This is a genomic window from Luteolibacter arcticus, assembly GCF_025950235.1.
Taxonomy (GTDB): domain Bacteria; phylum Verrucomicrobiota; class Verrucomicrobiia; order Verrucomicrobiales; family Akkermansiaceae; genus Haloferula; species Haloferula arctica.
This window is the reverse complement of the sequence record NZ_JAPDDT010000006.1, coordinates 230,686-288,356: the sequence shown is the minus strand read 5'-3', so window position 1 is coordinate 288,356 and position 57,671 is coordinate 230,686. Positions and strand designations below refer to the sequence as shown.

Annotated in this window: 48 protein-coding genes, 1 tRNA gene and 2 pseudogenes (2 of these 51 only partly in view); 32 read left to right on the top strand and 19 right to left on the bottom strand. The window is 62.4% G+C overall.

What is annotated here, in order from left to right; genetic code table 11:
* From OKA05_RS15500 to galK, 5 genes are all read left to right on the top strand, one after another.
* Positions 1–28, top strand: the end of a protein-coding gene (locus OKA05_RS15500; RefSeq protein ID WP_264488077.1) for an aldose epimerase family protein. Its footprint begins 1,118 nt before the window's first position; 28 of the gene's 1,146 nt are visible here — the last part of the coding sequence; its start codon lies beyond the left edge, outside the window; it ends in the stop codon at positions 26–28.
* Positions 29–166: 138 nt separating this feature from the next.
* Positions 167–1,954 (top strand): sodium:solute symporter family protein, encoded by a 1,788-nt coding sequence (locus OKA05_RS15495; protein WP_264488076.1) that lies wholly within the window; start codon positions 167–169, stop codon positions 1,952–1,954.
* A 22-nt stretch (positions 1,955–1,976) separates the two neighbouring features.
* Positions 1,977–2,177, top strand: a complete 201-nt coding sequence (locus tag OKA05_RS15490; protein ID WP_264488075.1) for a hypothetical protein — start codon at positions 1,977–1,979, stop codon at positions 2,175–2,177.
* Between the two features lie 177 nt (positions 2,178–2,354).
* Positions 2,355–4,355: a sodium:solute symporter family transporter gene (locus OKA05_RS15485; RefSeq protein WP_439331379.1), complete on the top strand. Its 2,001-nt coding sequence runs from the start codon at positions 2,355–2,357 to the stop codon at positions 4,353–4,355.
* 146 nt (positions 4,356–4,501) lie between these two features.
* Positions 4,502–5,680 carry a galactokinase gene (gene galK, locus OKA05_RS15480; RefSeq protein ID WP_264488073.1) on the top strand — a complete coding sequence of 393 codons (1,179 nt, stop codon included), beginning with the start codon at positions 4,502–4,504 and terminating at the stop codon, positions 5,678–5,680.
* Positions 5,681–6,006: 326 nt separating this feature from the next.
* On the opposite strand, the gene OKA05_RS15475 is transcribed toward galK, so the two are convergent.
* Positions 6,007–6,699, bottom strand: coding sequence for a 3-keto-disaccharide hydrolase (locus tag OKA05_RS15475; RefSeq protein ID WP_264488072.1), 693 nt, complete (start codon positions 6,697–6,699; stop codon positions 6,007–6,009).
* Between the two features lie 375 nt (positions 6,700–7,074).
* Here OKA05_RS15475 and OKA05_RS15470 point away from each other — a divergent pair, with 375 nt between their 5' ends.
* The gene (locus OKA05_RS15470; RefSeq protein ID WP_264488071.1) at positions 7,075–7,509 is read left to right on the top strand and encodes a GNAT family N-acetyltransferase; all 435 of its coding nucleotides are present in this window, start codon (positions 7,075–7,077) and stop codon (positions 7,507–7,509) included.
* A gap of 180 nt (positions 7,510–7,689) precedes the next feature.
* On the opposite strand, the gene OKA05_RS15465 is transcribed toward OKA05_RS15470, so the two are convergent.
* Both OKA05_RS15465 and OKA05_RS15460 read right to left on the bottom strand, forming a co-directional pair.
* On the bottom strand, positions 7,690–8,373 hold the full coding sequence (locus OKA05_RS15465) for a 3-keto-disaccharide hydrolase (protein ID WP_264488070.1): 684 nt from the start codon (positions 8,371–8,373) through the stop codon (positions 7,690–7,692).
* Positions 8,374–8,495: 122 nt separating this feature from the next.
* Entirely contained in the window at positions 8,496–9,566 is a 1,071-nt protein-coding gene (locus OKA05_RS15460; RefSeq protein ID WP_264488069.1) for a pyridoxal-phosphate-dependent aminotransferase family protein, read from the bottom strand.
* Positions 9,567–9,736: 170 nt separating this feature from the next.
* On the opposite strand from OKA05_RS15460, the gene OKA05_RS15455 reads away from it, so the two are divergent.
* Entirely contained in the window at positions 9,737–10,492 is a 756-nt protein-coding gene (locus OKA05_RS15455; RefSeq protein WP_264488068.1) for a hypothetical protein, read from the top strand.
* Between the two features lie 180 nt (positions 10,493–10,672).
* On the top strand, positions 10,673–11,176 hold the full coding sequence (locus tag OKA05_RS15450) for an SRPBCC family protein (protein ID WP_264488067.1): 504 nt from the start codon (positions 10,673–10,675) through the stop codon (positions 11,174–11,176).
* Here the strand turns inward: OKA05_RS15450 and OKA05_RS15445 are convergent, their stop codons facing one another.
* Positions 11,177–11,647 (bottom strand): EF-hand domain-containing protein, encoded by a 471-nt coding sequence (locus OKA05_RS15445; RefSeq protein WP_264488066.1) that lies wholly within the window; start codon positions 11,645–11,647, stop codon positions 11,177–11,179.
* A gap of 156 nt (positions 11,648–11,803) precedes the next feature.
* On the opposite strand from OKA05_RS15445, the gene OKA05_RS15440 reads away from it, so the two are divergent.
* Both OKA05_RS15440 and OKA05_RS15435 read left to right on the top strand, forming a co-directional pair.
* Entirely contained in the window at positions 11,804–12,715 is a 912-nt protein-coding gene (locus OKA05_RS15440; RefSeq protein WP_264488065.1) for an outer membrane protein assembly factor BamB family protein, read from the top strand.
* A gap of 172 nt (positions 12,716–12,887) precedes the next feature.
* Entirely contained in the window at positions 12,888–13,583 is a 696-nt protein-coding gene (locus tag OKA05_RS15435; RefSeq protein WP_264488064.1) for a hypothetical protein, read from the top strand.
* Between the two features lie 72 nt (positions 13,584–13,655).
* Here OKA05_RS15435 and OKA05_RS15430 read toward each other — a convergent pair whose 3' ends face one another.
* Positions 13,656–19,205, bottom strand: a complete 5,550-nt coding sequence (locus OKA05_RS15430) for a LamG-like jellyroll fold domain-containing protein (protein WP_264488063.1) — start codon at positions 19,203–19,205, stop codon at positions 13,656–13,658.
* 207 nt (positions 19,206–19,412) lie between these two features.
* Here OKA05_RS15430 and OKA05_RS15425 point away from each other — a divergent pair, with 207 nt between their 5' ends.
* The 4 genes from OKA05_RS15425 to OKA05_RS15415 are packed head-to-tail and all read left to right on the top strand — an operon-like array spanning position 19,413 to position 22,106.
* Positions 19,413–19,760, top strand: a complete 348-nt coding sequence (locus OKA05_RS15425; RefSeq protein WP_264488062.1) for a hypothetical protein — start codon at positions 19,413–19,415, stop codon at positions 19,758–19,760.
* Positions 19,761–19,819: 59 nt separating this feature from the next.
* Positions 19,820–21,553 carry a DNA polymerase/3'-5' exonuclease PolX gene (gene polX / locus OKA05_RS15420; protein ID WP_264488061.1) on the top strand — a complete coding sequence of 578 codons (1,734 nt, stop codon included), beginning with the start codon at positions 19,820–19,822 and terminating at the stop codon, positions 21,551–21,553.
* A gap of 43 nt (positions 21,554–21,596) precedes the next feature.
* Positions 21,597–21,803, top strand: a complete 207-nt coding sequence (locus tag OKA05_RS29455; protein WP_369335607.1) for an addiction module protein — start codon at positions 21,597–21,599, stop codon at positions 21,801–21,803.
* 12 nt (positions 21,804–21,815) lie between these two features.
* A complete protein-coding gene (locus OKA05_RS15415; protein WP_264488060.1) occupies positions 21,816–22,106 on the top strand; it encodes a type II toxin-antitoxin system RelE/ParE family toxin in 291 nt (96 codons plus the stop codon).
* 24 nt (positions 22,107–22,130) lie between these two features.
* Here OKA05_RS15415 and trpD read toward each other — a convergent pair whose 3' ends face one another.
* The 3 genes from trpD to OKA05_RS15400 form a co-directional block, all read right to left on the bottom strand.
* Positions 22,131–23,180, bottom strand: coding sequence for an anthranilate phosphoribosyltransferase (gene trpD, locus OKA05_RS15410; RefSeq protein WP_264488059.1), 1,050 nt, complete (start codon positions 23,178–23,180; stop codon positions 22,131–22,133).
* A gap of 476 nt (positions 23,181–23,656) precedes the next feature.
* Positions 23,657–25,582: a sodium:solute symporter family protein gene (locus OKA05_RS15405; protein WP_264488058.1), complete on the bottom strand. Its 1,926-nt coding sequence runs from the start codon at positions 25,580–25,582 to the stop codon at positions 23,657–23,659.
* A 58-nt stretch (positions 25,583–25,640) separates the two neighbouring features.
* A complete protein-coding gene (locus OKA05_RS15400) occupies positions 25,641–26,222 on the bottom strand; it encodes a thioredoxin family protein (protein ID WP_264488057.1) in 582 nt (193 codons plus the stop codon).
* A gap of 120 nt (positions 26,223–26,342) precedes the next feature.
* On the opposite strand from OKA05_RS15400, the gene moeB reads away from it, so the two are divergent.
* Positions 26,343–27,455, top strand: coding sequence for a molybdopterin-synthase adenylyltransferase MoeB (gene moeB / locus OKA05_RS15395; RefSeq protein WP_264488056.1), 1,113 nt, complete (start codon positions 26,343–26,345; stop codon positions 27,453–27,455).
* Here moeB and OKA05_RS15390 read toward each other — a convergent pair.
* The gene (locus OKA05_RS15390; RefSeq protein WP_264488055.1) at positions 27,433–28,680 is read right to left on the bottom strand and encodes an FtsW/RodA/SpoVE family cell cycle protein; all 1,248 of its coding nucleotides are present in this window, start codon (positions 28,678–28,680) and stop codon (positions 27,433–27,435) included. The genes moeB and OKA05_RS15390 overlap by 23 nt on opposite strands.
* 68 nt (positions 28,681–28,748) lie before the next feature.
* Here OKA05_RS15390 and OKA05_RS15385 point away from each other — a divergent pair, with 68 nt between their 5' ends.
* The 7 genes from OKA05_RS15385 (at position 28,749) to OKA05_RS15355 (ending at position 35,840) form a co-directional block, all read left to right on the top strand.
* A complete protein-coding gene (locus OKA05_RS15385; RefSeq protein ID WP_264488054.1) occupies positions 28,749–29,249 on the top strand; it encodes a nuclear transport factor 2 family protein in 501 nt (166 codons plus the stop codon).
* Positions 29,250–29,346: 97 nt separating this feature from the next.
* Positions 29,347–29,607, top strand: coding sequence for a 30S ribosomal protein S16 (gene rpsP / locus OKA05_RS15380; RefSeq protein WP_264488053.1), 261 nt, complete (start codon positions 29,347–29,349; stop codon positions 29,605–29,607).
* An 81-nt stretch (positions 29,608–29,688) separates the two neighbouring features.
* Positions 29,689–30,765 (top strand): peptide chain release factor 1, encoded by a 1,077-nt coding sequence (gene prfA, locus OKA05_RS15375; RefSeq protein WP_264488052.1) that lies wholly within the window; start codon positions 29,689–29,691, stop codon positions 30,763–30,765.
* Between the two features lie 128 nt (positions 30,766–30,893).
* Positions 30,894–31,511, top strand: a complete 618-nt coding sequence (locus tag OKA05_RS15370; RefSeq protein WP_264488051.1) for a hypothetical protein — start codon at positions 30,894–30,896, stop codon at positions 31,509–31,511.
* 5 nt (positions 31,512–31,516) lie between these two features.
* Positions 31,517–32,209, top strand: coding sequence for a hypothetical protein (locus tag OKA05_RS15365; protein ID WP_264488050.1), 693 nt, complete (start codon positions 31,517–31,519; stop codon positions 32,207–32,209).
* A gap of 108 nt (positions 32,210–32,317) precedes the next feature.
* Positions 32,318–35,113, top strand: a complete 2,796-nt coding sequence (locus OKA05_RS15360; protein WP_264488049.1) for a DUF7035 domain-containing protein — start codon at positions 32,318–32,320, stop codon at positions 35,111–35,113.
* 181 nt (positions 35,114–35,294) lie between these two features.
* Positions 35,295–35,840: a DUF1579 domain-containing protein gene (locus OKA05_RS15355; protein ID WP_264488048.1), complete on the top strand. Its 546-nt coding sequence runs from the start codon at positions 35,295–35,297 to the stop codon at positions 35,838–35,840.
* 227 nt (positions 35,841–36,067) lie between these two features.
* Here OKA05_RS15355 and OKA05_RS15350 read toward each other — a convergent pair whose 3' ends face one another.
* Entirely contained in the window at positions 36,068–36,571 is a 504-nt protein-coding gene (locus OKA05_RS15350) for a VOC family protein (RefSeq protein WP_264488047.1), read from the bottom strand.
* A 375-nt stretch (positions 36,572–36,946) separates the two neighbouring features.
* Between OKA05_RS15350 and OKA05_RS15345 the strand changes: the two genes are divergently transcribed.
* The 4 genes from OKA05_RS15345 to OKA05_RS15330 all read left to right on the top strand — a co-directional run bounded on the left by OKA05_RS15345 (position 36,947) and on the right by OKA05_RS15330 (position 41,225).
* The gene (locus OKA05_RS15345; protein WP_264488046.1) at positions 36,947–37,705 is read left to right on the top strand and encodes a DUF899 domain-containing protein; all 759 of its coding nucleotides are present in this window, start codon (positions 36,947–36,949) and stop codon (positions 37,703–37,705) included.
* A gap of 1 nt (position 37,706) precedes the next feature.
* Entirely contained in the window at positions 37,707–37,979 is a 273-nt protein-coding gene (locus OKA05_RS15340) for a hypothetical protein (RefSeq protein WP_264488045.1), read from the top strand.
* Between the two features lie 526 nt (positions 37,980–38,505).
* Complete coding sequence (locus OKA05_RS15335) at positions 38,506–40,278, top strand: VanW family protein (RefSeq protein WP_264488044.1); 1,773 nt, start codon at positions 38,506–38,508, stop codon at positions 40,276–40,278.
* The gene (locus OKA05_RS15330; protein WP_264488043.1) at positions 40,263–41,225 is read left to right on the top strand and encodes a L,D-transpeptidase family protein; all 963 of its coding nucleotides are present in this window, start codon (positions 40,263–40,265) and stop codon (positions 41,223–41,225) included. The genes OKA05_RS15335 and OKA05_RS15330 overlap by 16 nt, the downstream gene beginning before the upstream one ends.
* Here the strand turns inward: OKA05_RS15330 and OKA05_RS15325 are convergent.
* Positions 41,210–41,677 (bottom strand): hypothetical protein, encoded by a 468-nt coding sequence (locus OKA05_RS15325; RefSeq protein ID WP_264488042.1) that lies wholly within the window; start codon positions 41,675–41,677, stop codon positions 41,210–41,212. The two genes, OKA05_RS15330 and OKA05_RS15325, sit on opposite strands and share 16 nt — an antisense overlap.
* 324 nt (positions 41,678–42,001) lie before the next feature.
* Between OKA05_RS15325 and OKA05_RS15320 the strand changes: the two genes are divergently transcribed.
* Positions 42,002–42,490 (top strand): hypothetical protein, encoded by a 489-nt coding sequence (locus OKA05_RS15320; RefSeq protein ID WP_264488041.1) that lies wholly within the window; start codon positions 42,002–42,004, stop codon positions 42,488–42,490.
* Between the two features lie 176 nt (positions 42,491–42,666).
* A tRNA-Arg gene (locus OKA05_RS15315) sits at positions 42,667–42,740 on the top strand.
* 193 nt (positions 42,741–42,933) lie between these two features.
* Here the strand turns inward: OKA05_RS15315 and OKA05_RS15310 are convergent.
* Positions 42,934–43,128 (bottom strand): annotated as a pseudogene (locus tag OKA05_RS15310) (transposase); the annotation flags it as partial.
* A gap of 71 nt (positions 43,129–43,199) precedes the next feature.
* Here OKA05_RS15310 and OKA05_RS29450 point away from each other — a divergent pair.
* Together OKA05_RS29450 and OKA05_RS15305 are read left to right on the top strand one after the other, a co-directional pair.
* Positions 43,200–43,589 (top strand): annotated as a pseudogene (locus OKA05_RS29450) (IS66 family transposase); the annotation flags it as partial.
* A gap of 28 nt (positions 43,590–43,617) precedes the next feature.
* The gene (locus OKA05_RS15305; RefSeq protein ID WP_369335608.1) at positions 43,618–44,130 is read left to right on the top strand and encodes an IS66 family transposase; all 513 of its coding nucleotides are present in this window, start codon (positions 43,618–43,620) and stop codon (positions 44,128–44,130) included.
* A 347-nt stretch (positions 44,131–44,477) separates the two neighbouring features.
* Here OKA05_RS15305 and OKA05_RS15300 read toward each other — a convergent pair whose 3' ends face one another.
* From OKA05_RS15300 to OKA05_RS15290, 3 genes are all read right to left on the bottom strand, one after another.
* The gene (locus tag OKA05_RS15300; protein ID WP_264488039.1) at positions 44,478–45,593 is read right to left on the bottom strand and encodes an Ig-like domain-containing protein; all 1,116 of its coding nucleotides are present in this window, start codon (positions 45,591–45,593) and stop codon (positions 44,478–44,480) included.
* A 431-nt stretch (positions 45,594–46,024) separates the two neighbouring features.
* Positions 46,025–46,408, bottom strand: coding sequence for a nuclear transport factor 2 family protein (locus tag OKA05_RS15295; protein WP_343226971.1), 384 nt, complete (start codon positions 46,406–46,408; stop codon positions 46,025–46,027).
* Positions 46,409–46,567: 159 nt separating this feature from the next.
* Positions 46,568–46,960, bottom strand: a complete 393-nt coding sequence (locus OKA05_RS15290; RefSeq protein ID WP_264488037.1) for a nuclear transport factor 2 family protein — start codon at positions 46,958–46,960, stop codon at positions 46,568–46,570.
* Positions 46,961–47,310: 350 nt separating this feature from the next.
* Between OKA05_RS15290 and OKA05_RS15285 the strand changes: the two genes are divergently transcribed.
* Positions 47,311–47,943 carry a TetR/AcrR family transcriptional regulator gene (locus tag OKA05_RS15285; protein ID WP_264488036.1) on the top strand — a complete coding sequence of 211 codons (633 nt, stop codon included), beginning with the start codon at positions 47,311–47,313 and terminating at the stop codon, positions 47,941–47,943.
* Positions 47,944–48,529: 586 nt separating this feature from the next.
* On the opposite strand, the gene OKA05_RS15280 is transcribed toward OKA05_RS15285, so the two are convergent.
* From OKA05_RS15280 to OKA05_RS15270, 3 genes are all read right to left on the bottom strand, one after another.
* Positions 48,530–49,204: a hypothetical protein gene (locus OKA05_RS15280; RefSeq protein WP_264488035.1), complete on the bottom strand. Its 675-nt coding sequence runs from the start codon at positions 49,202–49,204 to the stop codon at positions 48,530–48,532.
* Positions 49,205–49,294: 90 nt separating this feature from the next.
* Complete coding sequence (locus OKA05_RS15275) at positions 49,295–50,386, bottom strand: RICIN domain-containing protein (RefSeq protein WP_264488034.1); 1,092 nt, start codon at positions 50,384–50,386, stop codon at positions 49,295–49,297.
* 356 nt (positions 50,387–50,742) lie between these two features.
* A complete protein-coding gene (locus tag OKA05_RS15270) occupies positions 50,743–56,259 on the bottom strand; it encodes a PAS domain S-box protein (RefSeq protein ID WP_264488033.1) in 5,517 nt (1,838 codons plus the stop codon).
* 713 nt (positions 56,260–56,972) lie between these two features.
* Here OKA05_RS15270 and OKA05_RS29345 point away from each other — a divergent pair.
* The gene (locus OKA05_RS29345) at positions 56,973–57,149 is read left to right on the top strand and encodes a DUF3606 domain-containing protein (protein ID WP_343226968.1); all 177 of its coding nucleotides are present in this window, start codon (positions 56,973–56,975) and stop codon (positions 57,147–57,149) included.
* Between the two features lie 13 nt (positions 57,150–57,162).
* On the opposite strand, the gene ligD is transcribed toward OKA05_RS29345, so the two are convergent.
* Positions 57,163–57,671: the end of a DNA ligase D gene (gene ligD, locus OKA05_RS15265; RefSeq protein WP_264488032.1), read on the bottom strand. The gene runs 2,638 nt beyond the window's last position; 509 of the gene's 3,147 nt are visible here — the last part of the coding sequence; its start codon lies beyond the right edge, outside the window — the gene reads right to left on this strand; the stop codon is at positions 57,163–57,165.

Here is a 57,671-nt window from a genome sequence, read left to right as displayed (position 1 = left end):
GATGGTCCACAAGTTCTCCGCCGAGTAAGCAAATCGCGGTCCGAACCGGTTCAATGCGCCCCCACCCGATCATGGGGGCGCACACACTGGCCACTTGCTAGACGAGTGTGCCGTCGGTTGAAATCGCGCACCTGCCTCCTCAACCTACCTGCCTGACCAACCCAAGATGTTCATAGAATTCACCTCGCTTCTCGCCGCCACCGGCGGGGCCATCTCCACGGAGGGAATGGCGAAACCGGATCTCCACGCGATCGACTGGTCGATCATGGCGATCTACCTCGCCTTTGTCCTCGGCATCGGCTTCGCGCTGAAGAAGTACATGAACAGCGCGGACGACTTCTTCCTCTCCGGCCGTTCGATTCCGGGTTGGGTCTGCGGACTCGCGTTCATTTCCGCGAACCTCGGCGCTCAGGAGCTGATCGGCATGGCCGCCTCCGGTGCCGAGTATGGCATCATGACAACTCACTTCTACTGGGTGGGCGCGATTCCCGCGATGGTCTTCCTCGGCGTCTTCATGATGCCGATGTATTACGGCTCGAAGGCCAAGTCGGTGCCCGAATACCTGAAGATGCGTTACAATGAACCGACGCGCGTCTTCAACTCCGTCTCCTTCGCCTTCATGACGGTGGCCTCCTCCGGGATCTCCATGCACGCGCTGGCGGACCTGCTCCACGCGCTGCTCGACTGGAACTACTACGCGTGTCTGGTCGTCACTTCCCTGATCGTGCTCGCCTACGTGCTGAAGGGCGGCCTGAGCTCGGCGATCTACAATGAGGTGCTGCAATTCTTCATGATCGTCTTCGGCATCGCCCCGCTGGCCTACATTGCGTTGAAGAATGTCGGCGGTTGGGAAGGCCTGAAGGCCAAGCTGATGGCGTCCGAACAAGGAGTCGGCGCGATGCACTCCTGGGCCCAAACCGGCGGCACTGAAAACCCGATGGGCGTGCCGTGGTATGGCATCCTTTTCGGCCTCGGCTTCGTCCTTTCCTTCGGCTATTGGACCACGAACTTCGCCGAAGTGCAGCGGGCACTCGCGGCAAACTCCATGGGTGCCGCGCGCCGCACCCCGATCATCGGTGCCATCCCCAAGATGCTCTTCCCCGCGGTGGTCATCCTGCCCGGCCTGATCGCCTATGCGCTTACCAGCGACCCGGCTCCCGGATACGCGATTCCGAACAAATTGGATGCGAACGGTGCCGTCGTGCTGAACGACGCGGGCCAAGCAGTGCTGAACTATAATCAGGTGCTGCCCTCGATGATCTTTCACTATTTCCCGAACGGCCTGCTGGGTCTGGCGCTCACCGCGCTGATGGCCTCCTTCATGTCCGGCATGGCGGCGAACGTCACGGCCTTCAACACGGTCTGGACCTACGACCTCTACAAGACCATGAAGCCGGACCAGACCGACAAGCAACTGCTCGCCATGGGCAGGTATGCGACGATCTTCGGCATCATCGCCGCGATGGGTTTCGCGTTCGTCGCGTCGAAATACAACAACATCATGTCGATCCTGCAACTCGTGTTCGGCTTTGTGAATGCGCCGCTGTTCGCGACCTTCCTGCTCGGCATGTTCACCAAGCGCTCGAATGGCGTCGGTTCCTTTTGGGGCCTGGTGGTCGGCACCACCGCCGCAGTGGTCTTCCACGGCATGAGCATCGCCATCGGCAACGCGCCGGGCGTTAAAGGCGGCTGGATCAGCAGCATGATCGAATTCCCGAAGGAAATGTCGCAGAACTTCTGGATCGCCATCGTGGCCTTCAGCGTGACTTTCGTGGTGAATGCCGTTCTTTCGCTGGTCACCCCGCGCACCAAGTCCGACGAGGAACTCCGAGGCCTCGTTTACTCGCTCACACCGAAGTATCGCGACGAGAAGGAACTCTGGATCCTGCGTCCCGCCGTCCTGGGCTCCTTCGTGATGGTGGCAGTCATCGTCCTCAACTTCATCTTCTGGTAAGAACCCCGAAACTGATACCACCATGGATCTCCGACTTCCTATCGGCTACGTCTTCACGATCTACGGCGTGATGCTCACGGCCTACGGCATCTTCACCAAGGGCGACCCGATGTATGCCAAGTCACTCGACATACCCGTGAACACCATCTGGGGTGTGGTCATGCTCGTCTTCGGACTCGTCATGCTCTTCTTCGCCAAGAAAGCCGGCAAGAAACAAGGCTAAGCCCGCCTGCACTCGTCGGTATTCGCACGAGGCCAATTCCGCCAACCGCGCGTTTCGCGCAAGACCGGCAGAATTGGCCTCGTTTGCTGCCCGCCCGTTTCCACCAAACCCGTTTCTAATATCAATCCATCCATGATTCCCGCCCTGCTTGCCGACGTCAGCCTTGAGGCTGGCAAAATGAGCACGCTCGATGTCGTGCTGTTCCTCGTCGTAGTGGTGGGCGTGATCGCCTTCGGCATCTGGCAGGGGCGGAAGGAATCGTCTGACGGAGCGGAATCGGGAGGAGCCGCCGGCTACTTCCTCGCCGGCCGCGGGCTGACTTGGTGGCTGGTCGGCTTCTCGCTGATCGCGGCGAACATTTCCACGGAGCAATTCGTCGGCATGTCCGGCCAAGCCGCCGACTGGCTGGGGATGGCGGTCTCGTCGTGGGAGTGGCTTTCCGCCATCGCGCTGGTGCTGGTCGCCTTCGTTTTCCTGCCGAAGCTGCTGCGCTGCGGCATCTACACCATCCCGGAGTTCCTGGAATACCGCTACGGCGTCTTTTCCCGGATCGTGATGGCTGTCGCGACGCTGATCATCCTCGTCGGCGTGCCGACCGCCTCGGTGATCTACTCCGGCGCGAAAGTCATCTCGGTCTTCTTCCAGGGCCGCATGGTCATGGGCGCGGACCTTGGCGACATCACCATCGGCTGCTGGATCATCGGCATCTCCGCCGCCATCTACGTGCTGGTCGGTGGCCTGAAAGCCTGCGCGTGGACCGACCTGATCTGGGGCGCAGGCCTGATCGTCGGCGGCGCGGTCGTGATGTGGCTCGCCTTCGGTGCGCTGAAAGTTGCCGACCCGAACGAACTCATCCTGACCAAGGTTGCCAATTCCAGCGCCACCACGGAAAATCTCCAGAACGCCGGTGCCTGGGAACGCTTCACGCTCCTGAACGCCGGCAAGGACGGCGAGGCCGCGGCCCTGCCCGGTGAAAATCTCGCGGGCGGCAAGCTCCACATGATCCGCCCGATCCAGGACCCCGAACTGCCATGGACCGTGCTGCTGCTCGGCATCTGGGTGCCGATCTGTTTCTACTGGGGGCTTAACCAATATATCGTTCAGCGAACGCTGGGGTCAAAGTCACTGGCGGAAGGCCAGAAGGGCATCGTCTTCGCCGCCATGCTCAAGCTGGTGATCCCCTTCCTCATCGTGATTCCCGGGATCATCTGCTTCAATCTCTACCACAAGGACCTGCGGTTCGAGGCTTCCAAGAAGAACGCCGCGACCATGGCGGAAGTCTCCGCCAATACGAACAAGGTGTATCCCTTCACCGAGAACTTCGCGCTGACCTCGCCGGACCAGGCGCTCGCCGTGCTCGTCCACAACTCCCGGGTCACCGGCGTGGCCCACGAAGCGATCCAAGGCGTCTCGCCAAAGGAAATGGCGGCTGCGAATGGAGAACTGCTCAAGAACGCTGCCGGCAAAAAGATCGAGGCCGGCACCAAGTTAATCGGCTACGACTACGATGCGGCGTTCCCGACCCTGATGCGCAATCTTCTGCGTCCGGGCCTCACCTGGTTCGTGCTCGCCGCCATTTTCGGCGCGGTCGTTTCCTCGCTGGCCTCGATGCTGAATTCCGCCGCGACCATCGCCACCATGGACTTGGTCCATCAGGTGAAGAAGGACATGAGCGAGAAGTCCACCGTGCGCGCGGGCCAGTTCTTCACCCTGCTCTTCGTGCTGATCTCCTGCCTGATCGCCCCGGGTCTCGGGGATCCGAAGTTCGGCACCATCTTCAAGTTCATCCAGGAGTTCCAGGGCTTCATCAGCCCCGGCGTGCTGGCGGTCTTCCTCTTTGGCTTCCTCTCGCCGCGCACCCCGCGCTACTTCGGCTGGGTGGGCATCCTGGTGAATGCCGGGCTTTACGCCTCTATCAAATACTGGATCGGCCCGGCACTCGGCTCGCGCGGGCTCTGGTTCCCCGGTGCCACGGACATCTCCTACGTGGACCGCATGGGGCTCTGCTTCCTAATCGTGGTCGCAATCGGCTTCATCGTCACCCTCGCCAATCCGCTGAAGGAGCCGGTCAAGCTGCCCGTCACCGATCTGATCAACCTCGAGTCCTCGAAGTCTGCCAAGGTCTGGGGCGGGATCGCGATCGTCCTGACGATCGTGCTCTACATCGTCTTCGCTTGACCCGGCGGCCGACCCATTGCGGACAGCATTCCCCTTTGCCAAAATCCGGGATTCCTTCAGCATTTCAGCCGACGCCAGCCCCTCCCGCGTGACGTCCATCGCCGGACCGCCCGGTTCAGCAAACGGCCGAGCGCCTCCCTTCCTCCATGTCCCTCGACCTCGCCACCACCCTGACCGATCTCGCCGCCGACGCCGCGGCAGGCCTCCATTACCAATTCGGTAGCGATGCCACCGTCACCGCAGCCGCGCCCGGCCGCGTCAATCTCATCGGCGAGCACATCGACTATTGCGACGGCTTCGTCCTGCCCTTCGCGATCGACCGCTACATCGTGATGGCTGCCGCACTGAATGGCACCAATGAGGCGCGCATCGCCACTGCCCTCGGCGGCGAACCGGCCATCCTGCCGCTCAATGTGAAGCAGGAAGTCACGGCACCGAAATGGGCGAACTACCTGCGTGGCGTCTTCCAAGGCTTCCAAGACCGCGGGCATCACATCCCGGGCTTCGACGCCTACATCATCTCCTCCGTCCCCGGTGGAGCCGGGCTTTCCTCCTCCGCTGCGCTCGAGTGCTGCGTCGCCACCTTGCTCGAGGGCCTGCTCGACACCGTGCTCGATACCAAGGAGAAGGCGCTCCTCTGCCAAAAAGCGGAGCACGATTTCGCCGGCGTGCCCTGCGGCATCATGGACCAATTCGCCTCCGCCTTCGGCAAGGCGAACCGCTTGATCCTGATCGACTGCCAGACCGGTGAGCCGGAGTTGGTGCCGTTTGAAAATCCCGATCTCACCGTGCTCATCGCCAATACGATGGTGCATCACGAGCTGTCCGACGGTGGCTACGCCGCCCGCCGCAAGAACACCGAGGACGGCCTGAAAGTCATCGGCAAGAACTCATGGCGCGATGCGACTCACGCCGATGTCGAGACCTATTGGGATGCCATGGGAGATCCGGTCAACCGCCGCGCCCGCCACGTGGTCGGTGAAATCGCTCGCACCATCGCCGCCGCGGAAGCCCTGGCGAAAAACGATTTCGAAGCGCTGGGCCCGCTCATGGCCGCCAGCCACGACTCGCTCCGCGATGACTTCGAGGTGAGCTGCAAGGAGCTGGACCTGATGGTCGACATTGCCCGCGCCATCGGCCGCAGTGGCGGCGTCATCGGCGCCCGCATGACCGGGGGCGGCTTCGGAGGCTCAACCGTCACCCTGTGCGAGTCCAGGAAGGCTTCCGAGATCGCCACGACCCTGTCGGAGAAATATCGCGAGGCCACCGGCATCACCGCCCAGATCTTCGCCTCCCGGCCGTCGCAGGGAGCGCACGTGCTCTGAGGAGGGCGGGAATCACCAATCACCAATCATCAATCTTCCAATCACCAATCGAAGTGCCTGGAAGAATCAAAGGGGCTCTCGCCCCGGTCGGCGCGTCTCAAAAACGGGATGCCCTTTCCACGGACTTCACCTTCCCGCAGACCTCCGCAATTGGCGTCAGCGGTCCTGCCTCTTTAGGCACTCTGACAGGTGATTGAGAGATTGGTGATTTCCCCTCCCCCACTGGGCCACCCTACCGCTAAACTCCGCGCCTTCGCGTCAGCAGTCCTGCCTCTTCAGGCACTCTGATTGGTGATTGAGAGATTGGTGATTGATGATTTCTTCTCTCACAGCTTCTTCAGCCGGATCGAGCGGAACTCCACCTTGTCGCCGTGGTCCTGGAAAACGATGTGGCCTTTCGCCGCCTTGTTGAAGTGTTCCCAGCCATTGAACTTGGACTTGGCGAGTAGTGCCTTGAACTCATCCGTGGTCGTATCCACATCGGCCGTCACGTTGCCATTGAGGAAAAGCTTCACCTTGCTGCCCTTCACCAGGATCCGGGTCTCGTTCCACTCACCCACCGGCTTCGACCACTCTTCTTTGGCTGGGATGATGTCATAGAAGCCACCGGCGATGTTGCCCTTGTTGGTCTCGTGGGTGTACTTGTGGCCCTCCTGCTTGAAGGAATCCAGGATCTGATACTCCGGGCCGCTGACCCACGGATACTGGTGCTCTTCGGTCGAGCGCCACATAATCCCGGAGTTCCCCTGCTTCGCGATCTTCCACTCGCAGCGGAAATCGAAATCCGCGAACTCGTCCTCCGTGATCAAGTCGCCGCCGCCGCCGGAAGTCAGCACGATCGCGCCGTCCTCGACCTTCCACTGGTCCTTGGGGGCCTTTTCTTTGTAAGTCCGCCAGCCCTTCAGCGACTTCCCGTCGAAGAGCAACTTGAAGCCCTCGCGCTTTTCTTCGGGAGTCAGGGCATTCGGAGCGGAGAACGCGGGCACAGCCATGGCGAGCAGGAGCAGGATGGATTTCATCGGTGAGACTAACGACCCTAGCACACTCCGGGTTTAGGGCGAGTGCGTCATTCTCCGACATGGCATCGCACGGTGCAGAGCCAAAAAGGGGCATCGACATTCCTGTCGATGTGCGCCCGTCCGGCGGAGCACGCGTCGGCCTGTCGCTCCCGCCACTCACCTCAACAGCTCTCAAGCGCCTCACTAGACTCATACAAACCATTGCTCCAAGCAGCCGTTTCATGGACAATGCATTGTGAACAATTCCAGGCGATGGCTCTCTGAAGCTCTCAGCAAAAGGCCAAAGCGCCGTTCATAACTTGTGAATAATCCTCACGAACACTCGCTTCAAGCTGGCGCTGGCACGGATCCGCTCCGGCTGCCATAGATTGCGCGATGAGTTCCCATCGCTTGCATTCCCCCGCGGTCGGATCCGATCTGTCAGCCCTCGTGCGCAAGGGCATCCGCGAGGCAGATCCCGCAGAGACCGGCCCCCGGGACTGGGTGCCGGTGACGCTGGCACTGGAGGATGACGACGGCACCGTCATCGGCGGCCTCTACGGCGCCACCATGTGGCAGTGGCTGATGATCGACGGCCTATGGGTCGCGACCGAGCACCGCGGCCAAGGCCTTGGCCGGCGGTTGTTGCTCGCCGCGGAGGAGATGGCCGTAGAAAGAGGCTGCACGGGATCCTGGCTCGGCACCTTCGATTTCCAAGCCCGTGGCTTTTACGAGGCGCACGGCTACGAGGTCTTCGCCGAGCTGCCCGGCTTCCCGCCAGGACACCTCCACTATCACTTACGTAAGGATTTCGGGAAAGCAGTGAAGTGATCGAGGCGAGAGGAATGCGTCCCCTCCCTATTGGCCCGATGGAATCCTGGACTCTTTCGTAGCGGAACGACTTCGTCGTTCCGGCGGGGTGCAGTCCGCCGGAAAAATCGGACTCGCGATTTCCTGTTAGTGCCCAGCCCAGCCGGAACGACGCAGTCGTTGCACTGCGAATAAAGCTGATCACTTCACCGTGATCAGCTTGTCTTCCTTCGGATCGGCTTCGACGTAGATGTCCTTGTATTCCGAAGCTCCGCCGCCGTGGCGGAACATGCCGATCGGTCCGGCGATAATGCGCTTCTCCGGATCCTTCCGCTCGGCGGGCGTCGGGTGCTGGTAGTGGACGATTTCCACGCCATCGACTGCAGCGCGTAGGGTGCCCTTCTCCAAGTCGCAGAGCATCTCGGTGACGTGCCACGCCTCGAAGTCGCGCGGCCCTATCGCGAGCGTCTCATGGGGGAGATTGCGATGCTTCGGCGGATGGTAGTCCCACATCGCGCCGTGCGGCGGCATGAACTGGAGCCAGCCGGCATTGTCGATCTTCGGCTTGGCCGGATCCTGCGGCCGGTCGCCCCAGAACAAGATGCCGAGGTGATCGTTGTTGATGGGATTCATCCGCGACGTGAAGATCAGACGGAAGCTACCGTAGTCAGCCTTGGTGTAGGCGAGCCGCGAGGTGCCACCGGTGCCGCGCATGGCGCCGTCGACGATGCTCCAGGTAGAAGGGTCGGCGATCCAGCCCTCGAAGTCCTTGCCGTTGAAAACCTTCGTACAGCCAGGATAGGGACTGGAAGGCTCGGCGGAAAGAGGGGCGGTCGCGACCAAGGAGACCATGGCCACAAGCGGCAACAAGGATGCGGATTTCACGGCGCTACCATGCCAGATCGAAACGAATCGGAAAGCACTCGAATGAGTAGCATGTCACAGAACGAAGAAAGGGGGACACGAGTGTCCCCCCTCCTCAAATACTGGCGATCTGTTAGCGAGTCTCAACCCAGCACGTCCTCCATCGCATCGATCAACTCCTGCATGGTGGCTTCCGTTTCGTTGCCCATGTTGGAGATGCGGAAGGTGGTGCCCTTGATCTTCCCGTAGCCGCCGTTGATCAGGAAGTTGTGCTTCGTCTTGAGCGCCTTGATGAAGCCGGACAGGTCGAAGCCCTCGGGCGTCTTGAAGCAGGTCAGCGCGGTGGAGCGGAAACCTTCCGGCGCGAAGTGCTCGAAGCCGCGCTTGGCACCCCAGGCGTGGATCATCGCATTGGTCTTCGCGTGGCGGGCGAAGCGGGCCTCGATGCCTTCCTTCTCGATCTCGCCGAGGATGAACTGCAGCCCGTAGAGGATCGAGATCGCCGGAGTGGACGGCGTGTTGTTGAGCGCGGCATTCTTCGCGAACTCGACGAAGTCGAAGTAGTAGCCGCGGTTCGGCGTGCCCTTGGCGCGCTCCATGCCCGCTTCGGAGACCGCGAAGACGCAGAGGCCGGGCGGCAACGCGAGCGCCTTCTGCACACCGGCGAGCATCACGTCGATGCCGTTCGCATCCATGTCCACCGGCACGGTGGAAAGCGAGGACACCGTGTCCACGATCAGCATGGTCTCCGGGAAGGACTTCACCACTTTCGAGATCGCGGCGAGGTCATTGAGCACGCCGGTGGAGGTCTCGCTGTGGATGAAAGTGACCGTGTCGAAGCCGCCTTCTGCGAGCTTAGAGCGGACGACCTCGGGATCGATCTGCTGGCCCCACTCGACCTGCACCGAGTCGGCATCGTAGCCGCACTTCTTGGCCACATCGAGCCACTTGTCGGAGAAGGCACCGCAGCAAAGGCTGAGGACCTTCTTGCGGGCGAGATTGCGCAAGGCACCCTCCATCACGCCCCAGGCGGAGGAGGTGGAAACGAAAACCGGGCGGGAAGTGCCGAAAATGGCCTGGAGGCCCGGCTGGAGCGAGGCGTAGAGGGCTTCGAACTCGGAGCCGCGGTGACCGATCATGGTGCGAGACATCGCCGCGAAGGTCTCGGGCGAAACGTCGATCGGGCCGGGGCTGAACAATTTGGGCGAGGACATGGCGCGGGGAAAATAGGTGCAGATGCCGGATCGCCAAGGGCGAAGCGTGTTCCCTTCAGCCTCTCCCGCATTCGCTTGGAGCGCCTCATTCGGAATTTCTGAATTTTTAGGGTGGTGTGGCACCGGAGCTGCACTGGAACGCCAAGCCCAAGGTAAGAATTGTCACATATATGAGCAGAATCACACTTTTCATGACCTACTGGGCTGCCATTTCAGTAGTTCACGCCGACTCCCGTGAACTTGAAGTGCCCGTGACCGGCGACACCTCTTCCGCCGCGATTGTAGCAGCGGAAGGTCCCGCATCGCCGGAGGAGCCAAGCGATCCTTTCGCCGTGGCGCTGGCGGTCCTGAACGGTGACGCAAGCGCCAGGGATCAAGCTGGTTCGGAAGCGAGCCCGGAGATCATGCCACCATTGGTGGATAGCTTGCACTCCGAAGAGCACAGCTCCGTTTCTTCCGCGCAGTTGGCGGAGGGCAAAGTGTCCTCCTTCCGGATCGGCGCGGGAAGTGTCGAACAGATCACCGTGAGCGAGGCCGACGGCCTTTGGGTGGGGATCACCGCGGTGGATACCCACGTCATCGAGATCGCCGAAAATGGCGGGATCACGGCAGGCACCTATACGCTGATCGACTATGAAGGCGCCATCGGAGGTGCCGGTTTCAGCGGTCTGGTGCTCCGCGGCACCGCGGATTTGCACGCGGAGTTGGTGAACAACACCGCGGAGACCAAGATCGAACTCGTGGTCTCCGAAGCCGCGGCACCGGCAGCCAGCGGAACCAGCAACCCCGGTGCTTCCGGTCTCTGGTCTCTCTTGGGCAAGATCGGCGCCTATCTCCGCGACGATAAGAGCGTCAGCGGGAACCCCGGGATCCGGGAACTCCTGGGATCGGCAGCGAAGGATTCCGATCAAGACGCGCTCCAGTGAATTGTCACCGCTTCCGCGGTCTTCCGGACGCCGTAGGCGCATGGGTGACCATGCGGAAGCACCGGGACTGCCCGCTTTCGGAGGACCACTCCGAGGTGTCGCCACCACGCCTACGAAAGCTTTTCTACGTCCGCGCCAGCCGGCAGGAGGAATTCTTGGGAAATTCCGCTCGGCCCAAGCATGGATTGCAAGCAGCAGCTCCAGTGCGAGGCTGCGCCGCCCATGCTCCACTCGCTCCTCCAAGAACAATTACTCCCGATCACGCTCTCTCAAGCGTGGGATTTCTTCGCCACACCTCGAAACCTGGATGAGATCACCCCGCCCGATCTCGGCTTCCGCATCGTGCACTGCCCGGCGGAAACGATGCACGAGGGGCAGATTATCGAATACCGCGTGAAAATCGCACCGCTGGTGTGGATTCCGTGGGTCACAGAGATCAAGGCTGTCGACGACGGGCGCAGCTTCATCGATGAGCAGCGCTTCGGCCCCTACAAGTTCTGGCACCACCGGCACACCTTCGAGGCAACCGAAGGCGGTACGAAAATGACCGATCTGATCCACTACGCGCTGCCTTTCGGCCCGCTGGGATCGATCGCCCACGCGATGTTCGTGCGACGGAAGCTGGAAGGAATCTTCCGCTTCCGCCGGACCGAGCTGGAGCGGCGTTTCGGCCGCATGGCGTGATCAGAGCGTCCCGATGGCCACCCCGAATTCCTGCGGGGTGACAAACGAACTGTCGTCGCGGTCCTTGCGGCCGAACTCGCGCAGCACCTTCCGCCACGGCTTGGCCTGCGCGATCGTGCGGGCAAATTCCTCGGGGTCGAGGGAGCCGCTCTCATCCGCATCGGCCAGGAAGAATTTCTCCGACTTGCTTGGCTTGCCGCCTTCCTTGCCACCATTCGAAGCGCGGAACTCGGTGAGCGAGAGGAGATCGTCGTCGTCCATATCGGCCGCGTTGAAGCGGTGCATGGCATCCACCCAAGCCTTGCTACGTGGCTCAAGGGCAAGGAATTCCGTGGAATCGAGCGAGCTGTCGTCGTTGAGGTCGGCTTTCTCGAAGCGGCGATCGAGCGAGCCATTGGCGGCGGCAGACGCGGTGGGAGCGAGGGCGAGGGTGGAAAGAACGGCGAGCGGTAGGAGTTTCAGCAGGTGCATGTCGGTGAAGATACTTTAGGTGTCTTAAATAAGCACACCCTTTTCCTTCGTCAAGAAACGTGGTCTAACGGGTCGGAACGGCGTCATCGCCCGCAAGATTTGATTTGGCAACCGCGTTTGAGTGCGCCTCCCTCTCCGGGAAAACCCTGCCCGATCATGATCCTCCGTTCCGCTCTCGCTGTCCTCCTTGTCGCCGCCTCCGTAGCCGATGCCCGCGATGTCCTGCTCCACGGCAAGGGTAAGCTCGTCCTCTGGCGCGACGGTGTCATCGCGTGGGAAATGCCGTGGGGCGGCATCCACGACCTGCACCGCGGCGACGACGGCAAGATCTACGTCCAGAAGGACATGCGCGAGGTCTGCGCGATCGACCCCGCGGAAAAGAAGGTCGTCTGGAGCTACGATTCGACCAAGTCCAACGGCAACGACGGCAAGCGGCTCGAAGTCCACGCCTTCCAGCCGCTCAAGGACGGAAACCTGATGATCGCCGAGAGCGGCGTCGGCCGGATCATCGAGGTGGACAAGGACGGCAAGCTGCTGAAGGAGATTCCCCTGAAGCGCGATCATCCCGACGCCCACCGCGACACCCGCCTCGCCCGCAAGCTGGAGAACGGCCACTACCTCGTCTGTCAGGAAGGCGACGGAGCTGTGCGCGAGTACGATGCCGACGGCAAGGTCGTGTGGGATTTCCCAGTGCCGATGTTCGGCAAGGAAGCCAAGGGCGGCCACGGCCCCGAGGCCTTCGGTAACAGCACCTTCAGCGCCCTGCGCCTCAAGAATGGCAACACCCTGCTGACCACCGGTAACGGCCACTCGGTGCTCGAGGTCACTCCGGCAAAGGAGATCGTTTGGAAGATCGAGCAAAAGGACCTGCCCGGCATCACGCTAGCATGGGTGACCACCCTGCAGGTCCTCCCGAACGGCAACTACGTAATCGGCAACTGCCACGCCGGCCCCGGCCAGCCGATCCTGATCGAAATAGAGCCGACGACGAAGAAGGTCGTCTGGCAGCTCGATGGCTTCGAGCAATTCGGGAATGATGTGTCGAACACGGTGGTGGTGAAGCCGTGATCGGTTGTCGCCCGGCGCTTTCCCTCTCCCCCATTTGTCCTTGCCTCAGTTAGGCTTGCCAAGCGAAGGTCCAAAAGTGCGCTCGGATCCCCGCCGGTGGTTGCCTGCTCGTTTGATATGGCGATGGAGAGCGTTGTTTTGGATCGGGCCGTTGATTGGCTTGTTGACAGGGGTGGTGCTCGTCTTCGGATTCCTGAAGGCAAACGAGACTGATCAAGTCGCTTTCGATGCCGGCACGCTGCCCCGGGGAGTGGATCTGAATCCGTTTCTAACGGAGCTGCGCTCGGAATTGGAAAGTGATGGCACATTGATCGAAATCCAGCGGCAACTCGACCGGAATGGCAGCATCTTCAAAACGCCGAAATGGTGGCTTCGCCAACGGATCAAGGTGGAATTCCTCGATTCTTCAGGAGGGTCGGGAGCAATCCAAATGCTCTTCACGCACCATTCGCCATCAGGTCGAGAGAGACTGTCTGAATCCTTTGAGGAAGCTGCCAAAAAAGTGGTGCCACGGATTCGGGCGAAACATGTCGGGGAGTGGCTGGAGAAGATCGATGCGCGTGCCGCCGAGATTCGATTGGCCGTCAAGGCGGCGGAATCCAAGCGCGACCTGATCTACAGGAGCGACATCCCCTTCATCGATGAGAGCGAACAACTTGAAAACGACAGGGAGTGGCTTTTGACGGAAGATCCCTATCTGGGATCTGAACTGAGCTTGCCGGGATCATTCGTTGGTTTTGCCCCGTGGTGGGAGTCCCCGCCGAAGTGGGCCATTATTATCGGAATGTGCGGAGGCTACGGACTTATGGCGATTTTCCCGTCGGTGATTATTCTGGAAATGATGTGCCCGCGGCACCGCGTTCCCTAGGAATCTGAGGCACCGGGACTGCCTGCTTGAGGGAACCGTTCCGCGGTGTCACTACCGCGCCTACGGAAATGGTCACGGCCTTGTGATCTCCAATTTCAAGAACTGCTTCGGCTGATCCCCAATGGGCACGGCCGTGCGGGTCTTCACCGTTTCGGTGCCGTCGCCATTATCGAGCGGATAGCCCGTAACAACCACAGCGGCTTGCCAATCATCGAGTGCCAGTGAACTACGATGGACATAAGAGATGCCGGCGAGTGCCGGCTTCGGACGGACGTAGGTGGCGGTGAGGTAAAGCTGCCCATCCACGAGTTCAATCTCCTCGACCGGCAGGCGGGCGATGTCGGGCACCGTGGGACTGCCGCCGAGAGCTGCTTCCAGCAGCGTGTCCAGGCCATCCGCATCGCTGTCGGCATCATCGGCCGCACCGGCAGCCTGGGCCGCGGCGAGGCTGCCGAAGGCCGCGATCTTCCAGTCATTCAGCGGCGAGTCCTGGATGGTCACGGTGGCGCTGGCATTGTCCGCTAGGTAGCCCGGCACAATGCCTAACAAGAGATTGACCGCCGTGGGGCCGGTGACCGTGGCGGAGTCGATCGGCTGGACGAGCAAGTTCGCCGAACTCTGGCCGGCTGGGATCGCGAAGCCCGCCAGCACGGGATTGAGAGTGAAGTCCAAGCCGGTCACCGCGTTGCCGCCGAGCAACAGCGGCACGCTCAGCGGCGAGGTCGTCACGCCGGTGCGGCTGACGGTGAAGACACCGGTGTCGCCAGTCCCCTTCCGCGCAGTCGCGTCGCTGGCCGCGATCGAGACGGTGTTGCCTTCCAGCGAAAGTTGGGCGACTTCGGCCGGGCTCAACGCGCGCCCGTAGAGGCGGACTTGATCGAGCAGTCCATTGAGATGGTTCTGGGCTCCCGAGGCCGCGGTCTTGGTCCCGATGTAAAGTGGGTTGGCGGTCACCGGCACCGCGCCGGTGGCGGCGAGCGATGCGACTTCCACCCCATCGAAGTAGAGCACCATGCGGTCGCCGTCATAGGTGCTCGCGACGTGGACCCACTGGTTGACGGGCGGCAGCGTCGTCTCGAGGCGACCGACGCCGGCGATGTCCCACACGAACTCGCCGCCCTCGGCAAGCAGGCGATACTGGTTGTCGGTGTTGCCCTTTTGCAGGATGCGGTTGTTGCCGTTCCACCCGACGGCATGGACCCACGCGCTGGCGGAGATCCCGGTCGTGGGATTGAGAGCGGCGACGTTCGTCACCGTCACGCTTTGCCCGATCTCGCTCGTGAAGCGCAATGCCCCATTGAGACGGCCGTTCGCCTGCCACTGCGGCAGCGGCGCGGTCAGCGTGCCAGTGTAGCCCGAGCCACTCGAATCGGCAGCGGTGGTGCCGCTCGTTTCATCGAACTTCCACCAACCGATCAGCCCGTCGGTTGGATCAAGGCCCGCGAGAACTCCGACCTCGGAGCCCTTCAGCGCGCGGTTGTAAATGCGGACGTCATCGAGCGAGCCATTGAGATGGTCACCGGCGATTGCCACGGGTGTCTTGGTGCCAAGATAAAGCGGATCCGCAGTCACCGGGATCGCACCGGTGGCAGCAAGGATCCCTGTCTGCACACCATTGATAAAGACGCGCATCCGGATGCCGTCATAGGTCGCGGCGAGGTGAAACCACTGGTTCACCGGCGGCAGCGTGGTCTCCAACCGGCCGACATTGGCGATGTGCCAGACCAGTTCGCCGCCCTCGATGAGAAGCCGGTACTGGGTGTCGGTGTTGCCCTTCTGCAACACGCGGCGGTTACTCGCCCAATCGGGTGCATGGACCCACGCCGAGATCGAAATCGCGGCGGTGGGGTTGAGCGACGGATGATTGGCCACCGTCACGCTCTGGTTGGCCTCGCCGGTGAAGCGCAGCGAGCCATCGATCTGCCCAATGGCCTGCCACTGCGGCAACGGCGCGGTCAAAGTGCCATCGCGGCCGAAGCCGGTCGCATCCACCGCGGTGCCGCCGCTGCCATCATCAAAGCGCCACCACGCGACAATGCCGTCATCGAGCGCGACACCGGTGATCGCGAAGGTGGTCACCGGCTCACTAGTATCACTGGAGGCGATCACCACCGTGGCCGTCTTGGTGCCGTAGCCCAGCGGGGTGAACACGATCTGAACGGCCGCATTGCCCGGCCCCGCCAGGCTGGCCGGCGGCGGCGAGGAAACGGTGAACGATCCGGCATCAGCACCCTCGAGACGGACGCGCGGCGTGCCGGTGAGATTGAGGGGAAGATTGCCAAGATTCTGGATCGTGAAGGTCCGCGTCACGCTGCCGGAGCCCGGCGTGAATACCCCGAAGTCGGTGCCATCGGCCGGATCGGGAACAAGGTCATTGTTAGAGATCGCGACGCCGTTGCCGGTGATGCGGATTTCCGGCGCGGGCGGCCCGACATTGGCCAGCGCGGAGGCGATGTTAGACGGCGTAGAATAAACGTATTCGCCGAATGCCAGCACCCGGTACGAGTTCGTCTGGAACGGCTCGGCCGCGATGTCGCTGAACGTCGTCACACCCGGCCCCACGATGGCGAGCGCGGTGAAGTTCACACCGTCGAGCGAGCGTTCGATCGAGAAGCCGGCCTCGTTGTCCGAGAGATCCTGCCAGCTCAGGTCCACCTGGGTGTTAGAGACGGCGCTGGCCACGAGGACCGAGGGAGGCGTGACTGTTTCCTCCGGCAGCGAATCGATCCACGCCGCGAGCATGGCCACGCCCTCCTTGTCCACGAGGTTCCGCGCGAGCGGGGGCATCTGGTTCGCGCCCGTGATGCTGAGGCGGTGGTGGAGGATCGAGCCGGCCAGATTTTGCGGCACCACCACGCGGGCATCGGGGTTGCCAAGCGGGTCAAGGATTGGGCCGTAGTAGATTCCCTGATCCGGGAAGGGCGTCAGGGAACGGGCATCCCACAACGCGTGCACGCCGTTCGGACGGTGGCAGTACGAGCAGTTCGCATCGAGATACGAGCGGGCGCGATCTTGCAGCGAGGCGCTGGTGTCATTGTGATGGTGGAGCTTCTCCAGTGCGGGTAGCTCGGCATCCTCAGGACCGTCGTCGAAGAGCCCCACATGATTCCATGCGCTGAGTTGTTCGTCGGTGACGCCATTCGGAAACAGCATCTCGCGATTGAACTGCCGCGTGCTCGGCCCGAGCACGCCGCCGGTCTGCGGGGTGTGGCAGCGCATGCAATCCTGCCGACTCGGGAAGTACCACGGCTGTCGGCGGCTATCGACGTGGAACTTCGCCACCGTCGAGGCCGCTCCCGTGTGCGCCGTGACGGCGAGACCGAAATAGAGCTGATCCGGCAAGTCGAGCGTGGTCCGAGAATACTCGGCCCACGTGAATCCATCCGAGCTCCACAACGCGATGAAGGTGTCGCCCTCGCGCTTCATGCGGAGCCAGGTGTCGGGGAAATTCACGCGCGGCTGCGGCGCGGCCGGATAGAGCGCGGTGGCACCGCCGCCGGTGGTCGCACGGTATTGGAACTCATAACCGCCGGTGTTGTTGTTCCGCGCCGCATTGCTCGGGAACGCCAGCGCCATCACATGGCGGGCATTCGCCGCGAGCGAATCGCGAACCATCAGGCCAGTCTTTGTATAGAGGTCGGACTGCACCACGCTCTCAATCCGCACCGCCACATCGAAGTCGCCGGCGCGCTGCTGGTGCGCGAAGTGAAACTGATCGCTGGTTCCCCAGATGTCGGTGCCACCGGCGGTGATGGTGATCACGTTGCCATTGCGGACTGTCGATCCCGCCACGGCCGGACTGCCGATGTCCAGGCTTGTTAGAGCGCCGATCGGCGTGGTGGCGATCGGGATGCTCTCGGTCAGGCTACCGTCGAGCAAGTCGGCATCACTCTGGTCGGCACGCCACTTGTAGGTCGCGCCATAGACCTCGCCATCGTCCTGCTTGACGATCACGCGCGTCTCTAGCCGGCGTTTCACGTTGGGATCGGTATCGCTGACCGGCAGGTCGAAATGCTTCACCAGCACGCTGCCCGCCGGGAAGCTCCACTCGCCGGTCGGCTCGAACCCGACGGTCGTCCCGTTCGGGACCACGGCGAAGCGGGACTTGATCGCATTGTCCGACCAGAAGGGCGCATTCAGTTGGTACGGGATCAATCGTACATCGGGCGTCAGCGTCGCGAGATTGCTGAATAAACCGGTGGCACCGAGCGTCGCCGGCAATGGCGAGCCCGGCGGCGGACCACCGCGCTGGAGCTTGTAGATCCGGCCTTCGGTGCTGCTCAGGCGGCAGAGGTAAAGCTCGCCATTCGCATCCAGGCCGAAGGATCCCAAGCCACGATAGTCGTTGCCGGAGTTCGGCCCGGGGCCATCAGGCAGCGTCGCCAAGAAGACCTTCACCGGCGGGCTGACCGATTCATCGAGGTACCAGACGATGCCGCTCATGTTATCGCCGAAGAGATACTTCCCGTAGAGCTCGGGGAACTGAGTGCCGCGGTAAACGTAGCCGCCGACCACGCAACTGCCGTCCTGCGCCGAATGCGCGTAGTCCACGATCGGCGGCTTGCTGGTGCCAATGAATGGCGCGGTGAGTTCCCCACCCTTCCCTTCAATCCGGCTCCACTGGAAATTAAGCCCGGGCGGGTCATTCGGCTCGATCACGCTGATTTCCTCGCGCGCACCATTGCCGACATCGCCGATGAAGATCCGCCCGGTCACCGGGTCGATCGTCATGCGGTGCGGACTGCGCAGGCCGAGCGCGTAGATTTCCTCAAGCGCGTTCGGCTGCCCGACGAAGGGATTGTCGTTCGGCACGTAGTAACGCGGCCAAGTCGGGCTGACTTCATTCAGCGGCCGCTTGGTGGGCGCATGGCTGATCGCGCCGCCGCGCTGGTCGACATCGATGCGGATCACGCAGGAGAAAAGCGCGCGGTCGATGATCTGGGTATTCAGTCCCGCGTTCTGGTCGTCGCCATTGGTGATGTAGAGAAAGCCATTCTGCGGGTGGAAGAACATCCCGCCGCCATTATGCCAGACGCTGGCGTCCTTCTGGTCGATCACCACATACTCGCCCGCCTGGGTAGTCTGGAAACCCACATCGAGCACGAAGCGAGAGAGGCGGTTGCGGGTCGGGGTCGCGGTGGGCGGCCGGTTGTCGGCATTGCCCAGGACCGGGCCGAGGTCGCCGCTGCCACCGGTGATGCCGCCGCGCCAGTTATACCAGATCCACATCTGGCGGTTGTTGGCAAAGTCGGGATGCAGGGCCACTCCGAGCAGACCGGAGTCGTCCCACCCCTGGGTATTGGCCGACAGATCGATGACCAGCGTCTTCACAGCGGTCGCCGGGTCATTGTCAAAGCTCCAGATTTTCCCGTCGCGCTCCCACACGATCAGCTTGTTCGTGCCCGGAATCGGGGTGAGGCCGACGGGATTGAGGAAGGTCAGGTTCGGGAATGCGATCACCGTGGACCAGTTTCCTGGCACTGCGGGCGGCGTGGTGGGAAAGGTGCCGTCGTAGTAGGCCTCCACGTCAGGTCGGGTAGTGAGCCCGTGCTGCTGGGCGGCAAGAGGCAGCGTTGCGGTCCACAACAAGGCGGCGCAGCAAAGGACGGCGGGGAATTTCATGCGGAAGGACGAAGGACAGATGGAGCGACACTCCGGGGTGCGCAAAAGGAGCAGGAGCGCGCGAGTATCCCGGTAGAAAACTACGTCAGATCTGGGCCAACAGGTTTAGTCTAAATTGGTTCGGCAATGAGACAATCTCGTCACCCGTGGATTCCCACACACAAATCCCCTTTCCTCCGCCGCGACTGCTGCGGATGCTTGCCGTGAATGGATATCCGGGAATACGCGGTGCAGGGGGCCTTGGCGGCGGCGCAGTGCGCCATCATCCAGGTGGGCACGATCGTCTCCACCGTCTTGATCCGCTCGGCCGGCTACCCTGACCCAAGCCGCGAGTGGCCTGCCCTGCCCGCTTTCATCCGCGAGTGGGGCCCGCTGGCCTTCGCAATCCCGGGGGTCTGGGTGATCGCGACCATCATTCTGGAACAACAGCGCCCCGAGTGGTTTGCGAAGCGGGAGACCTTTCTCTCCGGCTTGCTCGTCGGCGCGGTGCTGGTGCTCCTTTACACCGTGGCCTCGATGCAGGCGTGGCACCTGCTCCCGCATTCCCGGGGTTGATGAAAGCTGTGGCGGAATTTTCGGCTGTCCCCCCCGCTCCGCCTTTTTAGCCTCCCGGCATGTCCGTCACCCGTGAGCGCCTGGTCGAGGTTCTGGAAGAGATCGCCCTGCTGCTGGAGATCCAAGGGGAAAACCCGTTCAAGATCCGCGCCTACCGCCAGGGCGCCGAGGTCGTGTCCGGCTACGACGGCGACATCGTGGCGCTGGCCCGCGACAACAAGCTCGAAGGGATCAAGGGCCTCGGCGATGCCTTGCGCGACAAGCTCCACGAACTCGCCACCACCGGCGAACTGGAGTTCCACAAGAAGCTGCGGGTCGGCTATCCGGATTCGTTCTTCGACCTGTTCGAGCTCGATGGCCTCGGCCCGAAGAAGATCGCCGTGCTGAATCGCGAGCTGAAGGTCGATTCGATCATCACTCTGAAGGCCGCCTGCGACGCGGGAATCGTTGCCGGTCTGCCGGGATTCGGTGCCAAGACCCAGGCGAAGATCCTGGAGTCCCTCGCGCGCCGCGTGCAAGCGGCCGAGGCGTTCCGGCTCGATATCGCCGTTCAGGCGGCGGAGGGCATTCTGGAAATTCTGCGCATGCACCCCGAGGTGCTGCGAGCCTCGGTCGCCGGCTCGACCCGGCGGTCGAAGGAGATCGTGCGGGACCTCGACTTCATCGTCGCCACGCCGAAGCCGGCGGAGCTGACGGCCTTCTTCGCGACGCAGGAGTTTGCCAAGGAAGTCATCGCGCAAGGCGACACCAAGTGCTCGATCAGGCTCGAAAGCGGCATGCAGTGCGACCTTCGCGCGGTGTCGAACGACCAGTATCCCTTCGCCCTCTTCTACTTCACCGGCAGCAAGGAGCACAACGTGGCGATTCGCTCGCGGGCGCTGAAGAAAGGCTGGTCGCTCAACGAATACGCCTTCACCGGCGAGAACGTGCCGGTGATCCGCGACGAGGCGGATATCTATCGGGCGCTCGGGCTTGATTTCGTCCCGCCCGAACTGCGCGAGAACCGCGGCGAGATCGAGGCGGCCGATGAAGGCACGCTGCCACGTTTGTTAGAGTGGGAGAACCTGCGGGGCACCTTTCACAACCACACCACCGAATCCGACGGCAAGGCCTCGCTGCACGCGATGGCCGAAGGCGCGCGGGAACTAGGCCTGCAGTACTTGGGCATCGCCGATCACTCGAAGTCCTCCCCGCAAGCGAACGGGCTAAGCGTGGAGCGACTGGCAGCGCAGGTCGAAACGATCGCCGCGTGGAATCGAGAACACGGCGGCAAGCAATTCCGGCTCTTCGCCGGCTCGGAGGTGGACATCCTGAAAAGCGGTGCGCTCGACTTCGACGACGACCTGTTAGCCACGCTCGATTTCGCCGTCGCCTCGGTTCACAATGCTCTGACGCTCGAAGAAGATGAGATGACGAAGCGGATCATCAAGGCGATGGAGAACCCCTACATCACCATGCTCGGCCACCTCACCGGGCGCTTGCTGCTGCGCCGCGACGGCTACGCGGTGAACCACGAGAAGATCATCGATTGCGCTGCCGAGACCCGTACCGTCATCGAACTGAACTGCAACCCCAAGCGCTTCGACATGGACTGGCGCTGGTGGCACCGCGCCCGCGACAAGGGCGTGCTCTGCTCGATCAATCCCGACGCCCACTCGGTGAACCAACTCCAGTTCCTCCGCTTCGGCGCCAGCGTGGCAAGGAAAGGCTGGGTGCGGCGCGAGGACGTGGTGAACACGAAGACACTGGCAGAGATGGAGGCATGGTTGAAGTTGCCGAAGGGAAAGAGGTGAATCCGATCTGGCGGAGTGAACCCACAAATGCTAGTGGTTCCTCATGTCGCAGGTTAGTGAGATCCGTCAGGCAGCCTCGAAGCTCTCAATACAAGAGCGCGCGGAATTGGCCGTATTTCTATTGGAAGACCTTGATGACTCGCCTCATTCGGTGAGCGACGAAGAAGTCCTCCGTCGTCGCGACGAAATGGCCTCCGGCGCGGTGACCGGACTGACCATGGAAGAGTTCCGCAAAGCGTGTGGCCGTTGAGTCCGGCGAAGGATGGAACTCAGCATTCATCCCGTTGCGGCAAAGGACGCGCGGAAGATCGCCGGCAAGTACGCCGGGATCTCGGAACATTTGGTTTCACGATTCTGGAATGAACTGGACGACGCTCTCGCTGAGATCAAGGCCAATCCAACTCGACAGCACTTCGATGCTTCGGGGTTGCGCCGCGTCAATTTGCGGAAGTTCCCCTATCACGTCCTGTTCGAGGAGCATCTCGATGTGATCCGGGTCTTGGTCGTCCGTCACGACCACCGAAATCCATCCTACGGACTTAGACGCAGGTGAAGTGCGGAGAACAGCCGGTTGCGACTACCCCTTCTTCCCCACATCCTGCAACAACCGCAGCCGATCCAAGGCACTCCCATCATCAATCAACCTCCTCGCGATCTCGATCCCATCCCCGATGTCGTCGGACAGACCGCAGCAAGCGATGGCGGTGCCGGCGTTGAGCAGGACCATGTCGCGCTTCGGACCGGTTTCCTTGCCGGCGAGGATGCTTTCCAGAATGGCGGCGTTCACCTCGGCGTCGCCGCCTTGAAGGTCTTCCACCGCGGCGAGCTTCATGCCGAAGTCGTGCGGGCGAACTTCCTCGTCCTGGAGATCCTGATAGAGCCCCGCCTTGCAGATGCGGGTGGTGCCTAGCAGGCTGACCTCATCGACACAGCGGCCGTCGCCGGTGGTGCCGTGGACGGCCCAGGCGCTCTCGCGGCCGAGGCGCTGGAGGATCTCGGCAAAAGCCGGGCACATTTCGCTGTCGAAGACGCCGACGAGTTGGCACTGCGGCTTGGCCGGGTTCATCAGCGGGCCGATGAGATTGAAGATGGTGCGCACGCCCTTTTCGGCGAGCTGCTTGCGGACGTTCGCCACGGCCTTGAAAGCCGGGTGATAGGCCGGTGCGAAGAGGAACCCGACCCCGGCCTTCTCCAGGCAGTCGCGGAAGCCCTCGGGGGGAAGGTCAATGCGAATGCCGAGGGCTTCGAGGACATCGGCGCCACCGCTTTTCGAGGTGATGCCGCGGTTGCCGTGCTTGAGAACCACCGCACCGGTCGCGGCAACCACGAACATGGCGGTGGTGGAGACGTTAAAGAGGTTCAGCTTGTCGCCGCCGGTCCCGCAGACGTCGATCGTCGGCCCTTCGAGATCGAGCAGACCGACATGAGGATCCACGGCGTGCTCAAGGAACGCTTCGACAAATCCTGCAATCTCGGCGGGCGTTTCGCCCTTTTTCGAGAGGTTCTCGAGCAGTGCGGCCTTCTTCTCGTCCGGAGCGTGGGGATCGAGCAGGAGCTCGGCAGCCACAGTGATCTCGCGGGGCGAGAGCTCCTCCTTCCGTTCCAGATGATGAATCAAAGCGTCCACAAGCGAAGGATCGTAGCACGGATCGGACCGCCTTTGCCAAGCCATTCTCTTGAATTATCCGTAGGTGCGTTCGTGAGAAGGCGAGAAAATAGGGGAATATCCGCTCCACCGACAGCTTCCGCGTTCTCACCGAGCTGCTGCAAAACCCTGGTTCCCGGTTCCGGCGATCCCGGAGGGATCCCAGCGAGTAGCCGGGGGTTGAGCGAGGGCACGAGCGACACCCCCGGATAAAAGCCGCGATGAAGGGAACCCCGGATGGGGTTCAAGCCGGACATGAATCACGGACGCGCCCGGAATCTCCATGCCCGTTTCGACGTGGGGATTATCAGACACCGCGGTTTGCTTCCCGCCCGGCTGGAATCCCCTCCGGGATTCCTTTCGCGCTCCTTGGGTCCGGTGGTCTTTGCCGCTGCGCGGCTGCGACCACCGGCTACTCTCTGGGATCCCCCCGAGATCGCCGGGACGGAAAACCCGGCTTAGCGCCAGAGTCGGCGGATCACCTGGAGCAGGACGAAGCCACTGACGACGAAGACCCCGGTAAGGATCCACGCCATGGTCATCTGCCCGTAGAGGAACTTGCCGATGGCGAAGAGCGACGACCAGATCACGGCGCAACCGGAGACCCAGCCGACGGTGGCGAGACCCATGTGGTCGCCCGATTCCTTGACGGCGCTCGCCGGCATGCCCGCCTCACGGCGAATGGCATCCCAGCCCGGGCCCGCTGGCTGCACCTTCTTGAAGAAGGAGAAAAGGGTCTGCCTATCGGTTTGCGGGCAAAAATAGGCCGCCAGCACCCAGCAGATGGTGGTGAAGGCCACCGAAATGATGACGGTCTGCGCAAAGGGAACCTGAAGATCGATGGTTCCCGCAGCGTGAAGCTTCTTGATCACGAAGAACGTCACCGAGATGAGGAACGAGCTGACCATGGCGATGATCTCGCACCAGGCATTGATGCGCCACCAGAACCAGCGGAGCATGTAGAGCAGGCCGGTGCCGGCACCGATCGAGATGAGGATTTCGAAGGCTTCCTGTGCCGAGGTGAGGATGGTGCTGAGCAAGGCCGCCACCACGTAGAGCAACAACGTGCAAAAGCGGCCGGCGTTGACGTAGTGCCTCTCCGTTGCGGTCGTGTTGATGAAGCGGCGGTAGAAGTCGTGGACGAGGTAGGAGGCACCCCAGTTCAGGTGCGTCAGGATGGTCGAGGAATTTGCCGCAATCAGACCACCAACCATGAGGCCCATAAAGCCTACCGGCAGGAATTTCAGCATCGCCGGGAAGGCGCTGTCATGCCCGATGAGCTTGGGATCGGCAGTCGGGAAGGCCTCCTTGATCGAGGCAAGGTCCGGATAGACGATGATCGAGCAGAGCGCCGTGATGATCCACGGCCATGGGCGAAGTACGTAGTGGGCGATGTTGAAGAAAAGCGTGCCGCCAAGCGAGTCCTTCTCCGACTTCGAGGCAAGCATGCGCTGGGCGATGTAGCTGCCGCCGCCAGGCTCCGCGCCCGGATACCAGTTCGCCCACCAGCCGATGGCGATCGGCACGATGAAGATCATCAGCGAGAGCTGCCACATGTCGAAGTTCGGCAGGATGTCCAGGATTGGCTGGCCGGTCCCGTCGATGGTGCTCATCACAGGATCGTGCGAGCCAGCCGGCACCTTCACCTGCTGGGTGCCGAGGGTCTCGACCAGCTTCTGCAAGCCTGCGAAGGCGGTCTCACCCACGCCCGTCCGCTTGGCCACTTCCTTCAGCGAGAAGTAGGCCGCGGCGAAGACAGCGGTCATCTTGATGAAGAACTGCACCATGTCGATGATCAGCACGCCCCACAAGCCGGAGTGGGCTGCGAAGACCACGTTGAGCACGCCGCAGATCACGATGGTCTGCCATGATGGCATGCCGAAAAGGATGCTGGCGATCTTGCACGCGGCCAGCGTCACCATGCCCATGATGAAGCAGTTGAAGAACAGGCCGAGATAGACGGCGCGGAAGCCGCGGACCACCGAAGCGGCTTTGCCGGAATAGCGGAGCTCGTAGAACTCGAGGTCGGTCATTACCCCGGAGCGGCGCCAGAGGCGGGCGAAGAAGAAAACGGTCGAGACACCGGTCAGCACGAAGGCCCACCACTGCCAATTACCAGCGACGCCGAACTTGCGGACCTGTTCGGTCACCCAGTTCGGGGTGTCAGACGAGAACGTCGTCGCTACCATCGACAGGCCGGCCAGCCACCACGGCACCGATTGGCCGGAGGCGAAGAACTCGGAGGTGCTCTCACTCGATTTTTTCCCGTAGAACAGCGCCGGGACGAAACAGACCAGGATCGAGCCGATGATGATCGCCCAGTCGAGCCCCGTGAGGGTGATCGAGCCAAGGACGGCCGGGTTCAAGAAAAGGGAGAGCGCCATGTGGGAGGGTTGTTAGCCGCCGCTCGGGGCAGGCCGCAATGGTGAAATGCGAAAGGTTTCAGGCAAAATAGGGTGGTTCGCTGCCAGCCTTCCATTTGATATTGCAGCCGCTGCTAGGGAATGGCCGCTCGGGAGCCTCCTCACCGGCAAGCATCGACTTCACCGCCGCGCGGAGATCATCCCCGGTCGCGGGCTGGCCGGACTTCGGCCGGGAGTCGTCGAATTGACCGGCGTAGAAGAGCCGAAGCTCGCGATCGAAGAGGAAGAAATCCGGCGTGCAGGCGGCCCCGTAGGCCTTGGCGACTTCCTGGTTCTCGTCGAAGAGGTAGGGAAAATCCCACCCGTGCTGCGCGGCAAAGGTTGCCATGTGCTCCGGCGCGTCCTGCGGGTATTTCTCGATGTCGTTGGACGAGATCGCGACCGTGTTCACGCCCTCGGACTCGATTTCCGAGGCCAGGCTGCCGAGCTGTGCGGCCAGGTGAATGACGTAGGGGCAGTGATTGCAGGCGAAAACGACGAGCAAGCCTTCGATGCCGCGGATCTCGTTGAGGTCATGCAGCGTTTCGTCCGGTGCCGGCAATTGGAACGGCGGGGCGGCATCGCCGGGACGGAGGGAAAAGGTGGAGCGGACTTCAGCCATGACACTGCCTTCGCGGAATGGAGCGGCGGGTCAAGAACGCAATGTCGCCGCGGTCCACATGAAAGTAGCGGCTACATGGGCAGTTGCCACGCTCTCCTGCCCCGCTATTTTCCCGCCGCGATGCCCGAACTGACCCCGGAAGAACGCCAGCGCTACGCCCGCCACCTTTCGATCCCGAATGTGGGCGAAGCCGGCCAGCTCAAGCTCAAGGCCTCCTCGGTCCTCATGATCGGCACCGGCGGTCTCGGCTCGCCTGCCGCACTCTACCTCGCTGCCGCGGGCGTCGGTCGCGTCGGGCTTATCGATCCCGACACGGTGGACCGCTCGAATCTCCAGCGCCAGATCCTCCATGGCGAATCGTGGGTCGGCAAACCAAAGCTGGAGAGCGCGGCGGACCGGCTGAGGGAAATCAATCCACACGTCGAACTCGACCTCCACCCGGTCCGCTTCACGCCGGACAACGCGCTCGACCTCGTCTCGCGCTACGACCTGGTGCTCGATGGCTGCGACAACTTCCCCACCCGCTTCCTCTCGAATGACGCCTGCTTTCTCCTCAAGAAGCCCTGCGTCTATGGCTCGATCTTCCGCTTCGAGGGCCAAGTGACCGTCTTCGCCCCGCACCTTGGCGGTCCGTGCTACCGCTGCATGCTGCCGACGATGCCGCCCCCGGGCTCCGCGCCCTCGTGCGAGGAAGCTGGCGTGCTCGGCGTGTTGCCCGGGGTGATCGGCTCGCTCCAGGCCATGGAAGTGATCAAGCTGCTGCTCGGCATCGGCGAGCCGCCGCTCGGCAAGCTGACCTGCTACGATGCGCTGAATACCAGCTTCCGCAGCCTGCGCCTGCGCCGCGACCCGGCCTGTCGCCTGTGCGGCGACGCGCCTTTCATTTCCTCAGTCAAAAACGACGAAACCACCGCCTCCGATTCCTGCTCCATTCCCGGCATGCCCACCATCACCGTCGAAGAACTCATGGCCCGCCTCGCGGCGGGTGAAACACCCTACATCCTCGACGTCCGCCAGCCGGAGGAAGAGGCGGAAGGCACCATTCCGGGTGCGGTCCTGATCCCGCTGGCAACCCTGCCGGAGCGGCTCGGCGAACTACCGGCCGACCGGGAAATCCTGGTCCACTGCCGGTCCGGCGCGCGTTCGGCACGGGCGGTGACTTTCCTCCACGAGGCCGGATTCCCTCAGGCCGTGAACGTGGAAGGCGGGATCAACGCGTGGAAATCGTTTTGAGCGCCGCGGCGGCTTCCTCCTCCTCGGCCCTCAGCCGGTCCACGTCGCGGTGGATCCAGACGCTCTGCACCAGCCCGAGCAGGGTCATGCAGATCACCGCAAAGGTGCCGGAATAGCTGACCAACGGCAACGGGATGCCGGTAATGGGCATCAACTGGATGCACATGCCGATGCCCTCGAAGATGTGCGCGAAGAACACCGCCACCACCCCGCCGACGATGATCCGGCCCATCGGATCCCGGGCGTAGGCACCGATAAACAGGCATAGTACGAGCAGGAGGGCATACGCCGTGAGCAGCAGCAGACTGCCACGGAAGCCTTGCTCCTCCGCGATCACCGGGAATACGAAGTCGTTGTGCGCCGTTTTCCAAGGCACGAATTTCTTGTCATGCAGGGAACCCTCGGTGGCACTGGCATTCCATCCCGTCCCCGCCCAGCCGGACTTCCCAATCGCCACAGCGATGTTATGGGCGGCCCAAGCCTCGCCGCTAATGTCGACTGGCTTGCCTTGGGAAATGTCCAGGAAGAGCTGGATCCGCTGGGTGCCGGTGTCCGAAACGGCCGGCAGCACCACGAAGTAGGCGATCGGAAGGATGGCTGCGGCGAGAAACGCCATGCAGCTCAGGTAGCGAAAGGGCACGCCGCTCACCAGCAGGCAGATCGCCGCAAACGGGATCCACACCAGCGCGGAGCCCATATCGCCCATGCCCACCACCAGCAAGAAGGGCACCCCGGTGAGCACGCCGATGAGGCCCACTTTCACGATCGGCTCTTCAAGCAGCCAGCCGATCTTCGGGATCCGCTTGCCGAGCCGCGGCAGGTCTTGGAGCAGCCACGCCAGCAGGATGATCCCCGCCATCAGGGCCAGCGGCGCGGGCTGGAACTTGAGAATGCCGCTGTCGACCTGGTGCACCTCACTGCGGTCTTTCCCGAACAAGGCGGCGCACAGCGCCAGCGACCCGCCATAAAGCGGAAGGGCCATCCATTTGATCCACTTGTAGTCGATCAGCGCCGCCGCGAAGTAGGCCACCGAACCGATCACGATCCAGTCCCGCTGCTTGTCCGCGTACCACGCTCCGCCCTGCGGCAGGTGGCGTGCCGCGCTTTCGATGGTGAAAACGCCGAACACCAGCAGCCCGTACATCGTCAGGATGAGCGGCCAGTTCAAGCCAAGCAGTTTGCGGAGCAGCGGCGTCATCGCGAGGCCGCCGACGATAACGGTCACACCCCGCGTGACAAGCGGAGTCCCGTGCGGACTTGCGAATCCTTGAAACCCTCGCGATGCTCCGCGGCATGCGCCGACTGCTCGTGCCTCTTCTCCTGCTTCTCGTCCTCGCCGGTGGCTTCGGCTGGTGGTGGTATCAGCCCGAGCGCGTGGTCGCCCGGCGCATCACCTCGCTGTTTGAAGCGGCGGAGGTCGAAGACACGGCCAGCGAGATTTCCCGCAGCACCCGCGGTAGCTCGCTGGAGAAATTCCTCGCCCCGAATGTCGTGATCCGCGGCACCGAGGAGATCGAGGAATACGTGGACGGACCCCAGTCGCGGGACAGCCTGGTGACGAATTACACGATGGCCGCCAGAGGCAGCCGGCGGATTTCCTTCGAGCCGGCCGAAGTCGACGAGGTAATCGTCACCGGCGATTCCGCGACCGCGAAGGCCCGGGTCGATGCCATCATCGAACTGACCAATGGCAACCGGCCGGCCGATGGCGTCCTCCACCTCGACATGGAGTGGAAGAAAATCGACGGGGAATGGGTCCTTTCCTCGGTGGCATGGAAGGAAACGGGGCGGTGAATTTCCCCGAGATTCTGCTTGGCAAGCCTTCGCCCGTCATGCACCTTCCCCGCCCCTGCCACCCGGCAGGTGACTTTTCAGAACGTATTTCACGCACATGGCCGTCGCACTCCGCCTCAACCGCCAGGGAACCAAGGACCGTCCCTACTACAAGATCGTTGCCGTCGACAGCCGTAAGCGCCGCGATGGTCGCTACATTGAGCAAGTCGGCACCTACGACCCGCTCAAGGAAGGTGTGAACTTCACCATCGACCTCGAAAAGGCTGACAAGTGGATCGGCGTTGGCGCCCAGGTCTCCGAGACCGTCAACAGCATCGTCCGCAAGGCCCGCACCGCCGCGGCGAAGGTCGAGGCTTAGTCCTTGCCCGGTATTGCTTTTCCAAGCCGCAGCTCCCGGAGCTGCGGCTTTTTCGTGCCCTGATCCTGCCCGCCTTCTTCCATGGACTACTCCACCCTCATTTCCCAGCGCCGCCGCCGGCTCGGCGAGATCGACGACATGATGGCGGACCCCTCGTTCTTCAATGAGCCGAAGAAGGCCGGCGAGGTCGTCCGCGAACACCGCAAGATCAAGCAGACGCTCGACCTGTGGGAGCGCCTGGAAACCGCCCGCCGCCAGCTAGAGGAAAACGACGAGCTGTCCCGCGGCGACGATGTCGATATGGCGGAGATGGCCCGCGAGGAGATCCCCGGCCTCCAGGCCGAGATCGAAAAGCTCGCCGAGGACATCCAGTACGCCCTCCTCCCTGCAGATCCGAATGAGGACCGCGACGCGATCGTGGAAATCCGCGCCGGAGCCGGTGGCGATGAGGCCTCGCTCTTCGCGGCCGAGTTGCTGCGCCTCTACCAGCGCTACTCGGAGACCCACGGCTGGAAGACCGAGCACCTCTCCAGCAGCCCCTCCGAAGTCGGCGGCTTCAAGGAAGTCTTCCTGCGCGTCACCGGCGACGAGGTTTTCCGCACGCTGAAATACGAGTCCGGCGTCCACCGCGTCCAACGCGTCCCGGCGACCGAAACGCAGGGCCGCATCCACACCTCGACCGTCACCGTGGCCGTCATGCCCGAGGCGGAGGAGGTCGATGTCGAGCTCAAGGCCGACGACCTGCGGATCGAGGTCTGCCGCGCCGGGGGGGCTGGTGGCCAGCACGTCAACCGGACCGAGTCCGCCGTGCAGGTCTTCCACCTTCCCACCGGCCTCTACGTCCGCTGCGAGGACGGCCGCTCGCAGGGGCAGAACAAGGAGCGCGCCCTCCAGATCCTGCGCACCCGCCTTTACGAAATGAAGGTCCGCGAGGAGCAGGAGAAGCACAGCGCCCACCGCCGCGCGCAGATCGGCTCCGGCGACCGCTCGGAAAAGATCCGCACCTACAATTTCCCGCAAAGCCGCGTGACCGACCACCGCATCGGCCACACGTCGCACAACCTCGCCGGGATCATGGCCGGCGACCTCAGCGAGTTCACCGCCGAGCTCCAGAAGGCCGAAATGGCCGAGCGCATGAGCGAGGCTGGCATGCGCTGAGGTAAGGGGCATCGACATTCCTGTCGATGTGCGCAGGTCCGGCGAAGCACGGGGATTGCTGCCTGATCCAACGCCCCTGCCTCTCTTGGCACTTGGCACTTCAAACTTGGAACTTCAAATTCCCCGCCATGTCCAAGTATGCCGGTGAGCAAGTCCTCGTGGTCCCCCGTCCCCTTTTCGATGCCATCGGCTCGTTCCACGGCATCCGCACCCATGGCTTGGATGAGGCGCTCGAGAAACTGCTCGATCCCGAGAATCACTTCTTCATGGACCGCGCCGAAGCCGAGGCCGACCCGACCCACAAGCAGCTCATCCCATATTGCCTGATCCGCTGCGGCACCTCGATCCTCAACTACACCCGCGGCAAGTCCGGCGGTGAGGACCGGCTCCACGCGATGCGTTCCGTCGGCGTCGGCGGCCACATCAACCCGGTCGATACCGGCGGTGGCCGCACCGGCCGCGATGCCTACTTCGCAGCGGTCGAGCGCGAGCTGAACGAAGAACTCGTCTTCGAAACCACCCACACCAACCGCATCGCCGCGCTGCTCAATGACGACAGCAACGACGTCGGCCGCGTCCACCTTGGCATCATCCACGTCATCGACCTGGACAACACCCGGGTGGCAGCCCGCGAAGACGCCTTGGCCAACCTCTGCTTCAGCGAACTCGCCGAACTCCAAGGGCCGCTCCTGCCGAACTTGGAAAGCTGGTCGCGCCTGGTGATCGAAGGCATCGCGAACTTGTAGCCCTCGTGGAAGCGGACCCAGCCATCCCGGCGAAGAAACGGCGAAGTCTCAAGCCCGCCGGATTGCTGGTCCTCTTCATCATCGTGGCGATGGCGGTAGCGCTTGCGCTGAAGCCGCCAGCGACCGAGCCGCGGACACTGTTCCTGCATCCGGATGGCCTGCTTTCGCTTGGAAGCCGGGAAGCCGCGAAATTCACTGCCGCCGAAATTGAACACTGGCCAAGGTCGGACGAGCTTCAGCCAGGTTATCAGCACTTCGTTCTTGATGCCCCGGCAGGCACCCTCCTTTCAGCGTGGTCTCCCACCATCGAGCCATTGGCAGGTTTGGGCTACCCCTACTATCAATTGAGAGTTGAGGGCGACTCGCTCAATTTTCATCTCCCGGGAATGGGATCGGGTCACCTCACCGCCGGGTCCACTCCGGTCGTGGTGGACCTCAGGCGTTCCGGTACACCCTTCACTCCCCAAGGGGAGAATTCCGACGTCGTGATTCTGATCGACCGCTTCGCGACGTGTGATCAAGTCCTCGAAGCCGCCCGCCCACATCTCAGGCAGGGCACCTCCCTCACGATAGGCGACGAAACCGGTTCTCTCAGTTCGGGCACGATGTTCCTATTCAGAACCCGGAGCGAAGATGAGAGCTTTCAGCCACCCAAGCAGAGCCTCGCTGCCCGACTCCGAGGCATTTTGCCCTTCTAAGTGGCGGGAGATCCGCTTGCCCCGTCTCCGGCGATTCCCTAGCGTTCCCCTATCCGCCGGGAAGACCTCCCCCTTTTCCCGGCACCCCTTCCCCAACCCATCCCCCGAATGAAAGCGTTCGCCTTTCTTTTGGCAGCGGCCTGCCTGTCCGCCTGCCCCCTCCTTGCCGATGACACCGCCCACCCGGTCGTTACCTCCATTTCGATCACGCCGGAAACCGTTGATGTCACATCCGGCCCCGGCTCGGTGTCGATCACGGCGCACATCACCGATGACGACAGCGGCTTCAGCTTCGGCAACTTCATCCTGATCAACGGCAACGGGAATCACATCAAATCCTTCTACTTCAACGGCGAGGATACACGACTGCCCGACGGCGACGCCTTGGACGGCACCTATCAGCTCACGATCAACGAGGTGCCGCAGTATGGCGAGCCAGGCGACTGGCGGGTGGATGTGCTGGTCTTCGACCACTCGGGCAATGCTAGGACCTTTGGCCAGCATCCCGACGATATCCCGCTTCCGGTGCCGGACGACGGCGAGTTCACCGTGGTGAATACCGGGGAGGTGGATAGCGCGGCTCCGGAGATCGGCTCGGCGGAAATCAACCCCGATCCCTTCAGCACCGCCAGCGAAGCGGCCGAGTTGACATTGACCATTCATGGCGTGGATACGCTGAGCGGCATCGACCGCGGCTTCCTGTGGGTTTACAAGCCGAATGGCGATGAATTCGCCAACTCCCTGTCGTTCGGTCCAGCCGACCTGCTCCCGGGCGGCACCGTGAACGACGGGATCTACCAACTGCCAGTGGAGCTGCCGCAGGGCAGCGACTACGGCGATTGGGAAGTCCAAGTGCTACTCATCGACCGCACCGGCAACGCCGCCTTCCGGTCCGGCATCCATTTCTCGAACGTCGCGGAGATCACCCATGACGTCGGCTTCCTCGCCCAGGCGCTGGACGCGGTGCATCTGCCGTGGACCACCTCCGGCAGCCGCTGGATCTTCCAGACCGAGGAAAATTGGGACGACCGCGATGCCGCGGCTAGCAAGCCCATCGGCCATGGCGAGGAGTGCGTGATGCAGACCACGGTGACCGGCCCCGGCACCCTGTCCTTCATGTGGCGGGTGGATTCGGAGGAATCCGCCGACATCCTGTCGGTCGAGCTCGTCGGCGGCGACACCCATCAAATCAGCGGCGACCTCGGCTGGGAACTCGTCGAGTTGGCCATCCCGGAAGGCGAGCAGACCATGATCTGGCGCTATACGAAGGACGGAAGCGGATCGATCGGTGCCGACCGTGGATACGTGGACCACGTGACGTTCAGGAGTGACACCGACACCGCGTTACCACAGGTCCAAGACATCTACCCGTCCGTTCGCAAGGTGGACGTCTCCGGAGGAGAGCAGTTGGTCGAGTACACCATCGAGATCACCGACGACCTCACGGGTTTCGAGTCAGGCCGGATCGAACTCTACAATCCAAATGGCGACGGGCAGGTGAGCACCACCTTCGACGGGGGCAGCCGCATCCGTGGCGACGAATTCTCCGGCACCTATGCCGTATCCCTCCCCTTCAGTCCCACTCCGGACCTCGGCCTGTGGCATGTGCGCGTGGAGACGATGGAGTATTCCAATCTCACCCCGCGCATCTACGGCCCCGGCGGCGAGCGATTCCCGGTGACCGGATCGAATGCCGTCATGGTGATCGATGGTCCTCTTGAGGACGTCACCGCGCCGCAGATCCGCGCCCTCGAAATCGATCCGTCGGTCATCGATGTCAGCGACGGACCCGCCACCGCGCTGGTGACCCTGCGGATCACCGACTACAACTCCGGCTTCAACTTCGCCAATCTGGATCTCTTTAACCCGACGGCACAGTGGACCGGGTCGCATTACTTCACGTCGTATCAGCTCCTCCAGGGCGATCAATTCGATGGCATCTATCAGGTGGAAGTCGTGATCCCGCAATATGCCGAGGGCACATGGCGGATCGGAGCCGGCCTCGCCGACCAGGATAACAACGAGCGCCACCACGAAAACGGCGAGGGCCTCGACAACTCGATCGATGAACGGTTGACCGTGATCAACACGGGCCCCGTCGACCACACCTCGCCGGTGGTGACCTCGATCGAAATCACGCCGGACACCATCGACGTTTCCGGCGGCCCGCAGGACATTCAGATCACCGTCTCGATCGACGACGACGTCAGCGGCCGGAGGGATGCCATCCTCTTTTTCTACGATCCCGCGGATGTCTTTCATGGGGCCTTCACCGTCACACTGGATGAGGACAACCGCATCGACCAGGACGGCTTGAGCGAAACCTTTGAGGACACGGTCACCATTCCATTAGGCACCACGCCGGGCGATTGGACCGTGCGGCTCTTCCTCCGCGACAAGGTCGGCAAGACGAACTTCTATGGCTGGGAGAATTCGCCCTATCCCGAGCCGGGCGATGGGATCTTCACCATCAGCGGGGAAGCCCCGTCGTTGTTCGAAGCCTTCGTTTCCACCCACTCGCTGACCGGCGACGACGCCTTGCCCGGTGCCGATCCGGATGGCGATGGGCAGAACAATGCCACCGAGCTGATGCTGGGCACCGACCCGAACGACAATGCGGACGCGGGAGCGGGGGCCTTCACCCTGAGCCGGGATGCCACACACCTGCACTACGACTTCACCATTGATCCCGCGCTGACCGTGGCGGTGGACGGTCTCTATCTGGCGCTCACTGACGCGGGCGGCGGTGCGCCGCTGCGACTGACCGGGCAGAGCCAGGCCGGCCTCGTAGGGCCATGGGCCGACGTCTTGCCGGTCCTCCAAAGCGGCAGCACCTGGCGAGTCAGCATTCCCTTTGCCGGCGGATCGAAAGGATTCCTTCGCCTGTTTTTCGAGGACCCGTGACTAGGAATAAGGGGCATCGACATTTCTGTCGATGGGCACCGGTCCGGCGAAGCACGGGGGTAGGCTGTCACGTCCGAGGTGGCGGCCTTCACGTCCTACACCGGCCTCACGTTTTGTCCCTTGCTCGGTCCATTTCGCCCGACTCCATTCGTAGTTTCCGTGAACCAACCACTGAACCACCATGAAACTTAGAACCCTGATTGCATCCGCCCTCCTGCTCCTGCCCGTCTCCGCCCAAGAGATGCCGGAAATGCCGAAGCCCGTGAAACAGCACGAGTGGCTCGCCCAACTCGCTGGCGAATGGGAATCCACCATGAAGTGCATCGCCGAACCCGGCAAACCGCCGATCGAGGGCAAAGGCTCCGAAAAGGCTCGCATGCTCGGTGGCTTCTGGGTCGTCTCCGAAGGTAAGGGCGAGATGATGGGCACCGCCTTCTACAACATCCTCACCCTCGGCTACGATCCCGGGAAAAAGCAGTTCACCGGCACCTGGGTCGACTCGATGACCAGCACGCTGTGGCACTACAACGGCACCCTGGACGAAGCGACCAATACCCTGACGCTAGAAAGCGAAGGTCCCTGCCCGATGCGGGGAGGCAAGATCTGCAAGTTCAAGGAAGTCATCGTCATCAAGGACAAGGACACCAAGACCTTCACCAGCCACATCCAGGGCGAAGACGGCAAGTGGACGGAAATGATGTCCGCCACCTCCACGCGGAAGAAGTAAGAACGCCCCGCTTCTTTATCTCACATTCACACCGGCGGGACCGAGAGTTCCGCCGGTATTTTTTTGCCCACTGGGAGCGCGGAATTCATTCCGCCCGACACGCCCATTGCCTACCAGCAAGCCTACCCCTCTAGCACCCGCTGCAAACAACCGCTTCACCACGCCTCTCATGAAGGAAGGCATCGTGAAGCGGTTTGATCTTCAGAGTCGCGGCGCTAGGGCGGCGATCAACCTCCGCAGCAGGCAGTCTTCGCAGCTTCCTGGATCTGCTCGGGCGTGAGATCCTCGATGTGCGTGGCGATCGACCACTGGTGGCCGAAGGGATCTTCGAGGCAGCCGTAGCGATCGCCCCAGAACATGTCGGCCAGCGGCATCTTGACCGTGGCTCCGGCGGCGACGGCTTGCGCGAAGAGCGCATCAGCATCTTCCACCTGCAGGTGGATCGTGACCGGCGAGCCCTTCAGCGAGCCAGGAGCCAGCGCGCCGCACTCGGGCATCTCATCCACTAGCATGATCATCGAATCGCCGATGAAGATCCCGCCGTGCATCAGGCGGCCATCGGGTGTTTTCAAGCTGCACATTTCGGTGGCTCCGAAGGCCTTCTTGTAGAATTCAATGGCCTCGACCGCACCGGCGCAGACCAGGTGCGGGGTGACGGTGTGCATGCCTTCCGGCACGGGCTTCACGGCTGACTTCCGGGCGGCAGGCTTCTCGGTGGTGGTAGTACTCATGATGGTAATGGTGGTTGGTTGTGGTTGATGGATTCGTTTCGAGGCACATCCGGCCCCCACAAAAAAAGCAGGGCCTCCACAACAACCGACGAACGGGCCTCACAATTCAGGACCGCGCAAATGGCTTTTTCCGAACTCCCCGTCAGAAGGGCCTATCACCACGAATGCATGCCTCTGCTGTAGGTAGTCCCGGCTTCAGCCGGACTGAACGAGGTGAAGGGTCTCGCCTATATACAAAATCCGGCCAAAACCCGTACTACCTGCAACTTTATCGAAACCGCCGGGATTTCCGACGCCCCGCCAAAAAAATCCCGTCGCTTGTCCTCAGATCATTCGCGCGTTCGTTGTCCTGTTGAACCTCATCCCACTATCACCATGAGTATTCCCGCCATTCCCAACCTCAAGAATCATCCCGTCGTCTCCCGCGAAGTCTGGCTCAACGCCCGGAAAGCCCTGCTCGAACGCGAAAAGAAGCTCACCCACGAACGCGACGCCGTGAGCGCCGCACGTCGCGATCTGCCGTGGGTGAAAGTCGAGGAGAACTACATCTTCGAAGGCCCCGATGGCCCCGTCACGCTGGCCGAGCTTTTCGACGGCCGCCAGCAGCTCATCGTGTATCACTTCATGTTCGGCCCCGGCTGGAAGGAAGGCTGCCCCGGTTGTTCCCTCCTCTGTGACCATGTGGATGGCGCACGCCAGCACTTCGAGCACGGCGGCGCATCCTTCGTCGCCGTCTCGCGCGCACCGCTCGCCGAGTTCGCGCCTTTCAAGAAGCGCATGGGTTGGAAGTTCAACTGGGTCTCGTCCGCCGGCAATGAATTCAACTTCGACTACCATGTCTCCTACACGCCCGAGCAAGTCGCCTCCGGCAAGGTCGATTACAATTACGAAACGATCGAGCCGTGGGGCGAGGAAGCGCACGGCACCAGCGTCTTTTACAAGAACGACGCCGGGGAGATCTTCCACACCTACTCATGCTATGCGCGTGGGTGCGAACAAACCGTCGGCGCGCTGATCTACCTCGATCTCGTCCCGCTCGGCCGCAATGAGGAGAGCACCATGAACTGGGTGCGCCATCACGATCGCTACGAGGAAAAACCAGCCGACGCCTGCTGCGGCTCCGCCAAGAAGTGAAATGAAATCGTGCTGCCAGACGCCGGCGATAACGACAACAACATCGACGACAAAAGCCCGCCGCCTCGCCGGGTGGCTCATCCCCGGCGGGCTGCTGGTGCTTATGCCGAAATGCCCGATGTGCGTCGCCGGCTACGTCGCGCTCTTCACCGGGCTTGGCATCTCGCTACCGGTGGCGACGTGGCTGCGCTACGGCTTGATCGCGTGTTGCGTTTCGCTGCTGCTCCTGCGGTTCCTCCCGCGTGGACTGCGTGCGGAACGGCCACAAGAGTAAGGGTTTCTGTCCGGAGATATCCGTGTTAGCGGCACTTTTCGTCGCAACGCGATGACCTATTCTTCGTCGCAACGCGACGGCTCATAATAGCCTGGCACGAAGTGCCAGGTAAGGCCGAACAAACCGATCGCGTCCCAACGGGACGCCTCATGCGGGGTGCGGCGGTATTATCCCAAATATCCCACCCATCGGTGAGGGTGCCGTAATCTTTTTTGTCCGATACAAAGCGCCGCTCAAGGGAGGCGTCGATCCGGGCCGACAACCGGGCCGCCAGATGCATGAAGCGTCACGTTGTGACGCGGTGATCTCCGGCGCTTCACCTGGCACTTCGTGCCAGGCTATTATGAGCCGTCGCGTTGCGACGAAGAGAGGATCGCTCCGTTGGGACGAAGAACTTCTCCTACTCCTTTCCGGTGCTTTGCCGGCGCGCCCAACTGTCCAACCGCCTTCACGAAAATTTCACGAATCCCCTGAAGTATTCCCCCCGTCCACTACGTTTCATACAGCAGCGCTTCACCGCGCTACCATGAGCCACCACACCGCTCCCGAGCGTCATGTCCCCGGCCGGCTTTCAGCGCTGGCCTTCCACCTCAAGTCCCGCGCCTTCCAATTGCGCCGCGGCTTGAGTGAGTTCTCCACCCGGCCACCGCGTCATGCCCATCGCGCCGGCCTGGTTTCAGCCCCGGTCATCGCCGAGCTGCGCACGCCGCTATGGCGCGAGCTTTCCGCCGCCGAATTCCCGCTCACCGCTGGCAAGGTCGAGAACCTCCGCCGCTCCGCCCGCGCCTTCCACGGCGTGGAAATCCCGGCCAGCGAGGTCTTCAGCTTCTGGCGCCAACTCGGTCGCACGACGAAGGCGAAAGGCTTCACTGCGGGCCGCGAATTGCGCGAGGGCTGTCTGGTGCCGGCCATCGGCGGAGGGCTCTGCCAGCTCAGCGGCCTTCTCTATCAGGCGGCGCTGGAGGCCGGCCTGGAAGTCGTGGAACGCCACGGTCATTCGCGCGTCGTTCCCGGCTCTCTGGCGGAGAAGGACCTCGACGCCACCGTCTTCTGGAACTACGTCGACCTGCGCTTCCGCAGCAGCGCGCCATGGCGGCTCGAAGTGGAACTAACCGCCGCCGATCTCATCGTGCGCATCCGCTCTGCACGCGACGGCTCGGTGAAGGCCGCCGCACCGGTGGCCGAGCCATCACCTCGCTCCGCACCCTCGGGCGATTGCCTGACCTGCGGGATGCTCACGTGCTTCCGTCATCCTGCGGCGACCGCGGCGCATGCCCCGTCACTGGGACACTCGGCATTTCTGCTAGACGCGCGCTGGCCGGAGTTCGACCGCTGGTGTCGCGGTCATTCGCGCGAGGGCGACCGCTGGCTGGTGCCACTCGATGGCCGCCGCTGGAAAAAGCCAAACTACCAGTGGTCCCCGCCACCGGGCGTAACGACCGAACGCGCGACGCTTCAGGCGCTGCTGCGTTCATGGCGTCAGCGCCGCTTGCCCGGCCAAGGTGCGAAGCGACAGCTCGCGTTGTTAGATGGCGATGCCGCCCTGGCACGTCGTTATGCCGCGATGCTTTCGCCCGAGTGCCGTCATGTCGTGGTTTCCCAAAACCTGCTGCCTTACCTCTGGCAATCCGGCGCGCTCGGCGGCCGTAGCTTCGACGTGCTAATCCAGCGTTGGCCGATGGATGAGCTCCAGCGCCGGCTCGATCACGCGAAGGAAAAGCATCCGCAATCCACCACGCTCGGCGACTTCCGTGCCGATCCCGAACTGGTCCGCGCCGAACGCAAGGCCCTCGCCGCGGCGGCCCGCCTCGTCACACCGCACCGCGCGATGGCCCGGCACTTCGGCGAGCGCGCCTGGCTCATCGATTGGGAAATGCCGAACCCGCTCGAATTGCAGCCGGTGGCAAAGGAGACGGTCTTCTTCCCCGCCTCTCGGCTCGGCAGGAAGGGCGCTTTCGAACTGGCGGCAGCCCTGTTAGACGAGCCGCTGGTGGAGGTGAAGTGCTTCGGCCGCGCGACCGAGGGGGCGGCCGATCCCTTCAAGGAAATCCCCTGCTCGCCCGGCACCCCGGCCGACCTCGCGAGCGCCCGCGTGCTCGTCCTCCCGGCATGGATCGAGCACCAGCCGCGGCTCGCGCTGCTGGCGCTGGCAAGCGGCATCCCGGTCATCGCCACCGAGGCCTGCGGACTGCCAGAGCACCCGCTGATGCACACCCTTTCCTCGCCTGATCCCGCGGCCTTGCGTATGGTGCTGCGCGCGGTGCTCCAACCCGCGGTCCCTGCATGCGTCGCTTCCTGATCACCTTGCTGCCACTGGCCTGCCTTTGCGCTTGCCGGGAAAAGGCGCGCAAGGAACAAGATCCCGCCGTGCCCGAGGAACGCGCCACCAGCTCCGAAGATCCGGCACCCCGGGAGCGCCGGTCTTCAGACTGGCCCGAACGGTCCCCCGATGCCGACCTCAAAGCCGGCGCGCCCGAAATCGACGACCGCGCTAGCCCAGGCCTCTCGGTCCCGGACGCAGCCGAAGCACTCCTCGTCAAACCCGCGCGACCGCCCCAAGGCATCGTGCTCCCCGAAGAACAAGCCGTCAGCTCCGCCCTCCCCGGCCCCGAACGCGCCAAGGCCGCCGCCGAGCGCGTGCGCCCGGCATTGGAAAAGGCACTCGCCGCGCAGGGCCTGCACTTCGGCGATCCCGTCTTCCTGCGCGCCTTCAAGGAGGAAGGCCAGCTCGAGCTGTGGGTGCGCAAGCGCGACACCGGGAAGTACGAGCACTTTCGTACTTGGGACGTGGCCGCGCAATCGGGCAAGCCGGGGCCGAAGCTCGCCGAGGGAGATGGCCAGGTGCCGGAGGGCTTCTACTTCGTCCCGCCGTCGGGGATGAAGCCGGACAGCACCTTCCACCTCGCCTTCAACATCGGCTACCCGAATGCCTACGACCTGCACCACGGTCGCACCGGCACCTTCATCATGATCCACGGCAATTGCGTGTCGATCGGCTGCCTCGCCATGACCGACCCGAAGATCGAGGAGATCTACACGCTCTGCGACGCCGCCTTGAAGATCGGTCAGCCGTACTTCCGCGTGAACCTCTTCCCCTTCCGCATGTCACCCGAGCGACTGGCTCGCGCGAAGGACAGCGAGTGGTTCGACTTCTGGACGAACCTCAAAGAGGGCTACGACCACTTCGAGCGCACCCAGGTACCGCCTGAGGTGGAAGTGGAAGACGGCCGCTACCGATTCAAGTAAGCTCCCGGCATCGGTGGCTTGTCGAACAGCCCCTGCACCGACGGCCGCTGCAGCACCAGGATCGTGAAGACACCGAGCGCCGTGCCGAGCGGGAAATGAACGCAGGACAGGCACGCCATCACGAAACAATACGTGTGCTTCCTCCGCGCCGAAAGGCAGCGTCCAGCATAGATCAGCAGCACTGCGAAGGTCCAGAAGATGAGGATGAACATGCTGCCCATCCCGATGAAGACCCAGCCGAACTCGTTTCCCATTCCGGCCCCGGGACTGGTCGGGGAGCCCGTGGCAAATTTGCCATTCAGCATCATGATGCCCATGATGACATGAAGGATCGGAAACGATCCGAAGAGCATCGTCATACCGCCGACCACATAGTGGAAGATCGCGAGGAGCTTGAGATGCTCCGCGTCTTGTATGGCTTGGGGATGAGGCGGCGGTCCGGGGCTGTCCATGCGCCGAAGCCAACCCGAAGCCGTCCGCCCGCGCGAGCCGAAAGCCGATTTGTCCACGCCCGGTTTCCATGGGGGGAATCCATCCCATCCTCTCAATCTGTGTTCATCTGCGTCATCTGTGGTTAAATCTTTTTCCCCTTTCCATGGCCAAAGCCCGAGCCAACCGGCCCGCCCCCATCCCCCCAAACGCCTCCGTGAAATTTCCATGAATCCCCGCTTCAACTTGCAGGATTCCACGGAGCATCCACCTTGTGCGGTCGTATCGCGCCGGACCAACTATTATCTCCGGCGACGGCCTCATCCCACAACATCCCATCCCAGACCATGAATCCCCGTTTCGCCATTCTGACCACGCTGGCACTGTTCGCTGCCGCGCCCACCGTCATTGCCGAGCCTGCCATCCCGACCGCCCCAAAGGAGGCCCCGAAGGAAACTCCCGCCCCGCCGGTGAAGCCCGAGGAGTATGCCAAGACCCTGCTCGGCTCCTGGCGTAGCGACATGAAAGAGGGACCGGTCACCGGTCACTCGATCACCACCTACCTCGAGGATGGCAAGGCCACTTCCACCGGCAACTTCGAAGCTGGCGGCCAGAAGATCTCCGTCACCGCCAAGGCCAAGTGGACGCTGGAAAAGGACAAGCTGATCACCGAGATCACCGATTCCTCCATGCCCGAGATGATGCCGGTCGGCACCAAGATCGAGCAGACCATCCTTTCCCTTTCCGACAAGGAATTCCGCTACACCCAGAGCGGCAAAGAGCTGACCGAGAAGCGGGTTAAGGACGAGAAGCCCAAGGCTGTCCCCGCGAAGTAAGGGAGGAAGCAGCAAGCAAGCAAGTTTCAGCCCGGAATCAGTCAAAACCAGCCGCCCCGGCCAGCCCGGGGCGGCTCATTCCCGCCTGCCCGAAGTGGAAAAGTCTCTCCCCGCCCTTACTTTCCGATCCTTTCGCGTTTTGACTTCGCCCGCCGGTGCCGCTACACCACGCGCAGGCACCCGTAGCTCAGTTGGATAGAGCATCCGCCTTCTAAGCGGACGGTCACTGGTTCGAGTCCAGTCGGGTGCGCTTCATTTTCCATCACTTACAACAGACGCCGGAAACCTCACTGCCGCTTAGCTGCCTTTATTCACTCCGTTAGTTTCGGTGAAGCTCATGAGGCCGCAACAATTAAACGGAACGGTGATTTCCGGACCGTGCATGCTGACAACATCGGTGAGGCGGTGGTCGGAGCCTCCCTAAGAGGCTGTCTGAAAAATGCTCAGGCCGCGATTCTGGCGAGCATGCGCTTGGTCATGGAGAGATAGATTAGCGCTTTGGAGTGTTCGATCCGGACTTCATGGTCGCGGATCAACCGGCGGGATTGGACCAGCCAGCCAAAGGTCCGTTCCACGATCCATCGCTTGGGCAGGACCTTGAAGCCCTTCACGTCGTCACTCCGTTTGACGATCTCAAGGTCAATCTTGTTCCGCGCGGCCATGCCAGGGAGAGGACGATTATGGAGACAACCATCACTTTCCCTAAACGATAAACTTCCAGCGAATTCGGCCCGGCCTGTTTCAGAGGAGCAGGCTCTCGGACATCTACCGCGCCATCCAGCACGAGCACTGGCGAAGTCGCTACCGCCAGTTTGACGAGACGTCGATCGACTACCTCGAGCCCGGCAGCGGCCAGGCTAAAACCGGCTACCTGTGGACTTCCAGCATCCCCGGCGGCACCGTCCGCTATCATTGGCGTGCCGGTCGCGACGTCGGCGGCATCGTGGATCTTTTCGGCAATTCCGGCCCAGCCGCCTGCACCATCCAGTGCGACGACTACGAGGCCTAACCCGCCTGGGCCAAGGACAAACCGCACATCACGCTCGCCGGCTGCCACGCCCACCTGCGGCGCAAGTTTATCGAAGCCAAGGAACAGGAACCGAAGCTCGTCGCCTGGATCCTGCGGCCTGCGGCAACTCGGTCACCTCTACCGGATCGAGAGAGAATTGCGCGAGGCCAAGGCCGGACCCGCCCTGCCCGAAGCAATGCGAGCCTCGCAAAGCCGCATGATCCACCGGCGGCTCAAAGCCCTCATCGACCGCCTCGCGCTGCGCCCGATCCTGCCCAAGAGCAAGCTCGGCAAGGCGATCCACTACGCAGCCAGGCAGTGGCGCAAGCTCGAGGTCTATCTCGGCGACGGCCGGATCGAGATCGACAACAACCTCGTCGAGAACGCCATCCGCCCGACCAAGCTTGGAGCCAAGAACTGGCTGTTCATCGGCTGTCGCGAAGCGGGGCAGCGCGCCGCGATCCTCTACACCATCGTCGAGAACTGCCAGCGGCTGGGCATCGACACCCGGGAATATCTTGAAGACGTGCTCACCCGGCTGCCCGCGATGAAGGAAAGCGAAGTGGCGACCTTAATCCCGGCGAACTGGCTGCGATCCAAGCTGAGAAGGCAGGCCCACAAAGCGGCCTGACGAGAAAACCCGGCAAGGGAAAACGGATGCCGGCCCGGACCACGCTTACTCAATTTTCGTAGTGTGGCTACTTAAGCGACAGCTGCATGAATCTGGTTTCTCGATGCTCTCGGACGAACTGGCCCCATTGCTTCCCGTTATGGAAAGCGTGCTGGTGGACGGACTCGCGCCGCTATGGCTGTCCCCCGACTGAGCCAGCAAAGGCGTAGGCGTAGGCATCGGACCGGCGGAAGGCGAGCGCGCCGGCGTTGTCCACATTGCCGTCAGCGAACCGGTGGTGCCGGCGTTCCCGATTTGCAGCAATGGCTGCTCAGCCCGGAAATGTCACTCTGCAGGAGCGATCCACCTCAATCGTCCGTCACCCGCAGCCGCAGGAAGCGGCGAGGCTCGTCCTCGATCGCCACATCATCCCTAAACTTTATTCGCACAAAGCCTTCGGGAATTCCAGTCTGATCCACGGGCACCGACCGATCCAGTGCCGTCCACATACCTGGGGGCGCAGCAAGGTCGCTGCTGGCGATCACGGCGAAGCGGAGTGTGGCATCATCCGTCTGGCGGACGTAGGTCATGCTCAGGTATCTTTTCCCGCCGGACTCTTCGAAGCCCATCAACGGCAGCCCCCACGCCCCAGAAGCGGTGGGATCCAGACCCAGCCCGTTCTCGATGATGTTGGCAATGCCATCCTGATCAGGATCGGCGAGTGGCCCCACAATCTGCGGGTCGGAAATTCCAGGCCAGTAGTAGTCCTTCCACCCATCCCGCAGCGGAGTGCCAGTCGGGATCACACCCAGCACCACACTCCGCGTGTGGAAAAGCTCGCCGTCACTCGCGCGGAAATTCATCACATGATTGCCGACCTGCGCGGCTGATGGGGTCCAGGAGAAATCCGCCATCCCGCTCCCCGCGAGGCTGAAGCTTGCCCCCTGTGGCAACGGATCAGCGGACAACGTCAGCACGTCGCCATTTGGATCACTGGCCCGCACCCTCATCGCAAAGTGTCCGCCAGCATGGAGGAAGCGATGCTGCAGCGGATCGATGACAGGCGGCTGGTTTCCCACTATCGCCAGCCGCAGAAACCGCTGCGGCGCATCCTCCACCGCTACCGAGTCACGAATTTTCACTCGCTGGAATCCATCCGACACCCCCTCTTGGCTCACCGGCAGCTCATTCATCTGCGCGAGCCAAGATCCCGCCCCCAAGTTTCCGGATCCACCCACGAAATACTGCAGCCGAGGATCATCCGTCTGCCGGACATAGGTCATCGCCAGGTAGCGTTTCCCGTCGATCTGCACCAGCTCGACCCCGGGCAACGCGCCGAAGTTCGGCACATTCGGATTCAGACCCAGCGCATACTCCACGAGATTCGTAATGCCATCACGGTCCGGATCCGCCAGGTCGCCGCGGGTTGCCTCCCCTTCTTCATCCGGCCAATGGTGGTTCTTCCATGCGGCAAGCAGGGTCACCCCGTGGGTACTACGGATACCGTACTACTTGCCCGCGCGAAGAGGTTGCTGTCGGAGGCCTTGAATTGCACCGGGAAGGTCCCCAATTGCTCGGGGGACGGAGTCCATCGGGAATGCCCGGCGGCGGGACGGCCATGGTTGACGGTGACGCCAGCAAGGCGGCTGCCAGTGCGGTGAGAGAGAACAGAACGCGAAGACGTGGGTTCCTCGCATGGAGGTTGGTTTGATAATACAAGACGATCGAATTCGTTCGATCGAACACCGTTCCGGGTTCTTGCTGGGCAACTGGTTTGCGATTTCAGTGGAGCGAGGCAACTCGGACGGAAAGAGAGCCCGCTTGGTGGAAATCCATCAAACAAGCTGTGCGACCGCGAGCCGGGCCACACCGGGGGAACCTACACGAGCACGGCCCCGGCAGCGCTGCGTCAGACTCAGGGAGCGACGTGTGTGTGGAAGATCTTGCTGACCACTGTCCATTTGCCATCGACTTTCAGCAGATGGAAAAAGTCGGTGAAGCAGAAGCCCGACATGTCATTGGCATCAATGCGCGCGCTGGCGGCGGTGCCGACGATCTCAATCCTGACGATCGCGCCCTGTGCTTCAGGAGAAGGGCGGAAGGCGCTGTCGATGCCGTCGAACAGGCCTTGAATCGCTCCACCAGCCAACTTGCCATCGGCATCGACGCTATACATCGTCGCCTGCTCGTTGAAGGCTGGTTTCATGATGCTGCTCTTGGCCTGCTTGCAGCCTTCGAGGTATTGTTTCAAAACCGTGACAATGGCTTTGTATTCGTGGACGTAGGTTGGTTTGCTCATGGTATTTTCCTTGGTTTGTTGTTGGTGTGACGTTTCTGATTTGGATGAAGACTGCTTTTTCGGATCGCTTTGGGTCGGTTCGGCGGATGAAATGTATATCCATCCGCCTACCAACACCGCGACGACGGGTTGGATGAAGTGAGTCTTTTGATTCATCGGTCAGGCTTGGTTTTCGAACTGATGATAGACCTTGGCGATCACCATCCAGGTGCCGTCGATCTTTATCAGAGTGAGGTAGTCATTGTAATCGGCGCCAATGGCATCGTTTTCCATGTCGATCCGCACCACTGCGATGGTTGGAGTGATTGCCAAAACGTCGACCCGAGTCTCGATTTTCGGAGCTTTCCCGTTTTGTTCAACGAAGTCGTAGAGGTTTTGAATCGGACCTCCCAGCAGTTCACCGTTGGTGAAGCCATACATCACCGCGTCCTTGTGGAATGCATCGGCGACATCCGCCGGACTTCCGCCCCGCAGGCCATCGACATACTTGTTGGCTGTTGCCACGACTTCCGTGTATTCCTTGGTGGGGACGGCTTTGATATTTTTTGACATGGTTTTCTCCTTTTGTGGTTTGGTTGTTCAGAATGATATTCAAACAACAGCATCCGACGATTTTCGCTCCAGTGCCGGACTAACGGCGGTTGCTTCCACCATCACCAGTCCAACGAATCCATCCTCGGCCTCGTATTGGCACATCGGGGAAAGAGCGAGGCGATTGCGAAACGTCACGCTTCGGAGCGTCAGTGGGTCAAACAATTGGGGCATTGCGTTGGGTTCCTCGGGTGGGGCTTGCAGAAGCGAACGGTAGACGCTATTTCTGTAGCAAGCGTTACGGATGGAACAGATTTATGTAACGCTCATTACAGACCGTCAAATTCTTTCGAACTCGGCCCGAGAAAACCATGCCTGCGAGAAAACAAACCAGCCCCGGAGCTCACGTATGCAAAGGCCGCCCGCGAACGTTCGATCGGCAGGCTGCCTTGGAAAAGGCTCTCGCAGTCTTCTGGCTCAGAGGATACGAGCCAGCGACCATGGCGGAGCTGTGTGGCGCGATGGAAATCAATCCTCCAAGCCTCTACGCCGCCTTCGGAAACAAGGCCCAATTGTTCCTGGAGGCCGTGAAGCACTACGAGAATGTCTATTGGGATTCAACTTGGACAGAAATGGGAGAATCCCTCGATATCCGCGAGGGACTGCTGGACTTCTTCAAGAATGCGGCCCGAATCCTCACCTCTCTGGATGTCCCGTGTGGCTGCATGGTCATTTTGGGGGCCACGAATGTTTCTCCCGAGGCACAAGAAGTGAACGATGCACTGCGGGAGCTTCGCAAGGAAGGCAAGGATTTCATCCTGGCCCGACTGGAGCGTGCCGTTGAGGATGGCCAGTTGGTTCCCTCCACCGACGTTGAGGGGTTAGCCTTCACGTTGAACACGCTCCTTGAGGGGATGTCATTGCAGGCACGGGACGGAATGACCCGATCGGACATGGAGCGCATTGCGGAAACCTTGATGGCCCTGCTGCCGGTAGCCCGGTAACCCGGACCGAGCGGCCACGAAACTCGGGACCGGTTGTGGTTTAAATTGGGGGAGTCTAATGCCCACATATTCAAAAAGCAGAACGAAAGCTGGACCACAGTGCGGTGTGCAAGTTGGCAGGCGGAGCCGGGCAAGTTTTTGAACTTGGGGCTGAATCCATTGGCAAGCCACAGGATAGCCCGAGGAAATTTCATGCTGCCGATCTCCCCAAAGCGAATCCCTGCTGATGCGGATTCCGCTTGGGGAGATCCTCAGCATGAAAAGTGTAAACGGCTTAAAGCTGGTAACCTAGCCTAGTTTCCCCAAAGGTCGTAGACCGAAAACGACGGGCCGAGGGGGCCTATGGGAGCAATACGCGGCCCGAAGGAACGCGCCATGATCCAACGAAAAGGGACGGGGGTGGACTAGTGAAAGCCAGAGGGTCTTCCACCTCAGCAGGATGCTTCGCGTCTAGCACGCCCCGGTGTGATAGCCCTGCATCCCACCTCCCTGACGGCCGTACGATCAAATGCCGTTGTGCCGGTCCCGACGACGGGCAAGGCTCGCGAGTTGACCTGGGAACTGGAGCCGCCGGATCTCATCCCGCCTATCGCGGCTGATGCTCGCGCTGGGATTGGTGCAGCATGCAGTCGCACTCGAAATCCTTCGCATGAGCTTCGGCATCAAGCTCGCGGAGGATCGCTACCTCTTGATCGAATGCGTCCAAAAAGACGATCTTGCCGGGTCCTTCGATGACGCCGGAGGTCTCGCCGTTGTGAAAGCCGAGTACCACCGTGCTGTCCGGTTGCCCGACGATCTTGCCGGCCATGGTGCCACCGGCCGGTCCGTCGATGGCCAGATGATCGAAAGTCACTTCCATGCTGCCGCCGCCGAAGGAGGGCAGGGAAAGCGTGAGCGGCAACTGGTCGGTCGAGAGCCGGGAGGCGTTCTCGGCGATGGTCTTGAATTCGATGACTTCGGCCTTCCGCAGATGCCGCAGATCGGTGAGCCGTTGGGCATATTCATGCTCGTTGCGCGAGAGCTTGGCGGCCCATTCCTCGGCCTTGGCTGCGTCCGTAATGGTCATGCCGACCAATGGCGACGGTTTCGATGAGGAACTCCGCTCGCGGGTCTTTGCCGGCGGGGATGTGGCTGTTAGCTCGGCGGATGCGGGATCGGTGGGCGAAGGATGGGCGACACCCCGCCCTTTGAGCAGGAGCATGGCGAGAAGGAGCGCCGCGAGGGCAAGTGCGGCGGGAAGAATTTTCCTGACGGTTTTCATGGGTTTTGGGTCCGTAGGGGTTGCGACAAAGGGCTCCTCTCCCGCCTCGGAAAGAGGGAGAGGAGCCGCAGACAAAGGAACGCTCTTCAATCAATCGACCTTCTGGACCGGCTTGAAGCGCTGGTTGTTGCTGCCGGACCAGTCGTATTGAATCAACTGGGTGCCCTGCGTCTGCGAGGACCCGGGGACATCCAGCACGCCGTTACCATCATCGCGGCGGACACGCGAGAAGCCGTCGGCCTGTTCCTCGATGAAGTAGCGTTGCTTGCCGGCGGCCCAGTTCTGGAGGGTCAGGCCGGTGCCGTTGGCATTCGCGGTGAGGCTCACGAATCTCGCGCCGCTGCCGCTGCGCTCAAAGGTGCTCGCACCGCCGCTGAAGTCGTTGAACTGCCACTGTTGGTTCGTGCCGTAGTGCGGTGCCCACTGGATGATCGGCGTGCCGGGAGTGGTGGTGCCGCCTTGGACATCGACCGCCAGACTACTATGCTTGGCGATCATGAACCAGGTGACCGAGGTCGTCGCGGCATCAACGTTCAAGGCGCGCCGGCCTGCGGAGGTCGGGCGGTTGGCGGTGATCTTCGCGGAGCTGTTGTGCGTGGCGTCTCCCAGTGCGTAGCCTTGGTAGGTGATGTTGGGATTGCTGAAGTACGGCAGCGAGTTGCCATTCATGATCGTGTTCCCGACCGGCGTCTGGAAGCCGTCCGAGTGGCTGCAACCGAAGTTGTGGCCCATCTCGTGGCGGAAGACGGTGTTGCCCACGCCGCCATGGAAGGCGAACTCCCCGGGCACGTAGGCCTTGCCTGCACCGGAGCCGACGGAATCGAAGTAGGACAGGTGGTCCGCGCCTTGGGTGGTATAGGCGGTCCAGGTGCCTTGGGCATCCTGGTTGCGGATCCGGTCCCAAAGGGTTCCGAATTCGTCGAAGGGCGTTTCGACAATCGGTGAGACCTCCATTGGATAGACCATCTGGGCCTCGAAGCTGATCTGGGAGTTCCGGAGTGCTGTGTTCAGCATCTCGAAGGACACCTTGATCTTCGACATCATCTGGTTGTATCCGCCCTGCGAATCCTTGAGACGCGTGGTGTAGAGCGGCTTCACATAGGTGACGTATTCTTGTTCGGCGGCCGGAGCGAGGAGCGGCAGAAGCACCGCAAGGGAGCAGACAATAGCGCTTTGTTTCATCAGTAATCAGGGTTTGGTGTAAAGCGCCCTTTTTTGTCCATTAAGATGACGAAAAAGGACACCGATCAGAATGCAAATAGCTCGCCTTGTCGGAAAAGCAAATACTATTTGATGTTTTCCCCAAGACGCCCTGTTTTCGGCACAACACAGGGTTTGACCGAAACGTCCGTTTGATTCCTGCAGGCCAGTGGGCTTGCAGGACAACTTTTTGTATTGGACTGAGGCCCCGGCGAAATCGCGCCAGCAGGTCAGCGGATCGTTTCCTCCGCCATTGTGCCTTCGTGGTCCGGCTGGTCCACGCTCCCACCACCCGAGCGGAGCGAAAGAACGCAGCAGCTCACCCCCGCCCGGCGAATTCAGGCCGTCTCCGCCTTTAGAGACGCCAACAGCTTCACAAGATCCCCGGTGTCCACCGGCTTGACCAGGTGGTGATCGAAGCCCGCTTCATCCGAACGGCGCTTGTCCTCGTCCTGCCCCCAGCCGGTCATGGCAATCAGGATGGCCTTTTTGCCCCACGTCTGTTCCCGGATGCGACGGCAGGTTTCATAGCCGTTCAGCTTCGGCATCCCGATGTCGAGCAAGATGACTTCGGGCAGGAATCTCTCCGCCACCTCCAGCGCATGCAAGCCGTCGTTCGCGGTGCTGACGTCGTTCCCGAGCAATTCGAGGAACATCCCCAGCGATTCGGCCGAGTCGACATTGTCATCGGTTACCAGAATGCGGCGGCTGGCGAAGCCGACCGGCTCATCGACTGCTTGCTGTCCGACGTTCTGAACCGGTGACTTCACCATCGGCAGACGCGCGATGAATTCGCTACCCCGCCCCTCGCCTTCGCTGCGGGCCTCGATGGTCCCGCCGTGCATCTCGACAAGCCCCTTGACCAGCGATAACCCAATTCCCAATCCGCCCGTCGTCTTCTCCAGCGTGCGGTCCATTTGAGTGAACATCTCGAAAATCCTGCCGAGCATGTGGGGCGGGATGCCGATCCCGTTGTCTGCGATCGACAGCACAGCCATGCCGTCCTCACGACGAACGGCCAGCCTGACGTGCCCCCCCGGGTGGGTGTATTTGGCGGAGTTGGTCAGCAGGTTGGACACAACCTGGGCGAGCCGGGTCGAGTCGCCATCCAAGAGGATCGGTTCGTCCGGCACGGCAACTTCCAGTTCGTGTCCTGCCACATCGAAGGCCGGCCGGCTCGTCTCCACGGCGGCATCGATCACCGCCCTCAGTTCGACCAGCTCCCGGCGGAGTTCGAACTTGCCGCTCGTCACCCTGCTCACGTCGAGAAGGTCGTCCACCAGCCGGACCAACTGCGTCACTTGCCGCTCCATCATGGTGCGGGCCCGTTCGATCGGCCCCTCCACACCGGCCAGTCGCATGACTTGGAGACCGTTTCGGATCGGTGCCAGCGGGTTGCGGAGTTCGTGGGCCAAGGTCGCCAGGAACTCATCCTTCCGCCGGTCGGCATCCCGGAGCTGGCCGAGGAACTGCTCCCGCTCCACCGCGGCCATTCTGCGTGCGGTGACATCGTTGAAAAGGATGGCGACTTTGCGGCTGCCATCGTCCCCGATCCTGAAGGCCGAAACTTCGAACCAGCGCCCTCCCATGGGCTCCGCCTTGTGCTCGAACCGGGTCGGCTCGCCGGTCGAAGCGACCCGTCCGTAGGTCTCATACCAGAACTCCTCAAGCTCCGGGATCGCGTTCCGGATCGACTTGCCGACCAACCCATGCATCCCGGTGTGTTGCTCGAATGCCGGGTTCATCACCTCGATGCGGTAATCGACTGGCCGTCCCGCAAGGTTGAATTCCATTTCGATCACGCAAAACCCTTCGTCCATCGACTCAAACAATGTTCGCAACCTTTCCTCGCTTTCCCTCAAGCTCGCCTCGGCCCGCTTCTGGTCGCTCACATCGAGCGTCACACCGTCGAACCGGGTCGGGGTGCCGTCGGCAGCGTAGGCCGTCCGCCCGAGGGCGCGGACCCACGTCACGTCACCGGTGTCCGGATCCACCGTGCGATAGTGGACGTTGTAGCGCGTCCGTCCCGCGATGCTCCGCTCGATGGCCAGCCGGGTCGGTTCCCGGTCGTCCGGATGGAGACGGTCGTAAAATGTCTGGATCGTGACGACCGCATCGGGAGCCAGGTGGAAGTGAGCTTTCACCAACTCGTCCCACTCGAGAACCTCGAACGGCAGGTCGCAGTACCAGAATCCGACCCCGCTGCTGCTGCGCACAAAGGCCGATCGCTCCTCGCTCTGACGCAGCGCTGCTTCGGCTACCTTCCGGGCGGTGATGTCCATGTTGATGCCGACCAGCCGAACGGTCGTGTCCACCCCGTTGCGGACGGCGTGACCCCACTCCTCCATCCACTGAACGCTTCCGTTATCCGGGCGAACGATCCGGAACTGGCTGGTGAATCCCTCACCCGCCGCCACCGCCGCAGCCACAGTCGCCCGGTGGTTGTCCACGTCGTCCGGATGGAGAATGGCGAATCCCCGGTCGATGCTTGCCATTTCCTCGTTCTGAGGAAATCCATACACGTCCGTCGCGTTTCCCGACGTGAAGACCGCCCCTGACGCCGGGTCATACTCCCATGCCACCATCCGTGCGGCGCTCAGGGCCATCCGCAGTCGCTCCTCGCTTTGACGCAACGCTGCCTCGGCCCGCACCCGCCCGACGACCGCCCAGGTACGCTCGGCGGTTTCTTCGATCAGAGAGATCTCGGCCGGCGTCCACGGCCGCACGTTGGCTACATGGACCGCGAGACCCGCGACGAAGGCCCCGCCCTTGACCAACGGCACTCCGACGTAGGATCGGATCTGGAGAGCCGCATATGTGTCTTTCTCGGCTGGTGTGCGGGAGGACAGCAAGTTCACGTCCGCCTCGGATGCGGTACGGCCGGCCTCGTAACGAGCGAGAATGTCGGGGCCGAAGTCGGCGATCGGGTAGCGGCCCACGATGGATGGGGCCGCGTCCGTGTAGTCCCGCTCGACCACATAGTTCTCGCCCCGCACCTCGAAGTAGACCACCCGGTTCGCCCCCAGCCGCTCACCCAGAAGCCTGCTGGCCTCGGCTTGTACGTCAGTCGGTTCGGAAAGTGGGCGCAAGGTATCGGCCAACTGAACCAAGAACGCCTGCCGCTCTTCGGCTTGGCGGCGGTCGGTGACATCCCCGACGATGCCCAGCATCCACCCCACTTGCCCGTCGGCATCCCGCTGGATGAGGGCCTTGGTCCAGATGTGCCGGACAGCCCCGTCCGCCCTGCGGATGCGACACTCGACGCTCCAGACCGAGTTGCTCGCCACCGACTTCTGGAAGGATGCGTCCACCGCCGCACGTTCATCCGGGATGACATGTTCCAGGAACATCTCGTAGGTCCATTCCGGGAGGAGCGCGTCGTAGCCGAATAACTGGTCATGCCGGAGGGTGCGGCGAGCGGTGCGGTCGGCCAGGTTCAAGGACCACTGGCCCAAGTCGGCGGCGGCGAGAGCGAAGTCCAACTGCTCCTGACCGTACCGCAACTGCCGCTCCGTCTCCTTTCGCTCGGTCACGTCGCGGGTGGTCCCGGCTACCGCCTCGACCTCGCCGTCCGCCCCGATGACGGGCACGAAGATGTAGTCGTATTGCCGCCGCCCGTTCGTCCCGTTGAACGGCACCTCGCCACGGATCGGCTGGCGCGTGGCCCGCACCTCGTCGATTTCCCGGTCGTGCATTTCCGCGTGCCATGGCTCGTAGCCGATCTCCAGGAATGTCTTCCCGATCGCCCCTTCATGGCCGCGCCCCCACATTTTGATGAGGGCGTCGTTGGCGTAGAGAACCTTGTGGTCGAGGCTGAACACGTACACGAAGTCGGGCGTGTTCGTCAGCACCGTCTCATACAACCGTTGCTGACGGTCGGACTCGGTGGCGAGCCGGACCACCTCCCGCTCGGCCCGCAGGACGCGGCTGATGTCGAGGTTGATGCCCGCCCAGCCCAAGAGGATGCCCGTTTCATTCCTGAGCGGGACGCCCCTCGCCAGGATGTCGTGCCACCCACCGTCGGCGCCCTTGAAGCGGTGCTGCCGATCCCACGTCCCTTGCGTTCGGGCGCACTCCTTCCAAGCAGCAATCGTCGCGTCAACGTCGTCGGGGTGCAGCAATTCGGCCCAGCCGAAGTCGGAACACTCTTCCTGGGTGATCCCAACCAACTGTAGGAAAGATTCACTCGCATAAGTGTTCCTGCCCTCCGCGTCACACACCCACACGCCGTAATCAATGGACTCCCCGATGGCCCGGTAGCGGGCCTCACTCTCGCGCAATGCGGACTCCTGCTTCTTCCGGTCAATGACGATGCCCGCCAGATGCGTGGCGACCGGAAGGACGTGCGGGTCCGACGGGGCGGGATCGCCTGGTTCCCGGCGGTAAACGGCGAAGGTCGCAGCCGGCTTGCCGTCCGATCCGACAATTGGCGTGGACCGGCAGGAGCGCAGGCCATGGGCCAACGCCCGATCCCGCCATGCGCCCGACCAGCGTGGATCGGCTTCGATATCCGTGACGACGACCGCTTCGCCGGTGTGCAAGGCCATGCCGCAGGGTCCGGGGTAAGGCGGCTCGATGCCCAGCCCGTCGAGCGCCGACAGGTAGCCTTCTGGCATGCTCGGCCCGGCCCCGACCCGGAGGTGCGCGCCGCCTTCATCCAGCAGGATGATCGAGCAGAGCAAACCGGGTTCTTGTTCCTCGATGACGACGGCGAGTGTCGTCAGTACCTCGGCAAGCGGGACATCCGTGGCAACCGTTTCCAAGACCCGCTTCTGCCCGGCAAGCAGGGCTTCGGCCCGTTTGCGATCGGTGATGTCGCGGATGTAGGTCGTCAACCCGCCGTCCGCCGTCGGAAACCCCTTGAGGGAATACCAGCGGCCGAACGGCTCATAGTGGTTCTCGAACTCGACCGTCACTTGTTCCGCCACCGCCCGCAGGTATTCGGCCTCCAGCCTCGTCCCGACGATGGCGGGGAAAACGTCCCAGAGGATTTGGCCGAGCATTTCCGAGCGGGTGAGTCGGTTGATCCGCTCGGCCTCCGCGTTCACATAGACGATCCGCCAGTCCCGGTCGTAGCGCATGAACCCGTCCGTGACGCTTTCCAGCGTCGTCGCGAGCTGCTGGCGGGCTTCGAGTTGTTCGACTTCCGCCCGGTGGCGTTCGCTGATGTCGTGGAACACCAGGATGCAACCGACGATTTCCCCGTCGTCGCGCCGGATCGGGGCGGCGCTGTCGTCAATCGGCCGTTCGGTGCCGTCTTTGGCAATGAGCACGGTATGGTTCGCCAGCCCGACGACCACCCCGTCCTTTAAAGCCCGCAACGCCGGGTTCTCGACCTCCAACCGGGTGGACTCGTTGACGATGCGGAATACCTCCGTCAGCGGCATCCCTGCCGCTTCATCCTTGGTCCACCCAGTCATCGCCTCCGCGACGGCGTTCATGGTGGTGACTCGGCCGCCGGGGTCGGTGGCGATGACGCCGTCGCCGATGCTGGTGAGCGTGATTCCCAGCAGCTCGGCCTGCTGGCGAGCGGCCGATTCCGCCTCCAGGCAATCCTGATGGGCGCGGCGGAGGGCTTCACCGAAGCCGATGATGATCAACGAGGTGGCCAGAAACAGGAACGAACCGACGAGGTTGCGGGGTTCGTCCAAGCCGAACTGACCGCGGGGTGCAATAAACAGATAGGAACAGGCCAGGAAGCCGAGAGCGGCAACGAGCAAGGCCGGACGATACCCGCCGATCCAGACCGCGACACCGATGGCCGCCAACAAAGTGGTGAGCGGAAAGGTATCTCCCAACACCGGGTCCAGCAGCCAGCGAACCAGCACCGCCGTCGCCAGGCAAGCGAGCGACATCCCATAAGCGATCGCGGGGCCCCGGGCTGCCCCCCTGAGCCGGTCCCCGGAGCTGCCCCTCCGCGAGGCTGGGCGACCCCGTTCAGGAGACTCTCCATCTTGGTCCGGCGGCTGAGCCAGCATGCACTTCATCCCACACACCCGCCGATCGATGAACAAGAAAACAAAGCGCCGTGCGCGCAACAACCGCCGCGCCGTCGCGGTGCGGAGACCGCTGGATCGGCTTCGCCCGGACGGAACTGCCTCGTCCACTTACCACGGGAAGTCCCAATGGCCGGTCGAATGGCGCAAGCTCGTGGTCCGCACGATCACCAAGCAAGCCGTGTCTGACGCCGACCGCCTCAACGACGTGACACGCCGGTATCATGCCGGGCTTGGCTGCGATGCCTGTCGCGACTCGAGACCGCATACCACCACCTGGTCAGAGTGGCGGCAGGCCGGCTTCATCCACTTCCCGTCCGCGATCATCGTCGAAGAGAAGAACGGGGGTCTAACGGCTCTCGGGAACGCCAAGCTCCCCAACTTCTCGCCCGGCCCGGGTCCTTCAATCATGGACAAGAACGCTCCTGCAAAAAGCGACGGCTTGCCTCCAAGGATAACGCGGATGAAATGCCGCTCCCCACCCGTGGTGCCCGCAACGCCGACCCCATCTCCCGGCGGGCGGCATTCGACGCCATTTGCAAATCCCACCCTAGCGGATAGTTTGCCGGGCTATGTCAGACGACAAATCAAAAACAGGGGGTCCAGATCGCGATCGAATCAACACGGGAGAAGATTACGAGGTTCGGGATTGGTCGAAGAAGTTTGGAGTGACACCCGAAGAACTCAAGAAAGCAGCCGATAAGGTGGGGCCAATGGCAGACGATGTGAAACGGGAACTCGGCAAGTAGCCGCACTCTAGTTTCATAAAACTCCCAGCTCTCGCAGCAGCGAGATCTTTACCGTCTGCGGGCCAACGTCCCGCCACTCTTTCGGCTGCTCTGCCGGCTCGTGGATGGTGAAGCCAGACTTCGCAAGCTCCGGGAGTTGATCCCAGTTGATGGGCATCGAAACTGTGGCTCCCGGCCGCGCGCGGAGGCACCAGGGAGCGACACACGTTGCTCCCCGGCCGTTTCGCATCCAGTCGATGTAGATCTTCCCCGTGCGCTTGGACTTACTCGACGTGACGGTGAAGCGAGCAGGATTGAAGTCCGCCACCGCGGAAGCCACCGACTTCGCGAACGGCTTCATGACCGACCAATCGTGCTTCGGCTTCAGATGCAACATGATGTGCAGCCCTTTCCCGCCGGAGGTCTTCACCACGGGTTCGAGACCCCGCTCTCGCAGATAGTCGCGCAGCAACAAGGCAGCGCCAAGCACCTCGTTCCACGGCACTGACTCCTCGGGGTCGAGGTCCCACGTCAGGAAGTCAG

Excerpts from the sequence above, each read along its gene's own strand:
- OKA05_RS15495 (WP_264488076.1), top strand. The coding sequence starts at position 167 with ATGTTCATAGAATTCACCTCGCTTCTCGCCGCCACCGGCGGGGCCATC.
- OKA05_RS15490 (WP_264488075.1), top strand. The coding sequence starts at position 1,977 with ATGGATCTCCGACTTCCTATCGGCTACGTCTTCACGATCTACGGCGTG.
- OKA05_RS15485 (WP_439331379.1), top strand. The coding sequence starts at position 2,355 with ATGAGCACGCTCGATGTCGTGCTGTTCCTCGTCGTAGTGGTGGGCGTG.
- galK (WP_264488073.1), top strand. The coding sequence starts at position 4,502 with ATGTCCCTCGACCTCGCCACCACCCTGACCGATCTCGCCGCCGACGCC.
- OKA05_RS15475 (WP_264488072.1), bottom strand. The coding sequence starts at position 6,699 with ATGAAATCCATCCTGCTCCTGCTCGCCATGGCTGTGCCCGCGTTCTCC.
- OKA05_RS15470 (WP_264488071.1), top strand. The coding sequence starts at position 7,075 with ATGAGTTCCCATCGCTTGCATTCCCCCGCGGTCGGATCCGATCTGTCA.
- OKA05_RS15460 (WP_264488069.1), bottom strand. The coding sequence starts at position 9,566 with ATGTCCTCGCCCAAATTGTTCAGCCCCGGCCCGATCGACGTTTCGCCC.
- OKA05_RS15455 (WP_264488068.1), top strand. The coding sequence starts at position 9,737 with ATGAGCAGAATCACACTTTTCATGACCTACTGGGCTGCCATTTCAGTA.
- OKA05_RS15450 (WP_264488067.1), top strand. The coding sequence starts at position 10,673 with ATGGATTGCAAGCAGCAGCTCCAGTGCGAGGCTGCGCCGCCCATGCTC.
- OKA05_RS15445 (WP_264488066.1), bottom strand. The coding sequence starts at position 11,647 with ATGCACCTGCTGAAACTCCTACCGCTCGCCGTTCTTTCCACCCTCGCC.
- OKA05_RS15440 (WP_264488065.1), top strand. The coding sequence starts at position 11,804 with ATGATCCTCCGTTCCGCTCTCGCTGTCCTCCTTGTCGCCGCCTCCGTA.
- OKA05_RS15430 (WP_264488063.1), bottom strand. The coding sequence starts at position 19,205 with ATGAAATTCCCCGCCGTCCTTTGCTGCGCCGCCTTGTTGTGGACCGCA.
- OKA05_RS15425 (WP_264488062.1), top strand. The coding sequence starts at position 19,413 with ATGGATATCCGGGAATACGCGGTGCAGGGGGCCTTGGCGGCGGCGCAG.
- polX (WP_264488061.1), top strand. The coding sequence starts at position 19,820 with ATGTCCGTCACCCGTGAGCGCCTGGTCGAGGTTCTGGAAGAGATCGCC.
- OKA05_RS29455 (WP_369335607.1), top strand. The coding sequence starts at position 21,597 with ATGTCGCAGGTTAGTGAGATCCGTCAGGCAGCCTCGAAGCTCTCAATA.
- OKA05_RS15415 (WP_264488060.1), top strand. The coding sequence starts at position 21,816 with ATGGAACTCAGCATTCATCCCGTTGCGGCAAAGGACGCGCGGAAGATC.
- OKA05_RS15405 (WP_264488058.1), bottom strand. The coding sequence starts at position 25,582 with ATGGCGCTCTCCCTTTTCTTGAACCCGGCCGTCCTTGGCTCGATCACC.
- OKA05_RS15400 (WP_264488057.1), bottom strand. The coding sequence starts at position 26,222 with ATGGCTGAAGTCCGCTCCACCTTTTCCCTCCGTCCCGGCGATGCCGCC.
- moeB (WP_264488056.1), top strand. The coding sequence starts at position 26,343 with ATGCCCGAACTGACCCCGGAAGAACGCCAGCGCTACGCCCGCCACCTT.
- OKA05_RS15385 (WP_264488054.1), top strand. The coding sequence starts at position 28,749 with ATGCGCCGACTGCTCGTGCCTCTTCTCCTGCTTCTCGTCCTCGCCGGT.
- rpsP (WP_264488053.1), top strand. The coding sequence starts at position 29,347 with ATGGCCGTCGCACTCCGCCTCAACCGCCAGGGAACCAAGGACCGTCCC.
- prfA (WP_264488052.1), top strand. The coding sequence starts at position 29,689 with ATGGACTACTCCACCCTCATTTCCCAGCGCCGCCGCCGGCTCGGCGAG.
- OKA05_RS15370 (WP_264488051.1), top strand. The coding sequence starts at position 30,894 with ATGTCCAAGTATGCCGGTGAGCAAGTCCTCGTGGTCCCCCGTCCCCTT.
- OKA05_RS15360 (WP_264488049.1), top strand. The coding sequence starts at position 32,318 with ATGAAAGCGTTCGCCTTTCTTTTGGCAGCGGCCTGCCTGTCCGCCTGC.
- OKA05_RS15355 (WP_264488048.1), top strand. The coding sequence starts at position 35,295 with ATGAAACTTAGAACCCTGATTGCATCCGCCCTCCTGCTCCTGCCCGTC.
- OKA05_RS15350 (WP_264488047.1), bottom strand. The coding sequence starts at position 36,571 with ATGAGTACTACCACCACCGAGAAGCCTGCCGCCCGGAAGTCAGCCGTG.
- OKA05_RS15345 (WP_264488046.1), top strand. The coding sequence starts at position 36,947 with ATGAGTATTCCCGCCATTCCCAACCTCAAGAATCATCCCGTCGTCTCC.
- OKA05_RS15340 (WP_264488045.1), top strand. The coding sequence starts at position 37,707 with ATGAAATCGTGCTGCCAGACGCCGGCGATAACGACAACAACATCGACG.
- OKA05_RS15335 (WP_264488044.1), top strand. The coding sequence starts at position 38,506 with ATGAGCCACCACACCGCTCCCGAGCGTCATGTCCCCGGCCGGCTTTCA.
- OKA05_RS15330 (WP_264488043.1), top strand. The coding sequence starts at position 40,263 with ATGCGTCGCTTCCTGATCACCTTGCTGCCACTGGCCTGCCTTTGCGCT.
- OKA05_RS15325 (WP_264488042.1), bottom strand. The coding sequence starts at position 41,677 with ATGGACAGCCCCGGACCGCCGCCTCATCCCCAAGCCATACAAGACGCG.
- OKA05_RS15320 (WP_264488041.1), top strand. The coding sequence starts at position 42,002 with ATGAATCCCCGTTTCGCCATTCTGACCACGCTGGCACTGTTCGCTGCC.
- OKA05_RS15295 (WP_343226971.1), bottom strand. The coding sequence starts at position 46,408 with ATGAGCAAACCAACCTACGTCCACGAATACAAAGCCATTGTCACGGTT.
- OKA05_RS15290 (WP_264488037.1), bottom strand. The coding sequence starts at position 46,960 with ATGTCAAAAAATATCAAAGCCGTCCCCACCAAGGAATACACGGAAGTC.
- OKA05_RS15285 (WP_264488036.1), top strand. The coding sequence starts at position 47,311 with ATGCCTGCGAGAAAACAAACCAGCCCCGGAGCTCACGTATGCAAAGGC.
- OKA05_RS15280 (WP_264488035.1), bottom strand. The coding sequence starts at position 49,204 with ATGAAAACCGTCAGGAAAATTCTTCCCGCCGCACTTGCCCTCGCGGCG.
- OKA05_RS15275 (WP_264488034.1), bottom strand. The coding sequence starts at position 50,386 with ATGAAACAAAGCGCTATTGTCTGCTCCCTTGCGGTGCTTCTGCCGCTC.
- OKA05_RS15270 (WP_264488033.1), bottom strand. The coding sequence starts at position 56,259 with ATGTCGCTCGCTTGCCTGGCGACGGCGGTGCTGGTTCGCTGGCTGCTG.
- OKA05_RS29345 (WP_343226968.1), top strand. The coding sequence starts at position 56,973 with ATGTCAGACGACAAATCAAAAACAGGGGGTCCAGATCGCGATCGAATC.